36 protein-coding genes (1 of these 36 running past the window's edge) are annotated in these 47,857 nt (G+C 61.9%); 19 read left to right on the top strand and 17 right to left on the bottom strand.

The genetic code is table 11. The annotated features are described in order from the left end of the window. Positions 1 to 328: 328 nt before the first annotated feature. From ACTHNE_RS01840 to ACTHNE_RS01830, 3 genes are read right to left on the bottom strand one after another with little or no spacing between them, the layout of a single operon-like run. Positions 329 to 712 (bottom strand): VOC family protein, encoded by a 384-nt coding sequence (locus ACTHNE_RS01840; RefSeq protein ID WP_324944205.1) that lies wholly within the window; start codon positions 710 to 712, stop codon positions 329 to 331. Positions 713 to 722: 10 nt separating this feature from the next. After that, complete coding sequence (locus tag ACTHNE_RS01835) at positions 723 to 1,862, bottom strand: MFS transporter (RefSeq protein ID WP_324944208.1); 1,140 nt, start codon at positions 1,860 to 1,862, stop codon at positions 723 to 725. Between the two features lie 27 nt (positions 1,863 to 1,889). Then, positions 1,890 to 2,666: a DeoR/GlpR family DNA-binding transcription regulator gene (locus ACTHNE_RS01830; RefSeq protein WP_324944211.1), complete on the bottom strand. Its 777-nt coding sequence runs from the start codon at positions 2,664 to 2,666 to the stop codon at positions 1,890 to 1,892. A gap of 531 nt (positions 2,667 to 3,197) precedes the next feature. Here ACTHNE_RS01830 and ACTHNE_RS01825 point away from each other — a divergent pair. Both ACTHNE_RS01825 and ACTHNE_RS01820 read left to right on the top strand, forming a co-directional pair. After that, a complete protein-coding gene (locus tag ACTHNE_RS01825; protein WP_324944214.1) occupies positions 3,198 to 4,295 on the top strand; it encodes a glycoside hydrolase family 5 protein in 1,098 nt (365 codons plus the stop codon). A gap of 322 nt (positions 4,296 to 4,617) precedes the next feature. Next, positions 4,618 to 5,457 (top strand): polysaccharide deacetylase family protein, encoded by an 840-nt coding sequence (locus tag ACTHNE_RS01820; RefSeq protein WP_324944217.1) that lies wholly within the window; start codon positions 4,618 to 4,620, stop codon positions 5,455 to 5,457. A gap of 4 nt (positions 5,458 to 5,461) precedes the next feature. Here the strand turns inward: ACTHNE_RS01820 and ACTHNE_RS01815 are convergent, their stop codons facing one another. The 5 genes from ACTHNE_RS01815 to ACTHNE_RS01795 form a co-directional block, all read right to left on the bottom strand. Further along, entirely contained in the window at positions 5,462 to 5,785 is a 324-nt protein-coding gene (locus ACTHNE_RS01815) for a hypothetical protein (RefSeq protein ID WP_324944220.1), read from the bottom strand. A gap of 204 nt (positions 5,786 to 5,989) precedes the next feature. After that, positions 5,990 to 6,721, bottom strand: coding sequence for a DUF4336 domain-containing protein (locus ACTHNE_RS01810; protein WP_324944223.1), 732 nt, complete (start codon positions 6,719 to 6,721; stop codon positions 5,990 to 5,992). A 65-nt stretch (positions 6,722 to 6,786) separates the two neighbouring features. Next, positions 6,787 to 7,002, bottom strand: coding sequence for a hypothetical protein (locus ACTHNE_RS01805; protein WP_324944226.1), 216 nt, complete (start codon positions 7,000 to 7,002; stop codon positions 6,787 to 6,789). Between the two features lie 100 nt (positions 7,003 to 7,102). Further along, positions 7,103 to 7,792, bottom strand: a complete 690-nt coding sequence (locus tag ACTHNE_RS01800) for a response regulator transcription factor (RefSeq protein ID WP_324944229.1) — start codon at positions 7,790 to 7,792, stop codon at positions 7,103 to 7,105. Continuing rightward, the gene (locus tag ACTHNE_RS01795; protein WP_324944233.1) at positions 7,789 to 9,306 is read right to left on the bottom strand and encodes an ATP-binding protein; all 1,518 of its coding nucleotides are present in this window, start codon (positions 9,304 to 9,306) and stop codon (positions 7,789 to 7,791) included. Before ACTHNE_RS01795 ends, ACTHNE_RS01800 begins: the two co-directional genes overlap by 4 nt. 352 nt (positions 9,307 to 9,658) lie before the next feature. Here ACTHNE_RS01795 and ACTHNE_RS01790 point away from each other — a divergent pair, with 352 nt between their 5' ends. Next, positions 9,659 to 9,892, top strand: a complete 234-nt coding sequence (locus ACTHNE_RS01790) for a hypothetical protein (RefSeq protein ID WP_440268427.1) — start codon at positions 9,659 to 9,661, stop codon at positions 9,890 to 9,892. Between the two features lie 105 nt (positions 9,893 to 9,997). Here the strand turns inward: ACTHNE_RS01790 and ACTHNE_RS01785 are convergent, their stop codons facing one another. The 5 genes from ACTHNE_RS01785 to ACTHNE_RS01765 form a co-directional block, all read right to left on the bottom strand. After that, positions 9,998 to 10,243 carry a hypothetical protein gene (locus tag ACTHNE_RS01785; RefSeq protein ID WP_324944236.1) on the bottom strand — a complete coding sequence of 82 codons (246 nt, stop codon included), beginning with the start codon at positions 10,241 to 10,243 and terminating at the stop codon, positions 9,998 to 10,000. A gap of 16 nt (positions 10,244 to 10,259) precedes the next feature. Further along, a complete protein-coding gene (locus tag ACTHNE_RS01780) occupies positions 10,260 to 11,084 on the bottom strand; it encodes an alpha/beta fold hydrolase (protein ID WP_440268426.1) in 825 nt (274 codons plus the stop codon). An 87-nt stretch (positions 11,085 to 11,171) separates the two neighbouring features. After that, positions 11,172 to 11,735, bottom strand: coding sequence for an AraC family transcriptional regulator (locus ACTHNE_RS01775; RefSeq protein WP_324944242.1), 564 nt, complete (start codon positions 11,733 to 11,735; stop codon positions 11,172 to 11,174). Between the two features lie 140 nt (positions 11,736 to 11,875). After that, entirely contained in the window at positions 11,876 to 12,532 is a 657-nt protein-coding gene (locus tag ACTHNE_RS01770; protein ID WP_324944245.1) for a response regulator transcription factor, read from the bottom strand. Beyond that, positions 12,532 to 14,325, bottom strand: a complete 1,794-nt coding sequence (locus ACTHNE_RS01765) for a sensor histidine kinase (protein WP_440268425.1) — start codon at positions 14,323 to 14,325, stop codon at positions 12,532 to 12,534. The genes ACTHNE_RS01770 and ACTHNE_RS01765 overlap by 1 nt, the downstream gene beginning before the upstream one ends. 323 nt (positions 14,326 to 14,648) lie before the next feature. Here ACTHNE_RS01765 and ACTHNE_RS01760 point away from each other — a divergent pair, with 323 nt between their 5' ends. From ACTHNE_RS01760 to ACTHNE_RS01745, 4 genes are read left to right on the top strand one after another with little or no spacing between them, the layout of a single operon-like run. Further along, positions 14,649 to 15,260: a hydrolase gene (locus ACTHNE_RS01760; RefSeq protein ID WP_440268424.1), complete on the top strand. Its 612-nt coding sequence runs from the start codon at positions 14,649 to 14,651 to the stop codon at positions 15,258 to 15,260. Positions 15,261 to 15,301: 41 nt separating this feature from the next. Beyond that, positions 15,302 to 15,793, top strand: coding sequence for a cupin domain-containing protein (locus ACTHNE_RS01755; RefSeq protein ID WP_324944253.1), 492 nt, complete (start codon positions 15,302 to 15,304; stop codon positions 15,791 to 15,793). A 22-nt stretch (positions 15,794 to 15,815) separates the two neighbouring features. After that, a complete protein-coding gene (locus ACTHNE_RS01750; protein ID WP_324944256.1) occupies positions 15,816 to 16,829 on the top strand; it encodes an alpha/beta fold hydrolase in 1,014 nt (337 codons plus the stop codon). A gap of 57 nt (positions 16,830 to 16,886) precedes the next feature. Beyond that, the gene (locus tag ACTHNE_RS01745; protein ID WP_440268423.1) at positions 16,887 to 17,681 is read left to right on the top strand and encodes an SDR family NAD(P)-dependent oxidoreductase; all 795 of its coding nucleotides are present in this window, start codon (positions 16,887 to 16,889) and stop codon (positions 17,679 to 17,681) included. Positions 17,682 to 18,026: 345 nt separating this feature from the next. Here ACTHNE_RS01745 and ACTHNE_RS01740 read toward each other — a convergent pair whose 3' ends face one another. Next, positions 18,027 to 18,920 (bottom strand): LysR family transcriptional regulator, encoded by an 894-nt coding sequence (locus ACTHNE_RS01740; RefSeq protein ID WP_324944262.1) that lies wholly within the window; start codon positions 18,918 to 18,920, stop codon positions 18,027 to 18,029. A gap of 103 nt (positions 18,921 to 19,023) precedes the next feature. Here ACTHNE_RS01740 and ACTHNE_RS01735 point away from each other — a divergent pair, with 103 nt between their 5' ends. Then, the gene (locus ACTHNE_RS01735; RefSeq protein WP_440268422.1) at positions 19,024 to 19,893 is read left to right on the top strand and encodes an SDR family oxidoreductase; all 870 of its coding nucleotides are present in this window, start codon (positions 19,024 to 19,026) and stop codon (positions 19,891 to 19,893) included. Positions 19,894 to 20,347: 454 nt separating this feature from the next. Here ACTHNE_RS01735 and merB read toward each other — a convergent pair whose 3' ends face one another. Together merB and map are read right to left on the bottom strand one after the other, a co-directional pair. Next, entirely contained in the window at positions 20,348 to 21,034 is a 687-nt protein-coding gene (merB, locus tag ACTHNE_RS01730) for an organomercurial lyase (protein ID WP_440268421.1), read from the bottom strand. An 83-nt stretch (positions 21,035 to 21,117) separates the two neighbouring features. Beyond that, positions 21,118 to 21,864 carry a type I methionyl aminopeptidase gene (gene map, locus ACTHNE_RS01725; protein WP_440268420.1) on the bottom strand — a complete coding sequence of 249 codons (747 nt, stop codon included), beginning with the start codon at positions 21,862 to 21,864 and terminating at the stop codon, positions 21,118 to 21,120. 295 nt (positions 21,865 to 22,159) lie between these two features. On the opposite strand from map, the gene tviB reads away from it, so the two are divergent. The 4 genes from tviB to ACTHNE_RS01705 all read left to right on the top strand — a co-directional run bounded on the left by tviB (position 22,160) and on the right by ACTHNE_RS01705 (position 28,428). After that, positions 22,160 to 23,437 (top strand): Vi polysaccharide biosynthesis UDP-N-acetylglucosamine C-6 dehydrogenase TviB, encoded by a 1,278-nt coding sequence (gene tviB, locus ACTHNE_RS01720; RefSeq protein WP_324944273.1) that lies wholly within the window; start codon positions 22,160 to 22,162, stop codon positions 23,435 to 23,437. Between the two features lie 525 nt (positions 23,438 to 23,962). Next, on the top strand, positions 23,963 to 24,973 hold the full coding sequence (locus ACTHNE_RS01715; RefSeq protein ID WP_440268419.1) for an NAD-dependent epimerase: 1,011 nt from the start codon (positions 23,963 to 23,965) through the stop codon (positions 24,971 to 24,973). Between the two features lie 53 nt (positions 24,974 to 25,026). Next, entirely contained in the window at positions 25,027 to 26,712 is a 1,686-nt protein-coding gene (locus tag ACTHNE_RS01710; RefSeq protein ID WP_440268418.1) for a GMC family oxidoreductase, read from the top strand. A gap of 315 nt (positions 26,713 to 27,027) precedes the next feature. Beyond that, the gene (locus tag ACTHNE_RS01705) at positions 27,028 to 28,428 is read left to right on the top strand and encodes a TIGR03013 family XrtA/PEP-CTERM system glycosyltransferase (protein WP_440268417.1); all 1,401 of its coding nucleotides are present in this window, start codon (positions 27,028 to 27,030) and stop codon (positions 28,426 to 28,428) included. A gap of 45 nt (positions 28,429 to 28,473) precedes the next feature. Here ACTHNE_RS01705 and ACTHNE_RS01700 read toward each other — a convergent pair whose 3' ends face one another. Further along, positions 28,474 to 29,136: a J domain-containing protein gene (locus tag ACTHNE_RS01700; RefSeq protein WP_440268416.1), complete on the bottom strand. Its 663-nt coding sequence runs from the start codon at positions 29,134 to 29,136 to the stop codon at positions 28,474 to 28,476. Positions 29,137 to 29,304: 168 nt separating this feature from the next. Between ACTHNE_RS01700 and ACTHNE_RS01695 the strand changes: the two genes are divergently transcribed. The 7 genes from ACTHNE_RS01695 to ACTHNE_RS01665 all read left to right on the top strand — a co-directional run. Beyond that, complete coding sequence (locus ACTHNE_RS01695) at positions 29,305 to 30,069, top strand: hypothetical protein (protein ID WP_440268415.1); 765 nt, start codon at positions 29,305 to 29,307, stop codon at positions 30,067 to 30,069. Between the two features lie 209 nt (positions 30,070 to 30,278). After that, complete coding sequence (locus tag ACTHNE_RS01690) at positions 30,279 to 31,196, top strand: cupin-like domain-containing protein (RefSeq protein WP_440268414.1); 918 nt, start codon at positions 30,279 to 30,281, stop codon at positions 31,194 to 31,196. A gap of 64 nt (positions 31,197 to 31,260) precedes the next feature. After that, positions 31,261 to 38,514 carry a hybrid non-ribosomal peptide synthetase/type I polyketide synthase gene (locus ACTHNE_RS01685; protein ID WP_440268413.1) on the top strand — a complete coding sequence of 2,418 codons (7,254 nt, stop codon included), beginning with the start codon at positions 31,261 to 31,263 and terminating at the stop codon, positions 38,512 to 38,514. An 11-nt stretch (positions 38,515 to 38,525) separates the two neighbouring features. Then, a complete protein-coding gene (locus tag ACTHNE_RS01680; protein ID WP_440268412.1) occupies positions 38,526 to 44,960 on the top strand; it encodes an amino acid adenylation domain-containing protein in 6,435 nt (2,144 codons plus the stop codon). 173 nt (positions 44,961 to 45,133) lie between these two features. Further along, a complete protein-coding gene (locus ACTHNE_RS01675; protein ID WP_324947529.1) occupies positions 45,134 to 46,234 on the top strand; it encodes a polysaccharide deacetylase family protein in 1,101 nt (366 codons plus the stop codon). Next, complete coding sequence (locus ACTHNE_RS01670; RefSeq protein ID WP_324947527.1) at positions 46,234 to 47,499, top strand: O-antigen ligase family protein; 1,266 nt, start codon at positions 46,234 to 46,236, stop codon at positions 47,497 to 47,499. The genes ACTHNE_RS01675 and ACTHNE_RS01670 overlap by 1 nt, the downstream gene beginning before the upstream one ends. Continuing rightward, positions 47,496 to 47,857 carry the 5' portion of a phenylacetate--CoA ligase family protein gene (locus ACTHNE_RS01665; protein ID WP_440268411.1) on the top strand. The gene runs 997 nt beyond the window's last position, so the window shows 362 of its 1,359 coding nt (coding positions 1–362); the start codon lies at positions 47,496 to 47,498; the stop codon falls past the right edge of the window. The genes ACTHNE_RS01670 and ACTHNE_RS01665 overlap by 4 nt, the downstream gene beginning before the upstream one ends.

Genomic DNA, 47,857 nt, shown 5'->3' with positions numbered 1-47,857 from the left:
CGCCGGCAATCATGCCGTACCGCGTAAACGAGGGAATCCTTGCGTGCATGACGTCTTCTCCCATGAAGACCACAATGTATGGGTGCTTATCCTATCTCTAGACGCTTCGGCCTTCCGGCATATCAAACCGTGAAACCCGATGCTTGTTGCGTGGCAAGTCGAGGCATCCTAGGCAGGACGGTATAAAGAACCGATGAAAGGAACGTTTTCGATTCACCATCCAACCTGTCCCGCTTTTGCTTGTGTAGGACAGCTCGAGAAAATCTACTTCATTATCCGGGCGATCGTGCGGCTATCGCCACTGACCTGACCCACGGCGCTTTTGCCTTTACGCGGTCACTTCGATAGGGATGCCGTCGGGCATGGCGATCACTGCCTCATAAAAACCATCACCGGTCATCCGCGGCGGTGAAAGTAGCAGGCCGTCCGCCCGGCATCGTTCGGCCAGGCGATCCACCGCTTCGGCATTGCCGAGCGATACGGCAATGTGATCCCAGCCAACATGGTCTGCAGCCGGTGCTGTCTCGATCCATGGCCCCGTCATCAATTCGATCTTGGCGCCGCCGCCGGCCAGCGTGATAAAGCGCGAAACGAAACCGGGACGACGCTGGCTGTAGTAGGCCTCCCCTACTTCAGCACCGAAATAGTCCCGCCAGAAAATCGCCGCGGCTTCCATATCGCGCGTCCATAGCGCCGTGTGGGCAATGTGCATGAACGTCTCCTCAGGCGGAACGAGGGGTGGCCAGGCGCGCGCACGCAGGTACGGCGCACAGCAATATGGCCAGCAGGCCAAAGGCGACTGGGAGCCCCATTCCCCTGGCAACGAAGCCAACCCCGGCAGGCCCCAGCAGAATGCCGGCGTATCCGGTGGTGGTGATGGCTGCGACCGCAAGCGGGGCCGGCATCACGCGTTGCGCGCCGGCTTGCCGAAACAGCACGGGCACAACATTCGATGCGCCCAGACCGATGAACAGAAAGCCCGCCATGGCAATGAAGGGCACCGGCATCAGCAGCAGCATCATGAATCCAAAAATGGTGAGCATGCCGCCCCAGGTCAGCGCGGCGCGATCGCCGATGCGTGCTGTGATCGCATCCCCGCTCAAGCGGCCAACCGTCATTGCCGAGGCAAACAACGTATAGCCAAGACCGCCTTGTGCCTTGCTCGCCAACGCCTTGTCGGTGATGAGGAGCGCGCTCCAATCGAGAATCGCTCCTTCGGCAAGAAATGTGATCGCCGCCAAGCCGGCCAGCACCAGCACCATCCCGCGCGGCATCACAAAGAGCGGCCCTTCCTCGGCATGTGTCGCGCGAAGCAATCGAGGCCACGCCGTCACGGTGGCAAGCACAAGCAATACGGAACACAGCAAGCTGCTCGCGAAGGCGCTCAGATGCAATGAAAGCAGCAGCGTCATCAGCGTTGCTCCTGCGAAACCTCCCACGCTGAACAGTGCGTGGAAGCCTGACATCAAGGGACGATTCGCGACACGCTCGACCTCTACCGCATGAACATTCATCGCCACATCCAGCGATCCCAGCGCTGCGCCGAAGGCTAGCAACGCAAGTCCCAATGTCCACGGCGAATTGGCGAGCGAGAGCAGCGGAAGGATCAAGGCCAGGCCGAGGCCGCCAACGATGATGACAGGCTTGCTGCCGAAGCGAGCACTAAGCACACCCGTCAGCGGCATCGCGATTACCGAGCCCACGCCAAGGCACAACAGAAGAAGACCGAGCTGGCCATCGTCGGCGCCCAGGCGCTGCTTGGCGAAAGGCACCAGCGGCGCCCAGCTGGCGATACCAAAACCTGCGGCCAGGAAAGCCAGGCGCGTAGCAAGCCGCGTCTCCGGCCTGTCGGCGGAAATCATGATGGTGTTGCTCCGTGGCGAAGAAGATCAGGTAAGGCGTTTAGCCTTGAGTACTTTGGTGCCCGTCCTGGCCAGTGTTCTGCATGTCGTCGATGGCAGGTCGCTATCGACAACAAAGCAGTCGATGGCGTCAACGCTGGCCACGCGATGCGGCGCGGTGGCGACGAACTTGTCCGTGGTGGCCAGCACCGTGGTGTGCTGGCTCGCTGCCAGCAATACACGCTTGAACGCGGCGTCCGAAGGGTTCAGCGCATAGGCGCTTCCCTTGTTCGATACCGAGCAGGCTCCAAGGAAACACCGGTTGATGCTCATGTCCGATACGGCGGAGATGGCCGTCGCATCGATGGAGCCGCCCACGACAGGATCGACGCTGCCCCCAACCATGATCAGTTTCAGATCGGGCCTGCGCAGGACGGCCGCCGCGATGTCGATGGAGTTGGTGGCGACCGTAAGATCGAAGTCCTCCGGAAGAAAGTCGACCATGGAAAGATTGGTACTTCCGCTATCCAGAAACACCAGCTCGTGTGCCGCAATCGTCGACGCAGCCAGTTGGCCCAGGGCGGCCTTCTGTTTCCGCGCTTCGCCGATGCGCGCCGCCATCGGGCGGTCAGCAGGCGAAAGCGGCAATGCTCCACCATAGACACGTCGACACTTTCCTTCCGCCGCGAGCGCGCGTAAATCCCTACGGATGGCGTCTTCCGACACATCGAATTCGATAGCCAAGTCGTTGGCCACGACCGCCTGGCCGCTGGCAAGCCGATCGGCGATGAGGTCGCGCCGAGCAAGGGGGAGATCAGGCTTCATGCTTGAGCGCCATAGGGCTGAATGACGCAATGCCCTGAGAGAAGGGTCGATTCATGCGCATAGCCTACCGTGCACAAACAAGAATGTAAACATGCATAAACGTGCACGGTTCGGAGCGCAGTCAGCTTGCCCCGTCCGCTTCGAAGCCAGCGGCACTGCGTACACACATCGTCGAACATTCCGTCATCCAAACACGCTCTTGGCGGCGACCCGTCATCACCGATATCGAACAACCATGTTGCTGAGGTAAATCACATCTCGAATGCGGCAAATGCAAATGAATAAACATCAAGCAGCCCAGCCGATTTCGCAATTGCGCGCAGCCTTGGGGCCTTCCCAGTATCGGCAGCTGGCCGGCACGTGGTGCCTCAGTGCCGCACGAACGCTCCAGTTCGCTCAATCGAGAGGGTTTTCCGTATGGATCTGCACCATTCGAACGTTGCCCGGCATCGCACTCTTCCCGCTCCCCGTCCTGCGCTTGCAAGCAAGCCAAAGTTTCGAGCCCTACCCGCGCTGATCCTGGCGGCCGGCTTGTCGCTGCTCCCGACGATCGGCAGGTCGCAGCTGGCAAATCCCACTTATGGCTGGAACCTCGGCAATACGCTGGAAGCCACCTGGTCGGGTGCGGTGATGCCCACGCAGACGCTGATCAACAACGTCGCGGCCGCTGGCTTCAACACGATTCGCATTCCCTGCGCGTGGGACCACAACGCCGATCCGAATACGCATGTGATCAACGCGTCCTACATGGCGACCGTCACCCAGGTCGTGAAATGGGCCCAGGCGGCCAACCTCACCGTCATCATCAATGACCATTGGGATGGCGGCTGGTTCGAGGATTCGAACTTCAACAGCTACGACCCGAACATCAACGCGAAACTGGTTTCCTACTGGACGCAGATCGCGAACAACTTCAGAGGCTACAACTCCAAACTGCTGTTTGCCGTCGCCAACGAACCGAACGTTACCTCGCAGGCGCAGACCTCGGTGTTGTTGCAGTACTACCAGAACTTCATCAATGCCGTTCGTTCCACCGGCGGCAACAACAGCACGCGCTGGCTGGTGCTGCAGGGGCCTGGCGGCAGCAATATCGACGACACCAACAGCTGGGTGACGTCGCTGCCCTCCGATCCGGCAAAGCATCTGGTATTGGAAGTGCACTACTACTCGCCTTATCAATATGCGCTGATGACAGCCGACGCGAGCTGGGGATCGATGTGGTATTTCTGGGGGAAGGGTTACCATTCCTCCACGATGACGACGCGCAATGCGACGTCATCCACCGAGGAATCCTACGTGACGTCGGAGCTGCAGAAGATGAGCTCCCAATTCACCAGCAAAGGCATTCCTGTGCTGCTGGGTGAATTCGGCGCCATTCGCCGCACCGGCACCGCAGGGCTGACGGGCACCAACCTCAACTTGCACCTCGCATCGCGGACGTATTTCGACAAATACGTTGTCGGCCAGGCCAACAGCCTGAGCATTCGCCCGGTGTACTGGGACGATGCCGACAACGGCAGCGGCAACAATGCATTCGGGATTTTCAATCGTTCCACCGGCGTGCTGACCCGTCCCGATGACGCTCGCGCCTTGACCGGTGGTGCCGCGCTGCCGCCTCCGGGTGGCTAGTTTCAGAAAAGCTGATGCTGGTAGAAAGCGTCGAAAGTTTTGCGGTCGTTGAAGGGGAATCGTTTTTATGAAGTACACGCTTTCATTCGGCTTAAGGCGTCCCTCGGCCGTGACGCTTGTGTCCATAGCCGTTGCATTCGTCGCGTGGGGAAACACAGGTTATGCAAATCCCCCTGCCCGACCTGCAACGGCAGCATACAAGGCGGGTGACGACGCAAGTTCGAACAGCGGATTACCGGCCCTGCCTACCAGCGGCCTGCCGAAACCTTCGGGGGCCGCAGGAGGTCTGCGGGTTCTCGATTGGGCAGGACTCAAATCCGCCGTGAGTTATACCTTTGACGACGGCACGCAGGCGCCCTACTACCAGCAGCTTCATGCGACTGGCGTGCGCGTCACCTTCTTCGTCAACTTGAACGCCAGCCCCGTCAGCACGTGGACCCAGGCGGCGCGGGACGGAAACGAACTGGCCAATCACACCGCCCATCACTGCTTTGCTAATGGCAAAAGTTGCGTGGGGACTTACGCTGGCAGCCTGGAAGCCGAGTACGACCTGTGCACCGCTTACATCAAGACGGCCTTTGGCGTGAGCGACGTCTGGACCACGGCTTCGCCATATGGGGACACCGGATGGGACAACCTCGCCAAGACGCGTTTCTTCCTCAATCGCGGGGTATGGCCGGGAAGGATTGCGCCAAACGACAACGCCGATCCCTACAATCTGCCGATCTATGGTGTGCCGGACGGGGCGAGCGCCGGCATGATCGACGCGCAAATCGACGCAGCGCGAGCGGCCGGTACATGGCAGATATTCCTGATGCACTTGCTTGATGACCGCGGCGTAAAGGCCTCGGAAGTGGTCGCGAGCATCCATCACGCTAAATCATTGGGTGATGTCTGGATCGATAGCATGGTGAACATCGGCGCCTATTGGGCCGGGCAAAAAGCCCTGGCGAACGCCACGAGCACACAATCGGGCACCGATACCATCGTCAAGTGGACATTGCCCGCCCATTTTCCGACGGGAAAATATGTGCGCGTGACGGTGACCGGGGGCACGCTGAAACAGGGAGGCCGGGTTCTGTCGTGGAACGGCGGCGGCTATTACGAAGTCGCGCTCGATCCCGGATCATTGACCATCTCGCCAAACGCCATGCAACGGTGACGATTTACGCCTGCCACACCGCATACCCGTCCTCGCGCAATCCGATCGCCAGTTCCACTTCCATCTCCCGTGCCGCCTCGTATGGCATCGGGTTGAAGCACTCGTAGAGCTCCGGCATCAGACGCAGTCCATACTCCCGCACAAATCGATTCGCTTTCAGTCCCGCCTTGTGTTTGTCAAAGCGCACGTCCGGTGACTGCCCTGTCATGCCTACATAAACGCAAGGCTTGTTGCCGAGGTAATGAGGATTTGCTTTCACGAAGCGCGCTTCGGCCAGCACTTGCCGTGAGAGCTCGATGACATAGACGTGATGGTGGTGACGTGGCATTGAAGAAGTCTTGTAGCCAAGAAGCAGGCTGTGAGCATGGGTCGTAGCGCCCGGGCGCCTCTTCGACCTCTGCGGTCGACTTTAGCGCAAGGTTGGCCACTCTTCCGCTGCGTGCAATGTGTCGAGACAAAACGCAGCAATCTTCGTCGCGCGCTGGGCGCCTGATCAGGCGAGCACACAAACAATCCCAGGTGTCACAAAACTTCAGAAAACCCTTCCCCAGTTGAGCCAGCGGAAGGCTCTGCGCAATTCCGCCTCGGCGTTCTGCGAGTAGCAGCGCCCATGGGCCAAAACGATTTGTTGCGGACGCCACGCCAGCATACGGGCCAGGCAAAAACGCGCATCGGCCCGGTAAAACGTTACGCGCCAATCCAGCGGGGTCTTGCCGTCTGGATCCAGCACCCCACCGAGTCGCCCTATCCAACGCAGGAGCATGGGCAGTTTGGCGACTTCGAAGTTTTCGATCAGGTCGGCCAGGATCAAGGTACGGCTGGCGCAATGGAAGAACACAAACTCTTCCATCACCGAGCTACCGCGAAAGCGTAGTTGATCCAGATCCTCTGCCCAGGCAGTAGGAGGATCGTCATGCAGGTCGGCATCGAAAGCGATCTCGGCACCTTGCTTTGCGGCCCGTTCGCGGACGCCTGGGGAAGCCCACGCTACGGCATGCGGGTATCGCCGTTTCCATGCGGCGATATGCGTGTAGTGCAGCTTGTTGGGTGACACCAGGTGCTCGACGGGGCCGAGTTGATCGAGCGCTGCAAACAGGCCGGCCTCCGGCGCTGTGGGCGAATGGCACCACAGGCCACCATTGGAAAGCTGGACCACGGTCATGCGAGTAGGAAAGCGCACACCCAGACCGAACGGGGCGTCCAGACTCACCGACGGTCCATCCACCGTCCAGATGCCCGGCGCCAGCGGCTTGAGCGTGTTCAATGGGAGATAGAGCGTTTTGTCAGCCATGATAAATGTCCCTGCAGGCCTGTTCCATCCAGCGTGGCTCAACCCAAGGGAAACTTGGCTCGGATGGCGGTGCCGACGGCATCTTCCACGGCCTCTTGAATGCCCTGTTGCGCAGCGACGGTAGCGGTGCCACCCAGCGAGCCCACCAGCCGATCAGCGCGGTGGACCAGGCAATTCCAGGAGATCCAATGCTCGACCTCGGAATAGGCCACTTCCAAATGAAGCTGGCCGATCGTCGCGTTGAATCGCGCCATGTCATATCCCCCCGCTTCTCATACGCTTCACCGCACTTCGAAAGCCACCTCTCATCGGCAGCGAGCGTGATGTGGTTGTCATTGATCAACTCGCGCCATATCAATCGCCGATCAACCGATAACCGATACCGGACTCCGTAAGAATCAGGCGCGGCGTGCTGGGATCTTGTTCGATCTTCTGCCGCAGCTGGCCGATATAGACGCGCACGAATTGGGTATCCGTGACGGTCGCGCCCCAGCCGGCCGCGAGCAATTGTTTGTGCGTCACCACCTGCCCCGCATGCTGTGCAAGCGTGCGCAAGAGATCGTATTCCTTGCGCGTGAGTTTGACGGGTTGACCTGACACGGCAACGCTGCGCTGGACGTAGTCGATATGCAGGCCGCCAACCGAGAAGGTGGTTTGTCCCGCCTGCCTGCGTTGGCGGTAGCGCAAGGCGGCGCGAACGCGCGCTTGCAGCTCACCCATCTGGAACGGCTTGATGACGTAGTCGTCCGCGCCCATGTCGAGTGCGGCGATGCGCTCGGTCTCGTCGTGACGTGCGGACAGCACGATGATCGGCGCGACGGTCCAACTCCGCAGAGAGGCAATCACGTCCTTGCCATCCATGTCGGGCAAGCCGAGGTCGAGCAAGATCACATCAGGAATGGCGTGCGCGACCTGGCTCAGTGCATCCGTGCCGGTACCAGCCAGCGACACCTGATAGCCCGCGGCTGCCAGCGACGGCCTAAGTACGCGCTGGATCGACGGCTCGTCGTCGACCACCAGGATGCTGGGTGCGGCGTCGATCATTCCGTGGTCTCCAGCGCAGGATGGGCCGGCAGACGAATGTCGATCCGCGTACCGTGCTCGTCGGCGATCGGGCTCACCGCCTGGACGGTGCCTCCGAACGATTCGATCAACCCGCGCGTCACCGACAGGCCGAGCCCTACGCCGGATGCACGGCGCCGATCGCTGCGCCCGCTGAAGAACTTGTCGAATACGCGGTCGATGTCACCCGCGGGTATGCCAGGCCCTTCGTCTTCGATGCTGAGGACGACGTGCTCGCCGTTGGTGCCGACGTTCACGGTGATCAGCGAATCGGATGGCGCATGCTCGATGGCATTCTCGATCACATTCACCAAGGCTTGCTCGATCAGCACCGGGTCGACGTAAATACGCTGGCCTGCACTATCGAAAGCGCGCGCCAGGCGATGCTCGCCGAGCTGGCGTTCGAGATGCCTCAACGACGAGGCCATCGCCTCGCCCGGATCGATCAGCGCGCAGTTCAATTGCAGGGCGCCCGACTCCAGGCGAGTCATCTCAAGCAGATTGAGCACGTAGCGATTCAACCGTTCGGACTGATCCTGGATCGTGCTGAGCAGATCCAGGCGTGTGGCCGCATCGAAACTTTCGTCGTGTTCCTGCAGCGAGCTGGCCGACGCCAGAATGGTGGCGATCGGCGTTCGCAGGTCATGCGAAAGCGACGAAAGCAGCGCCGTGCGCAAACCTTCCTTTTCCGCAACGACGCGCGTATCGGTAATCTCCGCCATCAGCCTGGCTCGATCGATCGCCACAGCGCCCAGTTCGAGCAAGGTCTGGATCCAGTGCTGGCCAGGCCGCACCACCGCCTCATCGGGCAACGGCCAGATGACGACGCCGCCGAGCACGCGATCGCCGGTTTGCAAGCGCAGCCGTTTGCGTGTGGCGCCGACGTCATCGGCCCAGTCGGTGCCCAGGAAGTTCACGTCGCCCTGCACGATGCAGTTGGCAGGAAGATCGGGCGAGCGGGCGCATTCCAGCAACTGGCCTGCGTTGGCGATCCATATCGAGGCCCGGCATCCGGCGCTCTCCAGATGCGATAACAGACGCTGCGCCACCGCCGCGGGATCGATCGCGCCCGACAAGTCGCGACTCGCCTCGAACAACGACGTGATGCTGCGCAAGCCGAGTTTTGCCTCTCGCGCGCGATCGCTCAGGCGCCCGGCAAGCCCGCCGACCAGCAAGGCGCCAATCAGAAAGGTGGTGAATGCGAGCACGTCCGCCGGCGCGATATGCAGCGCGAAACGCGGCGTGACAAGGAAAAAATTATAGGAAAGGAAGGCCAGCAGCGCGGCGAACAGCGCGGGCCACATGCCGTGCCGCACGCCCACATAAAGAATGGCGATCAGGAACAGTAGCGACAGATTGCGCGCTTCCAGCCGTTCCACCCAGATCAAGGCGATCACGGTCGGCACGAGCACCGTCAAGAAGGCCGCGACAAAATCGCGGATACCCGGCCTGGGAGGCGCCACCACGTCCAGCCATGGCGTGGCTTCCCTAGCCATTGGCAGGCGCGCACGGTCGCGATGAGCGAGGGAAAATCATGCGGGAAACGAGGTGTTGCTCGAATACCATGCGACCTACGTTGGACCAAATACCAGGGGGCGTCAACTTACGGACAAGCCTTGCTGGGCGCCATTATAAAATCCTTACACTGTCCACCTTTTCCTCACGTCATTACAGTGGCCGGGCGCTGTACGCACGCCACGTGATGTTCAGAGGGGGAACCCAAATGTATCGACCCAAGCCCGCGAGCCATGATGAAAATGGCACGATCAAGGCGCGTGACGCACAGCGCAGCCATCAAGCCATGCGGATTTGAACATGGCACGAGCATCATCGATCTGTGCCGCACACATGGATCCAGACGAATATTTAGGCCTTATGCTCCGGACCATGAGGCAGGATGCAACCTACTCCTCGCAGCGCCAGGCCTGGATAACGCCTATGTTGAACGCCAGGCTGTTTTTCCATGAGCAACTGGACGAATGCCCGGCCGGATTTCGCTCGCTAGAGGACGCCGTGGAGGAAGGAATCCGGCGAGGCTTCTGGGAAATCGATACGACGACCGATGTGCTTTTGATGAAATAGCAGCGCGGGCGTTCGCATAACGGCCATGGCGGCGTCATGCAATTGCATGTGCACGATCTCGGTTGCCAACGTACGGCGTTACAAGAACGGAATCATACCCCGCGGTCAGCGTCGCGCCGGGCCGAAGGCCGCGTAGCCTGCGGCAGTGGATTGGCGTATCGCGCTGAACGCAAGCGCCGCGAACATCACCAACACAATACCCTGCGCGATCCCAAACGGTGGCTCCTTGAGTGTAGGAGCCATCGCATGCAACAAGGGAATCTTGCTGAACGCCTGGGGGAACGCCGCGATGCTCAATGCGGTATGCCCCGCCGTCAATACGTTTATCCAGCTCATCATCGCCTGCGCCACTCGCAAGGTGTCCAGATCAGCTTTTGACGAAGGCCAGCAGGTCTTCGTTGAGCACGTCCGCATGGGTGGTGAGCATGCCGTGAGGAAATCCCGGATAGACCTTCAAGCTTGCATGTTTCAACAACTTCGCCGATAGCAGCGCGGAGTTTTTATAGGGAACGATTTGATCATCATCGCCGTGCATGACCAGGGTTGGCACGGTGATCGACTGGAGGTCTTCGGTGAAATCCGTTTCCGAGAACGCTTTGATTCCGTCGTAGTGAGCCTTTGCGCTGCCGTTCATGCCCTGGCGCCACCAGTTTTCGATGACACCTTCCATAGGCTCCGCGCCTGATCGATTGAATCCGTAAAAAGGCCCTGCAGCGACATCGCGATAGAACTGAGCACGATTTGCGGCGAGTGCGTTTCTGAAGCCGTCGAATACTTCAATGGGAAGACCTTCCGGATTCGCTTGCGTCTTCAGCATGATGGGAGGGACGGCACCCACGAGTATCGCCTTGGCAACACGGTTCTTTCCATATCGGGCGACATACCGTGCAACCTCGCCTCCACCCGTCGAATGGCCGATATGCACCGCGTCGCGAAGATCCAGCGCTTCGGTCACCGCCGCGACGTCCGCCGCATAGTGGTCCATGTCATGACCATTGGAAACCTGAGCTGATCGACCGTGTCCTCTTCGGTCATGGGCGATGACCCGGTAACCATGCAGCACAAAAAACAGCATCTGGGCATCCCAGTCATCTCCACTGAGTGGCCATCCATGATGGAACACAATAGGTTGGCCACTTCCCCAATCCTTGTAGAAAATCTCGGTCCCATCCTTCGTCTTTATGTAGCTCATGGCGCATCTCCGTTGGGGGTGGGTTAAGGTCAGTCTTTCGATCAGGATGCAAAGCGTCCTAAGCAGGTTTTCGTGCAGATGATCACGTCAACGTTCATGAACCAACACGCTGGAAGCCATGGAAGCTTCAGTGGAAATGCCGCGTCGCTCGCGTCGCCACCGTCTCGGTGTACATCCCATTTCGCGGCGGAAAACCCTGGAGAAATGCGCTTGATCGGCGAAACCACAGGCCACGGCGATCCAACTCACCTGCTCATCGCTATCCAGCAACAGCTCTCTTGCACGCGCGAGCCGGACAGCGCGAACGTAAGCATGGGGAGGCATGCAGAAGCTAAGTCTGAACGCACGGAAGAAATAACTTGTACTCAGACGCGTCACGCTGGCCATCTCCTCCACGCGGATCGGTGCTTCGAGATTTGCACGAACGTGGTCGATGACCTTTTGCGCCTGCCACGGTGCCAGCCCGCGAACGGAACAGTCGAGATGATCCGGTTTGGCATGTGCCCGAACCGAGGCATCCGGCAAGAGCTCCAGTGCTCTTTGGATTTCCACCCTCGCAGCGTGCACATCACTGTCCAGAGCGCGGCATGCACGCAGCAGAAGTTGAGCAACCATCGGCGCGACATTCCCGGTTCCCGCTGACTCGCCCATGCCCTTTACTCTCCAGCGTTGGATTCGCCCTCGCGGAGCTGGACTATCGCGCGGATCGCGTTCGTGATCCATTGATCCGTCGACGGGCTTCGTTTCAACGCAAACGGAGGGGGACCAGACCGTTCGTTAGAAGGAGATGTCTACAAACGAATGAGCCCGCGCCGGCTGGCCACCGTGATGGCTTCCGTGCGGCTCAAGACCTGCAGCTTGCCGAAGATGCTGCGCAGGTGCGATTTGACGGTGGTTTCGCCGATGGCCAGTCGTACACCGATGTCTTTGTTGCTATGCCCTTGCGCCAGTAAGGTGAGAACCTCCAGCTCACGGCCCGTCAGTGCTTCGCCGCTGACACCTGCCGCAAGCTTCGCCACCAGCATCGGCGGAATTCGCGTTTCGCCGGCGTGGACGCACCGAATGCAATCGAGCAATTCTTCTCGCTGGGCGTCCTTGAGCATGTAGCCCTTCGCGCCGGCCATAACGGCCCTGGAAATGTCATGGTCGGTATCGAACGTGCTCAGGACAATGAGCAACGCAGCGGGATCCTGTCTACGAATAGCTTCGATAGCGCCGACTCCGTCGAGAATCGGCATGCGTAAATCGAGTAAGGCGACATCCGGACGGCATTCCATCCATCGATCGACGCATTCCCTGCCGTTGGTCGCTTCCGCTGCGACCACCATATCCGGTTGCCGTCCGATGATCGCCGCCAGGCCTTCTCGTACGGTGACGTGGTCGTCGGCGATCAGGACACGTATGGGAGCGGAACGGGGCTGGTTTGGTTGGGATATCGATGGTTCCATCACACCGCTTCCGATAGGCCGGCCGGAGCCGGAGGCAGCCAGATCGATATCTTGGCGCCGCTGCCGCTCGAGCTTCTCACGTCCATCTGTCCTCCCATGGCCCCTACTCTTTCGCGCATGCCCAATAGGCCATAGCCTTCGCTTGTTGCGGTCGGATCAAAGCCGTGGCCGTCATCGGCGAATTCAAGCCGAACGCCGGCGGAACTGAAGGTGATGGTCGCGGCCATGTGGGACGCTTGGGCGTGACGAAGGGTGTTGGTAAGCATTTCCTGCGTAATACGAAACAGGTTTTCTTCCCAGTGAGGCGGCAATGCGTGGGCGAAGCCTGCAACCTTGAAGTCGACATCAATTGCCGCACCCTCGGTCATTCTTGCGAACAGGCTGCGCAAGGCTTCTGTGAGCTCATTCTCTTCCAGCGGCCGGGGCCTGATGGCCCGAACCGAACGCCGCGCCTCGCTCAAGCTTTCGCGCGCCAAGGTTTTCGCTGCAACGATATGCCGCTCCGCTTCGTACCCAAGGCCGCGCCGGCTGGCGTCTTCCGCTGCCTCGAGCTGAACAATGACGCCGGTGAAGCCCTGGGCCAAGGTGTCGTGAATGTTGCGCGCAATGCGATTGCGCTCTTCCATGATCGCGGCATCGCGGCCTTGCTCCGACAACTCGGCCAATCGAAGCATAAGCATGGCCTGGTGCGTGAGGGCTTGGGCCAGTTCAACCTGTTCGTGCTGGAAGCTGCGCTTTTGCTTGAAGCGAAGCCCGATCGCGCCTTCCAGGCGCCCGGCCACCATCATGGGGATCAACAGAACGGTAACGATACCCAGGGGCAGCAATCGATCGCGCAAGGGAAACGGTGGAACGGTTCGTATGTCTTCAATGACGCTTGGTTCGCCCGAACGAAAAACCTCCGGCCATGGCCAGATATCCTCCATCGGAAGTGCGAGATCGAGCCCCGCAAATCTGGGGTCGGTCTTGGGTATGACGCGGTTGTCCTCGAAAGCGAATTGGATGGCTACCGTATTGTCGGCCATGCCGCGGCGCCAAACACTCGCGCTGTGCGCGCCAAACTGTTCCGTCAACGTACGCAGAATATGCGCAACCAGTTGATTGGGATCAGGCTCCATCACCAGCGCATCCAAGGCACTCTTGAGAGCGCTTACCTGGCCTCGGGCCAATTGTTCCGATGCCAGTAAAGCTTTCTCGGCGCGCTTGCGCGATTCGATGTCAATGTTGCAACCGTACCATTTGAGTACCCGCCCGGCACCGTCCAGCAGTGGGGCGTAACGGAAAAGAAACCAACGATACTCGCCATCGAAACGGCGTACTCGCGCTTCGAGTTCTCCTGGTGCCCCTCGTGTCAGTGAATCCCGCCATTGCAGCTCAAGGCTGGCGAAGTCGTCCGGATGGATGGTGGCAGTCCAACCCCATCCAAGCGCTTCGCCCAACGGGATTCCTGTGTACTCGCACCACTGTCTATTCAAAAATTCGACAGGCCCATCGGCGCTACCGAACCAGGCCAATCCCGGTATCGTGTCGATCGCAATACGAAAGCTGTTTTCCCAAGATTGAAGATCACCGGAAAGCGTCGCAGCCACGGGGCCCGGATCTTGCGGGGGCATAGGCCTCGTCACAGTGCGCGACCGCCTGCGCGTAGGAAAAATGTCGCCTTGAGGAGGTAATCGCAACAATGCCTTGGCGGCGCCACGATTCTTGATTGCTTTGCCATGTGTCACCCGCGCGAAACGTAAATGGTTGCCGGCCTGCAATCCGTAAATGGGGATGGTAGAGCCGGAACGCATCGATTGCACCTCAAAGTCGTTCTGCGCAGGCAAGGACGATAGTCCACTGCTCTGGACAGAACTTGAAGAAACCTATCCTGCGACCTTCCGGCCACTTAAGGATGCTCTGATCTATTCCGCGCACCCGACACCCAGCGTTGAACCTTCGGGTATCGCGCAAGGGCATTGATCGACAAATTCGCCATTCCCGATCAATCCATGCACGCGATCAACGTCTAAGTTCAGGCATAAGCCGCATGGATGCCGGCTGCTTCATTTGCTCCGCGCTTCCGCGGCGCCCCCATCGGCCCGTCGCGCCCCACCCTTCCCGCAGGATCATCGTCATGACATCTTATGCCGCCGTTCGTGATCCCGTTGCCGACCACCTTCTTACGCCGCAGAACGCGGCGGTGGTGATCATCGACTTCCAGCCGGTACAGGTGAGTTCCATCGCTTCGCGGGATAAGCGCCAGCTGGTGGCCAACATCACTGCGCTCGCGCGCATCGCGAAACTTTACCAACTACCGACCGTGCTCTCGTCAGTGAACGTAACCACGGGGCGCAACCAACCCACCATCCACCAGATCACTGACGTCTTGAACGACGCCCCGATTATCGACCGCACCTCCATCAATGCCTGGGAAGATCGCGACTTCGTATCCGCGGTGAATGCAACGGGCCGAAAAAAACTGATCATGGCGGCGCTCTGGACGGAAGTGTGCCTCGTCCATCCCGCGCTGGACGCGATCGCCAACGGCTTCGAGGTATATCCGGTGGTTGATGCTTGCGCAGGAACGTCACTCGAAGCCCACAACACCGCGCTCGACCGCCTCTTTCAGGCAGGCGGCAAGCCAACAACCTGGGTACAACTCATTTGCGAGCTTCAACGCGACTGGAATCGCGACGCCACCGTGCCTGGCTTTGCGGACATCCTTTTCGCCATCGAAGGGCATTGAGTTTGATTGTCACCCTATGGGTAACGAAAGAGCGAGCTCATATGAACAAGCTACTGATCCTTCCCCTGGCTGTCCTTGCCGCTGCAGCGTACGCGCAGCAAGCCGCCGCGCCGAGGTTCTCTGCCAATTATGCCAAGACACTCACCGAGCTCTCCGCCCTATCTCCCACGGGCGGTCCGGGCGGGTCCGGCAATGCCAAAGTGCAAGTCATCACTATTCTTGGAAATCCATCCCAATCCGGGCCTTATAGCCAGCTGCTACGAGTGGGCCGTCATGCATCCATTCCCGCCCACCACCATGCCGGAGACCGCGTCGCCACCGTGCTGTCCGGTACCTGGCATTTCGGTTATGGAACAACATTCGATGCGGGCAAGTTGAAAACCCTTCCTGCCGGCTCGGTCTACACGGAACCGGCAGATGCCCCGCATTTCGCGCAAACCGGTGATGAGCCGGTTACCGTGCTCATCACCGGCATCGGGCCAACGGACACGATTTATGAAAAACCCGTCGATGACCCCACCAAGAAGCACTGACACCGTTATCCATGCGACGCCCATGAGCAACGCCGTTCAAGTCGAGTTCGGCAAATCATTTCGTACCTTCTGTGGAGTCCAAATCATGACCCGCGCTCTTTTGGCAGCATGCCTGGCGTTCGCCTTTAGCCTTCCTGTTTCGGCGGCCGTCAAACCTTTCCCATCGACCTTCCAGGTGCGCGACATCCAGGCGAACGGCGCGACGATCCATGTCCGCATAGGCGGCAAGGGCCCTGCGGTGGTGCTACTTCACGGTTTTGGCGACACCGGCGATATGTGGGAGCCGCTTGCCGAAAACCTCGCTCGCGACCATACCGTTGTGGTGCCCGATCTACGTGGCCTGGGCCTCTCGTCACACCCTGCTGCGGGATACGAAAAGAAAAATCAGGCGGCGGATGTCCAGGGTATCTTGACGCAACTTGGCATCAACCATGCGGTGATCGTGGGACATGACATCGGCACGATGGTCGCCTACGCCTATGCCAAACGATACCCCGGCAATACCGATCGACTGGTGGTCATGGATGCCCCGGTGCCGGGCGTGCCGCCGTGGGATCAAATCGTGCGCTCTCCTGCGTTGTGGCACTTTGATCTTGGCGGGCCCGACATGGAACGCCTGGTGGCCGGCCGCGAGCGCATCTATTTGGACCGATTCTGGAACGACTTCGCTGGCGATCCGGCAAAAGTCGATGAAAGCACTCGGCAGCATTACGCCGAACTCTACGCCCGCCCCGGCACCATGCATGCCGCATTTGCCCAGTTCCGCTCCATCCGGCAAGACGCCGAGGACAACAAGGCAAGCTTGAGCCCAAAGCTGACCATGCCCGTGCTTGCTATCGGTGGTGCGAAGTCATTTGGCCCGAACGAGGCCATCGTCATGCGCAACGCGGCCGACCATGTTACGGGGCTGGTAGTGCCGAACGCCGGGCACTGGCTGATGGAGGAAGCGCCCGCGACCACGGTGGCTGCTGTGCGCAACTTCATCGATGGAAAACCCATTTCAAGCGAAGCAAATGAAACAGCCGCCAGCCATTGATATAGGGCGAAGAAATCACAGATTAAGAATTCACCGATAACGTGATCCGGAATTTTTATGCGCATTGATCTTCACGGCAAAACGGCCATCGTCACGGGCTCAACCGCTGGTATCGGCCTTGCCATCGCAAGCAGCCTGGCCCATGCAGGCGCCCATGTTGTCGTCACGGGGCGCACCCAGGCGCGCGTGGACACTGCCATCGCGACCATCAAGCAGGATGTGCCCAACGCGAAGTTGTTTGGCGTATCCGGTGATCTCGGCACGCATGAAGGTGCCCAGCAATTGATTTCGGAAGTGCCTGATGCGGATATTCTGGTGAACAACCTGGGTATTTTCGAACCAAAAGCTTTTTTCGATATTCCCGACGACGATTGGCTACGCTTCTTTGAGGTGAACGTCCTGAGCGGCATTCGCCTCGCTCGCCATTACGCACAAGGCATGTCCAAGCGTGGCTGGGGACGCATTCAATTCATTTCCAGTGAGTCGGGCGTTCAGATACCCGCCGAGATGGTTCATTACGGCACCACCAAGACCGCGCAGCTTGCCGTATCGCGCGGCCTGGCAGAAACGCTGGCCGGCACGGGAGTTACCGTCAACGCCATCTTGCCGGGACCGACGCGCTCGGAAGGTGTCGGCGATTTCTTCGGTAAAATCGCTGCCGAAAAGGGCATCGCGCAGGAAGAAGTCGAACGTGATTTCATTGCCACGCATCGCCCCACGTCGCTCATCAAGCGCTTGGCGACCGTAGAAGAAGTGGCCAACCTGAGCACATACCTCGCGTCAGAGCAGGCATCCGCCACCACCGGCGCGGCTGTACGTGTGGATGGAGGAGTGGTGCGTTCGATTGTTTGATTGTTTGCTTGGTGTCGAGGTGGGTTACGTCCTCTCGATCCTCGTCAAATCGCCCTTCCCTCCAGCCGGGCAGTGACGGCGTTTCATGCGTGGCCAGCTCTCTCCATCGCGCACAGTGGAGAGTTTCTGATCGTCATTCCCACGAAGGCCGGAATGACCGTGCGTTTTTTGTAGTGATCTGTAAGTGTGTTATCCGCGTTTTTGGGAAAGAACTTCGCCCGTAGTTGTCGAGGCGCTTCACCGCAATCGCCGCGCTGTCACGACGCCGCCAAGAAAGAAGCCCGCGGATAACCCACTGCGCCCGCCGGTCGCGCGCGCTGCGCCGGATGAGCAACGAACAAGCTTTCAATTCCCGGCATAGGCGGCAAGTTCGTCAGGAGTGCCGCGCGGAAACGCCTCCCTGAGATAGTCCAGGAACACCGAGACGCGTGCGCTGAGCAATCGGCGCGTGGGATAAAGCGCCCAGAGGGCAATCTCCGGCCCTTCCACATCGCCCCAGTGCGCCAATGTTCCCGCGGCCAGATCGGGGCTGACCAACGACAGCGGCAGGCGCGCGGCACCGACACCCATGCGAACCGCATCGCGCACCATGACGAGCGATGACAGGCTGAGCATGGGCTTGGCCGCCATGATCGACGGCCCCGAAGGTGTCATTACCGTCCAGGTTTCGGCTTGCTGCATGGCGCCGCGGGTGACGGCCTGCACCGGCTCGCCATCGCTGGGGCGCGGAAGGCTCGGGCTCGCCACCACCACCAGCCGGTCACGCAGCAAGATACGCCCCACAAGCGTTGCATCGGGCTCGGGATTGACGCGGATGACCAGGTCGTACGCTTCTTCGATCATGTCCACGGCTCGGTCTTCCGCGGTGATCTCCAACCGCACCTGCGGATAGCGGAGCGCAAAACCTGCCGCCAGTTTTCCCATCGCGGTTTGCGAAAAAAGCAGCGGCGCGCTGATTCGCAATCGACCGCGCGCAGTCTGTCCCCCAGAGGCGATCGCCGCGGCCGTTTCCTCCAGCTCGGTCAGCAAGAGACCCGCGCGCTCGAACAGGGCACGCCCCTCTTCCGTCAGCTTTAGCGATCGCGCCCCTCGTTCGAACAGTCGCAAATCAAGGCTCGCCTCCAGTTCGGCCACGCGCCGGGACAGGGTCGCTTTTGGGCGACCGGCTTCGCGGGCGGCTTTGCCAAACCCGCCGTGACGGGCCACCAGATTGAAATCGGCGAGCGCGAGCAGATCCATGTGTTCCACCCATGAGACGAAGCGTCCCATTTTACCGGCTATGCGTAAGAATTTGGATCAATAACATGGCGGGTGTGTTCTCAACCCACCCGGAGTAAATGTCATGACTATCCTCGTTACTGGTGCCACCGGCCGCGTCGGCCGCCATGTCGTCGACCAGCTCGTCAAGCGCGGCGCCGCAGTGCGCGTGCTCACCCGCGACCCGTCGAAAGCGCAATTCCCTGCCGGCGTCGAGGTGGTCCAAGGCGACCTGCTCGATATCGACGCCCTGCGCGCCGCCTTCGATGGCGTGCGCACCTTGTTCCTGCTCAATGCCGTCACCGGCGATGAATTCACCCAGGCGATCATCACCCTCAACGTTGCCCGCGAGGCGGGCGTCGAGCGGGTCGTCTATCTATCGGTGATCCACGCCGACCGCTTCGCGAACGTGCCGCACTTCGCGGTGAAGTCCGGCGCCGAGCGGATGCTCGAACAGATGGGCTTCAGCGCCACCATCCTGCGCCCGAGCTACTTCATCGACAACGAGCACATGATCAAGGATGTGGTGCTCAACCATGGCGTCTATCCGATGCCGATCGGCAGCAAAGGTGTGGCGATGGTCGATGCACGCGACATCGCCGAAGTCGCAGCGATCGAACTGATCCGTCGCGATCAAGGCCCCGCCACATTACCGGTTGAAACGATCAACCTGGTCGGTCCCGACACGTTGACGGGTTCGGATGTGGCGGGGATCTGGTCGGATGTGCTCGGACGTCCGGTGGTGTATGGCGGTGATGATCCCGCTGGCTTCGAGCAGAACATGGCCAGCTTCATGCCGAAGTGGATGGCTTATGAGATGCGCCTGATGGCCGAGCGTTACGTCAGCGACGGCATGCTTCCCGAAGCGGGCGATGTCGAACGCCTGACCATGATGCTGGGCCGGCCGTTGCATTCCTATCGCGGCTTTGTCGGCGAAATCACGACCGCGGCCTGAGGTCATGTGATGGGTCTTCGCGCCCCAATCAAGGTCGGCGCCATGCGATTGCCCCATCGGCTCGCATGGCGTCGACCTGGGATTATTGGCGATTACCGTCACGCGCCGTCAATCGAATACCGCCATCGCGTCGACATTGAACGCCGCGTCACACATTGCGGCGACATGGTTAAGGCAACACTGACCAAGTATCGCCGTCGTCATGATGTCTGGAAGGCTCGCAGGGTGCGCTGCGTGGCGCCGGGAAGACTGGCCGTCTTGCCAAGTCGCGCGGCGCAGCATGCGGGCCTTCCAGACATCACCCCTCATTCAAATTCAACCTGGGGGGCAGCCCTGTCTGTCCACATGCCGCAGGTACCCGTCTCGACGATGCGCCAGTCTGCCTTCGTCGACGGCCCTGTGGCCTGCGAACAGACAGGCCTGGTGACGACGGCGATACTTGATCAGTGTTGCCTTAAAAGCCGCCCTCGCTGACGGGTAGCTCCCAAAATTCGCCTACCAGTCCCACCTTCGTGAAAATCGTACTTGCTTCGCGCACCGACCACTTGTGCCAGTCCGGGTCAGCATGGCGCGCGTACCACTCTTTTCCCAAATCCATCACCTGGAAGATGGGCACGACCGCTCCTTGTGAAATGCCATGACGTTCGCTCCATGCCCGGACATCGTCGGGATGGTGAAAGGAAAGCACGTTCGCACAGAAATGATGGACGTTATCCCAGGCCGCACGAGGCGGTGTGGCGAAGTGCACCCATAGATCCTTCTCCACTACGTCACCGCCCGCGACATGGATGTCGATATCCTCGCGTTCACCGCCGATCCGCGTGTGGATCGTGGCCTCTCCGCCGGCGAGCGTGGCGATGCCGCACGCGCACCACATACAAGGCGCCCACCATCCACGATCGCCCGCCTCGACCCAGGTGGCCGAGGGCGATACGGAAAATGGATGGATGACCCAGGGTTCGCAGACATGCGGATGGAGCACCAGGCCATGGTTATCGGCGAGTCGGCGTAGCGCGTTTTCGATGACCTCGACGGAAACCGCCATGCGCTCGGCCAAGGCCGAATTGGACGGAACCTTTCCCGCAGACAGAAGGCCGCTTACCAATTGATGGTGCACGGACGTATCGAGGTCATCGGTCACAGAGCAATGTCCTTGTTCATTCAACAAAGAAGTACGCGCGATCAGCCTTTTGCATTACACGCGGGATGGTCCCTTCCCTTCTATCAATGGACGGTCACAACGATCGGCGCGCCTGGAGTAATGATCATCGTGTGCTCATACTGCGCAGACAGATTTCCCTTCACACCTTCGAGCGTCCAGCCGTCCACGGCTTCGTCGACGATACGGCTCTTGGTCGACAGGAACGGCTCGATGGTGATGACCATGCCTTCGTGCAGGATGCGCGGGTCCGATGGATCGAAGTAGCCGGGTATGTGCTCAGGTTCCTCGTGCAGCGAGCGTCCCACGCCGTGGCTCCCCAGGTTCTCGATGACCCTGAATCCATAGGTTTTCGCGGTTCGTTCGATGGCGGCGCCGATGGCGCTGATCCGCTGGCCGGCCCTGGCCACTTTCATCGCTTCGTTCAACGCCGTTCTGGCGGCATGGCACAGGCGGGTCTTCTGTGGCGTGCTAGGTGGCACCACGATCGTCCCGCCGTTATCGGCGAAATAGCCGTCCAGTTCGGCGGAAACGTCCACGTTCAGGACGTCGCCCGCGCGAATGACGCGGTCGCCGGGAATACCGTGCGCGGCTTGCTCGTTGATGCTGATGCAGGTAGCCCCTGGAAAATTGTAGGCCAGCCGTGGCGCGGACTGCGCACCGTAGTTCGCGAGTAGTCGTTCGCCAATCTGGTCCAGTTCGCGGGTCGTCATGCCTGGCCGCGCCGCATCGAGCATGGTCTGCAGCGTCAGCGATACGATCTTGCCGATCCGCTTCAGGGCTTCAACATCTTCTTGTGTTTCGATGGTCATACAGGTTTTCTCGCGGAGTGCCGTGCGCAGTGTGCACCAGTCGAGGTGATGGTCAAGCCCATCGCCGTGAGGCGGTCACGACGCATGTCGTGAGGCGGAAAAAGGTGTATCAATCCTGTTACACGCAAGCTCGCTTTCCTGCTACCCGCCCTAATCGCCAAATCAAGCGGTTAAGATAAAAAAACAGGCAGCGGCAAACATCGCAGTTGCAGACGGTCCGCCGCTGGTGTCAACTGCGCGGATTGGCTGGCCGATCACTGCCTGACAGGAAGTACCAACGATCAAGGGGACACGTATGCGGAAGCTGGAAAACACCAGGCTCGCCATCATAGGACTTGGCTATGTCGGCCTGCCGCTGGCCGTGGAGTTTGGCAAGCATTACGACACGATCGGTTTCGACATCAAGAAAGCACGCATCGACGAATTGCGCGCCGGCCACGACAATACGCTGGAGGTAAGCCCTGCCGAACTGGCCGAGTCCACGCATTTGCGTTTCAGCGCGGAGCTGGCTGACCTGACCGATCGCAACACATACATCGTGACCGTGCCGACGCCGATCGACAGCGCCAAGCGCCCGGACCTGACGCCCTTGATCAAGGCGAGCGAAGCCCTGGGCAAGGTATTGGCGAAAGGCGATGTGGTGGTTTACGAATCGACCGTGTATCCGGGCTGCACCGAGGAGATCTGCGTGCCGATCCTGGAACGCGAATCGGGCCTGGTCTACAACCGGGATTTCTTCGCCGGCTACAGTCCCGAACGCATCAATCCCGGCGACAAGCAGCATCGCGTCACCAGCATTCTCAAGGTCACCTCCGGCTCGACGCCGGAAACCGCGGATTTTGTCGACAGCTTGTACGGCTCGGTGATCACCGCCGGTACGCACAAAGTCAGTTCATTGAAAGTGGCCGAGGCGGCCAAGGTGATCGAGAACACGCAGCGCGATCTCAATATCGCGCTGGTCAATGACCTGGCGATCCTGTTCAACAAGCTGGGCATCGACACGCTCGAAGTGCTGCAGGCGGCCGGCACGAAATGGAATTTCCTGCCGTTTCGCCCGGGCCTGGTCGGTGGCCATTGCATCAGCGTCGATCCGTATTACCTCACGCACAAGGCGCAGGAAGTCGGGCACCACCCGGACGTGATCCTGGCCGGTCGACGCACCAACGACAGCATGGGCCCCTACGTGGCCAGCGAAGTGATCCGCTTGATGGTGCGCAAAGGCATCAACCCGGTGAACGCGCGCATCCTCGTGCTGGGCCTGGCGTTCAAGGAAAACTGCCCGGACCTGCGTAACACGCGCGTGGTGGATATTCTCAAGGCGCTTGGCAGTTACAACGCGCAGGTGGATATTCACGATCCGTGGGTGAGTGCTGGAGAAGCGGAGCACGAATACGCGATTACGCCGGTGAGTCAGCCGAAGCCTGGCGAATATGACGCTGTGGTCATTGCGGTGGGACATCGGGAATTCGTTGCGATGGGGGCGGATGGCATCCGTGCGTTCGGCAAGCCGACGTCGGTGGTTTATGACGTGAAGTATGTGCTGCCGCGCGAGGCGGTGGATGGAAGGCTTTAGTAGCTCCCTTGATAGCGAAGGCACTAACTTGAGCGAGGACACGTCCCCTCCCCTGCTTGCAGGGGAGGGTTAAGGCACCACTGATCAAGTATCGCTGTCGTCACCAGGCCTGTCTGTTCGCAGGCCACAGGGCCGTCGGCGAAGGCAGACTGGCCGTCTGTCGAGACGGGTACCTGCGGCATGTGGACAGACAGGGCTGGCCCCACAGGTTGAATTTGAATGAGGGGGTGATGTCTGGAAGGCCCGCATGCTGCGCCGCGCGGCTTGGCAAGACGGCCAGTCTTCCCGGCGCCGCGCAGCGCACCCTGCGAGCCTTCCAGACATCATGACGACGGCGATACTTGATCAGTGTTGCCTTAAGGTGGGGTGCGAGCGTAGCGAGCGGCGGACGCGGCTGCATGCTAAAGCCCAGGCAACCCCACCCCAGCCCTCCCCCCGGATCAAGTCCGGGGCAGGCTCTACCACGCAGTGGAGGGAGTGAATCATGGCAAGCATCCAACTTATCGGCCTAAAGGAATTCACGCCATGAAAGTGCTAGTCACCGGCACGGCCGGCTTTATCGGTTCGCATGTCGCACTCAAACTGCTGGAGCGCGACGATGAGGTCATCGGCCTGGACAACCTCAACGATTATTACGACGTAAGGCTGAAAAAGGCGCGCCTGGCGCGATTCACCGATCACCCCCGTTACACGCACGTGCATGCCGATCTTGCCGATCGCGCCGCCATGGAACAGGCCTTTGCAACGCATGCACCGCAGCGCGTAATCCATCTGGCAGCGCAAGCAGGCGTGCGCTACGCTGCGGAAAATCCGCACATCTACGTTTCCAGCAACGTCACGGGTTTTCTGCACATTCTCGAAGGCTGCCGCCGCCACGGTATCGAACATCTGGTCTTCGCATCGACAAGCTCGGTTTATGGCGCAAACACCGCCATGCCCTTTTCAGAACATCAATCCGCCGAGCATCCGCTCACGCTCTACGCCGCCACCAAAAAAGCCAACGAGCAGATGGCGCACAGCTATGCGCATTTGTATGGCATCCCCAGCACCGGCCTGCGCTTTTTCACCGTGTACGGGCCGTGGGGGCGACCCGACATGGCGCTGTTCCTATTCACCAAGGCCATGCTTGCCGGCGAACCGATCCGTGTTTTCAACCATGGCAAGCACAAGCGCAGTTTTACCTATATCGACGATATCGTCGAAGGCGTGGTGCGCACGCTGGACAAGGTTCCCGGCAAGAACACCGACTGGAATGGTGCCATGCCTGATCCGGCCAGCAGTGGCGTGGCGCCATATCGGCTGTACAACATCGGCAACGAGCAGCCGGTGGAATTGCTGCGCTACATCGAGGTGCTCGAACAGTGCCTGGGGCGCAAGGCGAAGATGGACATGCTGCCGCTACAGGCCGGCGACGTGCCCGATACCGAAGCTGATGTAACAGAACTGATACAGTCCGTGGGCTATGCGCCAAGAATTTCCGTCGCCACTGGCATCGCCAACTTTGTAAGCTGGTACAGGGACTACTATCGCGAGTAACTTATGTGCTCGCTGCGACATGCACGCGCCAATATGAGCAATCAGGGGGCGAAGTGATCATCGATTACCAGGACGGTTCGGCCGCATCGGTCATAGACACGGATCTTTGCATCATCGGCGCCGGCGCCGCCGGCATTGCGATCGCACGGCATTTCATCGGCACATCGATCACCGTCTGCCTGATCGAAGGCGGCGGCGCCAGTGGCGAAGAGCGCAGCCAGGCCTTGTACGAAGGCATGTCGATCGGCACCCTGCCCTTCGATGCCGGTACTTCGCGCATGCGCGTATTCGGCGGCAGCTGCAATTTATGGGGGGGCGGTTGCATCCCGTTCGGCAAGCATGACCTGGCCGAACGCGATTGGGTGCCGCACAGCGGCTGGCCGATCAGCTACAAGGAACTTAAGCCCTACTACGAACGGGCCCGTGCGTATTGCCAGCTCGACGCGCACGATTTTGCCGACGGGTCGTTTCTTGCGCCGCTCGCGCACGACCCCATTCCTTTCGATACCGACAAGCTGGTCAACCAGGTGTTTGCGCGCAGCCCGATCCTGTTCGGCAAGGCGTACCGCGAGCAATTGGACAACGCACCGAACATCACCGTGCTGCTGCACGCCAACCTGCTCCAACTGCACGCTTCGGCCAATGGCAGCGCGGTTCAACATGCAAGCATCGGCACCATCGACGGGCGCAAGGGCAAGGTGCGGGCGCAACACTACGTGCTGGCCTGCGGCGGTATCGAAAACGCACGAATGCTATTGCTTTCCAACTCGGTCATGCCGCATGGCCTGGGCAATGATCACGATCTGGTCGGTCGCTATTTCATGGACCACCCCTGCGGCAGCATAGGCGCGGTCATTACCGATGCGCCGGAGCGGCTTACGCGTCCTTACGATCGCAACCTCGGCAAGGGCGTGGCGCCGGCGTTTCCGGAAATCGGTTTGTCGCCGGCATTCCAGGCGGCGCAGCGCATCTTGAATGGGCGCGTCCATCCGTTTGCAGTGGAAGGAGCGGTGCCGCAAGGCCTGCGCTCCCTGCGTGATTTCCGCGCCGCCTTCCGGCCGAACGTGCAGGACGAAAACGCGCTGCTGGAAGCACGCCTTTGCGCGGCGCTACGAAATGCGCCTTCCAACGATGACGACGTGCGCGAACGCAGTACCAACCTGGCGCTGTTGGCGCTGCGCGTGGGCCTGGGTTCGGCGGATATCGTCAAGGCGCTGCTGCAGAAACTCAAGAAAAAACCCACCGTGCGCAGCAACCGGATCGAGCTGATCGGTTATTTCGAACAGGCGCCCAATCCCGATAGTCGCATCACGCTGGCCCAGGAACGCGACCCGCTGGGCTTGCCGAAAGTGTGCGTCGACTGGCGCCTCACGCCGCTCGACCGGCGCACCTACCGCACCGCGGCGGCGCTGTTCGGCGCCGAGCTTGCCCGTGCATGCGGCGGCACGTATCAGCCTGCTGCGTGGTTGAACGAGGACGACCACGCCGTCGCCCAGGTGCATACCACTGCGCATCATCTTGGCACCACGCGCATGGCGGATGATGCGCGGCAAGGCGTGATCGATCGGCACTGCCGCGTGCATAGCGTGGATAACCTGCATGTTGCCGGGAGCTCGGTGTTTCCAACTGGGGGCTGGGCGTTTCCCACCTTTACGGTGGTCGCGCTGGCTTTGCGGCTGGCCGATCAGCTTCAGATGCAGCTTCGCGATGCGGCGCCTGCCTTTTCGGAAGCAGTTTAAGGTCACGCATGGTCGAAATGCTTCGCGAGATTGCTTCACCCCACCCTAACCCTCCCCTACTGCACGTAGGGGAGGGAATGCATTCCGGCAACCTGACGTTCGATGCAAATTGGAGAAGCTTGAAATCGTCCGTTCGCATGAACATTCTTCAAGTGATCTCGCACATGTGCTTCATGCCTGTAACACCCCTCATGTAACACCTTGTATACAAGCGTGCTTTGCCCGGAAAAAGCACTGCAAAACGCCATCGACACCGACAAAAAAAACGGGTAGCTTCGGCGGTCTCGAAGGGACATAGCCTTAAGGGGAAGCCAGATGCTTCGCTTTCTGCGACGCCAAACGGTGCGCTGGTTATTGCTGTTCGGCGTGATCGAACTACTGCTGCTTGCGTCTTCGCTTCATCTGGCAATGCGCCTTCGCTATTTGCGCAACGCCGATGAGCTGATGGATGTCTCGCATCATTTGCTTCTGCGGTCCTTCATTTTTGCGTCGGTGATCATGCTGGGCATCGCCGCGTTCGGCGGCTATCGGCAGCACCTGCGCACCACCTGGCAAGGCGCGGTGGCGCGCCAGGCGGTCGCCTTTGTTATCGGTGGTTTATTGCTGGTGGTCGGCTATTACGCCGTACCGCAGGCGTATGTCGGTCGCGGCGTGCTGGGCATTGCGCTGGCGATCGGTTTTCTGGCGGTGATGGTGTTCCGGCTGCTTTTCATGCGCGTGGTGGAGATCGAATCGCTCAAGCCGCGCGTGTTGATTCTCGGCACCGGCCAGCGCGCTGCGCAAATCCACAACCGCATGCGTCGACGTACGGATCGCCGCGGTTTCACGCTCGTCGGTTACGTGCCCTGCGCCAACGAAGAAATCGCCATTCCCGATGAAAAATTATTGCCGATGAACGTTTCGCTGCCCGTGCTGGCCCGCCGCGAACGCATCGACGAGATCGTAGTAGCCGTGGACGATCGCCGCGGCAGGCTGCCGATGGACGGCCTGCTGGAATGCCGGCAGGCCGGCGTGACGATCACCGACCTCACCACCTTCTTCGAGCGCGAATCCGGTCGCGTGCAGTTGCTGTGGCTGGAGCCGTCATGGCTGGTCTTTTCCCGCGGCTTTCATCTCACGCCGGTACATCGGCTGGCCAAGCGTTGTTTCGACGTGGGGGCCGCCTTGCTGTTGCTGCTGTTGTGCTGGCCGTTGATGCTGATGGTGGCGCTGGCCATCCGGCTGGAATCGGGCCCCGGCCAGCCGATTCTGTACCGGCAGGAACGCGTGGGTGAAAACGGCAAGACGTTCTGGTTGCTGAAGTTTCGCAGCATGCGCACCGATGCCGAACGCGATGGCGTGGCGCGCTGGGCCAGCAAGCACGACGATCGCGTGACACGCGTGGGTCGTATTTGCCGCAAGCTGCGTTTCGACGAATTGCCGCAGCTATGGAACGTGCTCAAGAGCGACATGAGCATTGTCGGGCCACGGCCGGAGCGGCCACAGTTCGTGGCCGACCTCGCCACCAAGATTCCTTATTACAGCCTGCGCCACTGCCTGAAGCCCGGCCTGGCCGGCTGGGCGCAATTGAGTTATCCGTACGGCGCATCCGAAGAGGATGCCGCCGAAAAACTCAAATACGACCTTTTTTACGTAAAAAACCACAACCTGCTGTTCGACATGTTGATCCTGATCGAAACGGCGGAAGTGGTGTTGTTCAATCGCGGCGCGCGTTAGCTTTCGTGCAGCTCTCGATGCTGGGATTGCATCCCAGCCTACGCGTCATCGGTGCGTGGGCGGTACGGTTCGCGCGGTTTTCAGCGAATGCAGCGGCGAGCTATACCAATCGACCACCGAGCCGTGATCGAACCGCACCCAGGATGGCCCGTATTCCCACAACTCGTCGCGAATCGCGACAGGATTGCCTTCGATGGCGCGCACGTTTTCCGGCGACATGCCCAAGGTCAAATTCGGCGTTGCTGACGCTTCGGCCGGGCTGGCTTCGTTTTCGCGGGCGGCTTCACCGGATGCATCCGGTTGCGGCGCCACTGCGGATGCGCCCCAGAACAGAATGCCGATGGAAATCAATGCAATCGGGATCAGCCATTTCACGTGCTCACGGCGTGGCGCGCGTGGCGTGACCGGCCGCGGCGACGGCCGTGGCGGTGGAACGGCCCGTTGCGGCACGACGGGTGGGAGCGGCGACGCCCCGGGTAGACGTCCATGAAGCCGCTGGAATTCCATCGCCGCCTCGTATTGCACATTGAGCTGCTGCAGGCGCTGCGCGCTGCGCGAGTTCCTGTAGCTCTCCCGTCCCGTCGGTATGCGATCCGGGTGCAGGCTGGATACGCAACGGCGGTACGCCCGCTTGAATTCGTCCAGGCTGCAATCGGGGCTCACCCTGAGCTGCCGATACAAATCGAGAAAATCGATCTCGTTGGCCATGCCATTCCCCTGTTGCATGGTGGCGGTCCTGCGCACATGGCCGCCCCGGCGGCCGTGATGGAGTGCGGCTAGCCTCGCGCACAGCGGCCAATGGCGCAAGCACATTTTCATCTTGACTTGATGTGATCTAGTTCTCAAAATCGACGCGTGCCCTAGGGAGGGGAACCCGTGCAAGGCTGTCGCGACTACGTTGCCGCCTGTTGCCGCTATACCGCGGCCGGCACGCTTTTGATATCTGTTGCAGGTTGCATGCCAGCCCAGGGAACGCCGGACGCTCCAACCGTCTCGCTGGGCGCCCATACCTTGCAGACCCAGTCCGAGGGGCTCGGCACCAATCCGGTCGTCACCGATCCGATCACAACACAGCCACGTGGCAGTTCGTTGATCGTCTTCAACGGCGGCTATTCGAGCAATGCGCTCGATCCGATCGACAGCTACGGCAACCGCTGGAAACAGCTCGGCAACGACGTACCCTTCGGCAACGGCTACGGCGATCGTTTCAACGTCAAAGCCTATGTAGTGCTTGCCGCCAAAGGCGGTGCCGGCCACACCGTCACCTTCCTCAAGAACGGCAATGCGCAAGGCGAAATCTCCGTGCCGTTCGTCGAAATCAAAAATGCGGGCGTCCTCAAGGACGTCAGCCAGACTTACGCGCCCACTGGCACGGTGATGACCAGCGGCAGCGTGACCACCACCGGCCCGGCCACGCTGATCGCCGTGTGGTGGGGCGATGGTGGCATCAAGCGCATGTCCGCGGCGCCCAACAACGGGTTTGCGGTCATCGACAGTTTCCTGAAGCTCCCCGACAACAGCGGCGTGCAATGCGCGGTGGCTTACAAGCAGGTCGCCACCGCAGGCAAATACAACGTCAGCTGGACCGGCGCCCCTGCCCAAGGCGCCATTTTGTGGTTGCTCGCGTTTCAGTCCAAGTAGAAGGCAGGACGATGCACCTTGCATGGGGTGGCGCATCGGCAAGTTGATGTACGTGCGGCAAAACAGGGGTGGCCGTGGGGACTGGCGTATCAACGTCAGTAATTGCAGCAACCGTAAAGACGCCGCGGCGAACGGCGTACGTGATGTGTCGGCGCAAAGAATATTTACGCCCTGCACCACTTTTTTGCATGACGGGAGGGGCTTCAATCATGAACACGCGCGCGACGACACCGATCGACATCGATTGGGATGGCTTCGATCCATGGCGCATCCAGGCCGTGCGTCACCAACTGTCCGATCATCCCCTGCTGCAACCCGATCAATTGGTGGCGCTGGGCAAGCGTTTCCAGGGCAGCACGCGGCTGTTTACGTTCAACAACCAGGCCGGCGCCGACGCCAACTTCGATGATGTAGGCCGTCTGTATCCCAATCACAAATCCGCCGCCGATACCTTACAGGGCATCAACGACGCCAAGGCATGGATGCTGTTGCGCCACGTGCAGGAAGACCCGACCTACCGCAGCCTGGTGGACCTGGCGATGGATCCGATCCAACCGTTGATCGAACGCAGGGACCCGGGCATGCATTACCGCGCCGGCTGGATTTTCGTAGCCTCGCCGCATACCACCACGCCATTTCATATCGATCGCAATCACGGCATTTTGCTGCAGATTCGCGGCACCAAGAAAGTCTACGTGTGGAATGCCGACGACACCCAGGTATGCAGCGAACACGCGCGCGACGTATTCCACGCGCGGCACGATCTCAGCCTGGTGAAGTGGAGCGAAGCATTTCGCGAGCGCGCCCACGTCTACACCGTCGGCCCCGGCATGGGCGTGTACATGCCCATCACCAGTCCGCACATGGTGGAAACCGGCGATGAGCCATCCATCACCATCAGCTTCACCTACAGCACGGCGGCGACGCGACGTAACGCGATGCGGCATGTGCTCAACGATCTCTTGTATCGCAAAGGCATCAAGCCGGTGCCGGTGGGCAAGCGCCATCTGGTCGACACCCTTACCTATGCCGCTGCGTCCATGATGGTCGCCACGCACGGCGTCGGCAGTCATCCACCGGCCTGTCCATCGCTGGCGCATCCGAGCGCCTATGCCATGGCCGATTGAAGCGCCATCCCTTTACGCAATCCAAGCCCAGCACGGAGGTCAAGAAAACCTCATGAATACATGCATGGCCAGGCCCCAGGATGATACGGCTGAAGACGGCATGCTGCTGGACGTGCTGCCGTCGCAGACCGATGCGTGCGCAAGCGACCGGATGCGCCGCGAGCATGCGCTGGATGCGGCTTTCGCAAGCGCGCTCGATGCGGCAGCACACCGGTACGGCGTCGACGCGGCGATGTTTCTTTGTGCCGCGTTGACGCTGGTTGAATCACGTTTCACCGGCATGCAGGCCGTTACAGCCAGTTATGTCGATCAAAAAGGATCGAGGCAGCGATCGATGGATGTGCCACGCGCCGGTGGACGCGACGCGTGGTTGCTGGCGCTCTTTGCGTCGCTCGGCGAAGCGGCGCCGATCGGTTGTCGTGCTGCGTGGGCCGTTGGTGGGGATCTCGATTCGCCCGATGCCATCGACAGTCACTGGTGCCTGCAGACTTCCGCGGCGCGGATCGAGGTAGCGTTCCGCGCTCCGCTCGGTGCCGCCGCGATCGATCTGCTGTTTGCCGGCGCCATGCGCGCCCTTGCCTGGCTGTGTGCGCCGACGGATGCTGATTTGTCGTCGTTCGTCGTGTGCGATCCGGACGAACGCCATCGCCTGCTGGTCGAATGGAACGCCACGTCCGTCGCACGCCGCGCGAGCGATACCGTCCACGGTTTGTTTGCGGAACAGGCTCGCCAGTACGCCGCTTCGCCAGCCATCGAATCATCGAATCGCACGCTTTCCTACGCCGAACTCCACATGCGCTCCGATCGTGTTGCGGCGGGCCTTATGGCTGCGGGTGTCGAAGTGGGTGCGCCCATCGCGCTACTGCTGGAGCGCTCACCGGAAGCACTGGTCGCCATACTGGGCATACTCAAGGCGGGCGCGGCGTATCTGCCGCTGGACCGGAGTTATCCGGCGGAACGTCTTGCCTTCGTGATCAACGACGCGCGCGCTGCGCTGATCATTGCCAGCGCCGATGCTCCAAGCTTGCCGGGGATCAAGCTGCCGGTGATGCAGCTGAAGCAACTGGAGGGCAATACGTCGACGTACCGGCCACCTGTCGTCGACGGCGGCGCGCTTGCCTATGTGATGTATACGTCTGGTTCCACCGGTACGCCCAAAGGCGTCGAGATCACCCATCGCTCGATCATTCGCCTGGTGCGTGACGTCAGCTACGTCGATCTCGGCAACCAGCCCCGCCTGCTGCACGCCGCACCGCTCGGTTTCGACGCATCCACGCTGGAAATCTGGGGCGCGCTGCTCAATGGCGGCACCTGCATCGTGCATGGCGAGCGCATCCCCACCGCCTGCGGGCTGGAGGAGACGATCGAACGCCATGGCGCGCGTATCGCTTGGCTCACCGCGGCGCTGTTCAATGCGATCGTGGATGAAGACGCGCAGAAGCTGCGCGGGCTGCAACAACTGCTGATCGGCGGCGAAGCGCTATCGGTGGCGCACGTGCGCAAGGCCTATGCCGCGCTACCCGGCATCACCATCATCAACGGCTACGGCCCGACCGAATGCACGACCTTCGCTGCGACCTATCGCATTCCGCGCAATCTCGATGCACAGGCCCGCTCGATTCCGATCGGTCAACCAATCGCCGACACCACGCTGTATGTATTGAACAGCCGCGGCGAACCGGTGCCGACCGGCGTGATCGGCGAGCTCTATATCGGCGGCGCCGGCCTGGCACGTGGCTACCTGGCACGCGCGGAGCTGACCGCCGAGCGCTTCGTTTCCAACCCCTTTGGCGCGGAGGGCGAACGTCTCTATCGCACCGGCGACCGGGTGCGCTGGCTGCCGGAAGGCGTGATCGAATTCGTCGGCCGCGTCGATGGCCAGGTCAAGATTCGCGGCTATCGCATTGAAATCGGTGAAATCGAAGCAGCCCTGCAACGCCAGCCCGGCGTGCGCGCCTGCGCCGTGCTGGTGCGCGAAGATCGTCCTGGCCAGAAACGCCTGGTAGCGTATTACGTGGCCGAGGATGCCCCCATCAACGCCCGCAGCCTGCACGATTCACTGGCGCATGCGCTGCCGGAATTCATGGTGCCCAGCATCTATATCGCGATGGATGCACTGCCGGTCACGACGAATGGAAAACTCGATCGCCGCGCCCTGCCCGCGCCGGACAGCCACCGCCCTGAACTGGCTGGCATCTACGTGCCGCCGATCGGCAGAACCGAACAACGCTTGTGCGAACTGTTCGCCGACATGCTTGGCCTGGATCAGATCGGCCGCAACGATCATTTCTTCGAGCTGGGCGGCAACTCGCTGCTGGCAGTGCGTACGGTGACGCGCATCCATGGCGAACTGGCGACGAGCGCACCCACTATCGCGAGCTTCTTTGATGCGCCCACGCCCGCCGCCATCGCCGCGATGATCGACAACGGGGAGGCACGCGCAGCACTGGCCTCACGCCTTCCACAGCATCGTGCTTCCGGCACCGCCGAACCCGTCGCTATCATCGCGATGGCTGGCCGTTTCCCGGGTGCGAACGATGTCGAGACGTTCTGGGACAATCTCTGCGCCGGCCGCGAATCGATCACCTTTTTTGGTGCGGACGAACTCGACGCCAGCATTCCGGCCGAACAACGCAATGATCCGGCCTACGTTGCCGCACGCGGCATCATCGACGGCGTGGAGAACTTCGACGCGGCGTTCTTCGGCATGTCCCCACGCGAAGCGGAGCTGACCGATCCGCAGCAGCGCATCTTCCTGGAACTGTGCTGGGAATGCCTGGAGCGCGGCGGCTACGTGCCCGATGAACACGACGTACCGGTGGGCGTGTTCGGCGGCATGCATAACGCCACCTATTTCCAGCGCCATGTCAGCACGCGGCCGGATCTCATCGACAAGCTCGGTGCGTTCCAGGTGATGCTGGCCAACGAGAAGGATTATCTCGCCACCCGCGTCGCGCACAAACTCAACCTTACCGGCCCCGCGATCAGCATGAACACCGCATGCTCGACCTCGCTGGTTGCGCTGTGCCAGGCGTTCGATGCCTTGCGCGCCGGTCATTGCGATATGGCGCTGGCCGGCGGCTCGTCCATCGCCTGCCCGCCGCGCAGTGGTTATGTGTCGCAGGAAGGCTCGATGCTGTCGCCCGATGGGCATACGCGCAGTTTCGATGCCGATGCGCGCGGCACGGTATTCAGCGATGGCGCCGCCGTGGTGTTGATGAAACGGCTGTCCGACGCGCTTCGCGACGGCGACCCGATCTACGCGGTGATCCGCGGTGTCGCGGTCAATAACGATGGTGGCATCAAGGCCAGCTTCACCGCGCCCAGCAGCGCAGGACAAGCCGCGGTGATCACCATGGCGCTGGCCAACGCCGGCGTGGAAGCCAGCTCGATTTCCTATGTGGAAACGCATGGCACCGCCACGCCGCTGGGCGATCCGATCGAGATCGAGGGGCTGTCCCAGGCGTTTCGCCAAAGCACAAACGAACGCGGCATCTGCGCGATCGGCTCGCTCAAGAGCAATGTCGGGCATATGGTGATGGCGGCCGGCGCGGCCGGGGTGATCAAGACGGCGCTGGCGCTGGCCGAACGCCGCCTGCCGCCGTCGATCAACTTCCACGCCAACAATCCCAAGCTCGATCTCGGCCAATCACTGTTCTTCGTCAATGACAGCTTGCGTGCCTGGACCTTCGACGGCGGTCCGCTGCGTGCAGGGGTCAGTTCTTTTGGCGTCGGCGGCACCAATGCGCACGTCGTGCTGGAAGAGGCGCCGCAACGCGAGCCTTCCGATGCCGCCGATGGCCCACAATTACTGCTACTTTCCGCGCGCAGCGAGGCGGCGCTTCACCGTGCGGTGAAACAACTGGGCGCACATCTTGCAACGCAACCGGACGCCCAGCTTGCCGACATCGCCTGGACCCTGTGCAAGGGACGAAAGGTCTTTGCGCATCGCACCCACGTCGTTGCCGACAGCATCGACGATGCCGCCAAGCGACTGCAGGAACTGGCAACCTCATCGTGCGCCAAAACCGCACTCAATCCCGCCCCGGGCATCGTCTTCATGTTTCCCGGCCAAGGCTCGCAATACGCCGGCATGGGACGCGAACTCTATGCAAAGGAACCTGCTTTCGCCGCAGCGCTCGACGAATGCGCAACAGTGCTTCGCGACGAACTCGGCTTCGATCTGCGCGAACGATTGTTTGCGGATGATGCCGAGGCCTTGCGTGAAACGGGACTGACCCAGCCGGCAATCTTCGCAATGGAATACGCGCTGGCGCGCTTATGGATGAGCTACGGCGTGACGCCCGTGGCGATGCTCGGCCATAGCGTGGGCGAGTTCGTTGCAGCGGTGATCGCCGGCGTGATGAGCCTTGCCGACGGCGCACGCCTGGTCGCGCGGCGCGGCCGTTTGATGCAGGCGCTGCCGGCCGGCTCGATGCTGTCCGTGCGCCTGGATGCCGCGCAACTGGCCACACGCCTGCCGGCCACTGTGTCGATCGCGGCCGAGAACGCACCCAATGCGTGCGTGGTATCGGGCGAAACGACGCTGATCCAGGCGTTCCAGGCAGAACTCGAACAGGCCGGTGCCGCCTGCCGGTTGCTGCATACCTCGCACGCATTCCACTCGTCGATGATGGATCCTGCGCTAGCGCCCTTCCGGCAGGAAGTCGAACGCATCGCACTCTCCGCACCACGCATACCGATTGCCTCGACCCTGACCGGTGGCATGCTCAGCGACGCCGAAGCGACCTCGACGGACTACTGGACACGTCACCTGCGCGGCACCGTGCGTTTTTCGACGGCGCTGCAAACCTTGCTGGCCGAGCCGCAGCACGCGCTGCTCGAAGTGGGCCCGCGCACCACGCTCAGCCTGCTGGCGCGCCAACATGCGCAAAGCCGCGGCAAGCTGGTGCTGGCCACGCTCGCCGACAGTCCATCGAACGAACGCGCCGCCTGGCTCGATGCGGTCGGGCAGTTGTGGTCGTACGGCGTGCACGTTGCGGTAGATCGGCAGGATCGCCGGCAACGCAAGCATCGCGTGCGCCTGCCGACCTATCCGTTCGAGCGCAAGCGCCATTGGATCGATGCGCCGGCGGCGACCGCGGCCATGCCGACGGCGACGATATCGAACGTGGTTCCGCTTCCCGTGCGCGCTGATGCCAACGCAGCGACCAGCACATCCCTCAACGTCAGTCCGGAGGCCACCATGGCCCCTGCCCCGTCTGCCACTTCCGCCCGCGTCACGCGCCTGCTCGCGCAACTGCGCTCGTTGTTCGAAGACGTTGCCGGCACCGAATTCGACGATGTCGATCCGGCCACGCATTTCGTCGAACTCGGGCTCGACTCCCTGTCGCTGACCCAGGTGGCGTTGCAGTTGCAGAAGACCTTTGCGCTGAAGATCACCTTCCGCGAATTGATGGAATCACACTCCTCGTTCGCCAGCCTTGCCCAGCATATCGATCGGCTGCTCCCGCCCGAAGCCGCAGTAGCCACCACAGCGATCGAGGCCACCGTCGCCGTCACGCCGGTCGCGACACCCAATCAGGTATCCGTCATGCCCCTGCCAGCCAATGGTGGACTGATCCAGGACGTGATCCAGCAGCAGATGCTGATCATGCAGCAGCAACTGGCGTTGCTCGCGCAGGCGGGCAGTCCGCCTGCGGCTATGCCGGCGATGGCGGTTGCGCCGCCGGCGCCCGTTGCGACGCAGCCGGTCGCGCCTGCGACAGAGGCGCCCACGCAGGACGAAGAAGCCGCACTCGCGCACACCACCTACGACGTCAAGAAAGCTTTCGGCGCCATCGCGCGCATCCATTCCGGCGCCACCGAACTTACCGGCCGCCAGCGCGTGCGCCTGGAGGCATTCATGCGCCGCTATATCGAGCGCACGCAGCGCTCGAAGGCATACACCGAGGAACATCGCCCGCATCTGGCCGATCCCCGCGTGGTCAACGGCTTCAGGCCACTGCTGAAGGAAATCATCTACCAGATCGTGATCGAGCGCTCGAAGGGCTCGAAGGTATGGGACCTGGATGGCAACGAATACGTCGATGCGCTGAACGGCTTCGGCATGAACCTGTTCGGCTGGCAGCCGGATTTCGTGCTGGATGCGGTGCGCAAGCAACTCGATCTAGGCTACGAAATCGGCCCACAGCATCCGCTGGCCGGCGTGGTGGCGAAACAGGTTTGCGAGCTTACCGGCTTCGATCGCGCGGCCTTATGCAATACCGGCTCCGAAGCGGTGATGGGAACCGTGCGCGTGGCGCGCACCGTCACCGGGCGCGATACGCTGGTGATCTTTACCGGCTCGTATCACGGCATCTTCGATGAGGTGATCGTGCGCGGCACCAAGAAGCTGCGCTCGGTGCCGGCCGCGCCGGGCATTTTGCGCAATACCTCCGAACACGTGCTGGTGCTCGACTACGGCACGCCCGAATCGCTGGCGATCATCCGCGAGCGCGCCGCATCGATCGCCGCCGTGCTGGTCGAGCCGGTGCAGAGCCGCCGCCCCGACTTCCAGCCGCGCGAATTCCTGCAGGAGCTGCGCGCCATCACCAGCGATGCCGGCGCCTTGCTGATCTTCGACGAAGTGGTCACCGGTTTCCGCTCGCATCCGCGTGGCGCGCAAGAAGTGCTCGGCATCGATGCGGACCTGGCCTCCTACGGCAAGGTGGTCGGCGGCGGCTTTCCGATCGGCGTGATCGCCGGCAAGCGCAAGTACATGGATGCGCTCGACGGCGGCGGCTGGCAGTTCGGCGATGCGTCGATTCCCACAGTGGGTGTCACCTACTTCGCGGGCACCTTCGTGCGTCATCCGCTCGCGCTTGCCGCCGCGCATGCGGTGCTCGATCATCTCAAGACATCGGGCCCAACATTGCAGGAAAAGCTCAACGCCCGCACGACCGCGCTGGCCGATGAATTGAATGCGTTCTGCGCAGAGGTGGGCGCACCGATCAAGGTGACGCACTTCGCCTCGGTGTGGAAGACCAACTTCCTGGAAGACCATCCACTGCAGGACCTGCTATTCGCAATGATGCGCAGCCGCGGCATCCATATCCTGGACAACTTCCCCTGCTTCTTCACCACCGCGCACGGCGAAGCGGATTTCATGGCGATCGCCAAGGCCTTCAAGGACTCCGTGCTCGAACTGCAGGAAGCCGAATTCCTGCCCCGCCGCAAGAAGATCGAAGCCCTTCCGCTGGACGCCAGCCGGCCGCCCGTCGTCGGCGCGCGCCTGGGCAAGGATGAGGAAGGCAAGCCCACCTGGTTCGTGCCCAATCCGGACGTGCCTGGCAAGTTCATGAAACTCAGCGCATGAGGGACCACGCGATGAATAGCAGCGAAGTGAATGTCGTTTCCACCGCGGTCGACTACGACCCGTTTGCCGATGCCGCGCTTGCGCGCGTGGTGCCGGCAACGGCATCGCAGCGGGAAATATGGCTGGCCGCGAAGCTCGAAGAGGATGCCTCGCTCGCCTATAACGAGTCGGTGTCGATCCGGCTGTCCGGCGAGCTCAACGTGGCGGCGCTGGAAGTCGCGCTGCATGGCATGATCGATCGGCACGAGGCATTGCGCGCCACCTTCAGTGCGGATGGCAACGAGCTTTGCATTTCCGCCTATGTGCAACTGGACTGCGCCTGGCACGACCTGTCCGCGCTGGATGAAGCCGCGCGTGCGGAATACGTGAACGCTACGCTCGGGTTGGCCGTCGGAACGCCGTTCGACCTGGAACATGGGCCGCTGGTACGCGCGCAGTTGCTGCGGCTTGGCCCGAACGACCATCTGCTGATCTTTACCGCCCATCACATCGTTTGCGATGGCTGGTCGTTCGGCGTGATCGTGCGTGACCTGGCTGCGCTGTATGCCCAACAGCTGGGCCAGGGCGAAGGGCCGGCAGTAGTAGACGCCTTTACCGATTACGCCATCGCCGAAACGACGCGCGCAGAAACCGCAAACGGCCGCGATGACGAACAGTATTGGTTGAGCCGCTTCAGCGGCGAACCGCCATCGCTGGACCTGCCCACCGACAGCGCGCGCCGCCGTCATCGCAGCTTCGCCTCGCAACGCGAGGATCGCATGCTTGATGCCGCGCTGATCGCGGACATCAAGCGCATGGGCGCCAAGCGTGGCGCGAGCTTCTACGCGACGCTGCTGGCCGCCTTCAGCGCCCTGCTGTATCGCCTCACCGGCCAGGACGATATCGTGATCGGCATTCCCAGTGCCGGACAGGCGGTCGACGGTCAGCACAACCTGGTCGGCCATTGCGTCAACGTCTTGCCCTTGCGCACAGCGATCGACGGCCAGGCCTCGTTCGGCAGCGTGCTCGACCGACTGCGCAGCGACCTGCTCGATGCGTTCGAGCACCGCCAATACACGCTCGGCAGCCTGCTCGCGCGCCTGGCGATGCCGCGCGACCCGGGCCGGCTGCCGCTGGTCAGCGTGCTGTTCAACCTGGATCAGGCGCTGGACGAACGCACCATTACCTTTCCGGGCCTGCGTTTTGAATTTACCGGCAATGCGCGCGCGTTCGAGAATTTCGAGCTGTTCGTCAACGCGGTACAGGTCAGCGACGGCCTGCGGCTGGAATGCCAGTACAACAGCGACCTGTTCCGCGCCGAAACCATCCGTAGTTGGCTCGATGCGTACGAAACGCTGCTACGCAGTGCGGTCGCAAATGCTGAGACGGCCGTGCAGGAACTCGGCCTGCTGTCCGAAGCGGCACTGCGCGATAGCGCGGCCTTGCAGCCCGCCAGCACGCCGTATCCGGAACAGCAGCTCGCCCACGAGTATTTCGAACGGCAGGTTGACCGCGTGCCGCATAACGCCGCGGTACGCCATGGCGCCAGGCACCTGTGCTACGCCCAGTTGGAAGCGCGCGCCAATCAGATCGCGCACGTCTTACGTGATCGCGGCGTGGCTCGTGGCCAACTGGTCGGCATTGCGCTGGCACGCACGGTGGACATGCTGGCGGCCGTACTTGCGGTGCTGAAGAGCGGCGCGGGCTATGTGCCGCTCGATCCGCAGTTCCCGGCTGATCGCCTGGCCTTTATGGCCGAGGATGCCGCGCTGGCGGCGCTGATCGTGGACGATGCGACGCCATCGGCATTCGAACACCTGCCGTCCTTGCGTGTGCTCTCGCTGAAGCGCGATGCCGCGGCGATCGAACTGGCCTTCGCCACGCGCCTGCCGCGTGACGATGCAGCGGCTGCGCCCGATTCGGTGGCCTACGTGATCTTCACCTCCGGCTCGACCGGCCGGCCCAAAGGTGTGCGCGTGCCTCATCGCAGCACCTCGAATTTCCTGACCAGCATGCAGTGCGTGCCGGGTATCGGTGAACAGGACCGGCTGGTTGCGGTGACCACGCTGTCGTTCGATATCGCCTTTATGGAACTGATGCTGCCGTTGAGCGTCGGCGCCGAAGTGGTGATTGCCGATCGTGACGACGTGCGTGATGGCGCGGCCTTGCGCAAGCTGGTCGAGCAAAGCGAGGCGAGCATGATGCAGGCCACCCCTTCGGGCTGGCGCATCCTGATCGAGGCGGGCTGGAACGGACGCGAAGGTTTTCGCGCGGTGTCCGGCGGCGAGCCGCTGGCGGTCGACCTGGCCGAAGCGCTGCTGCAACGCTGCGGCGAAGTGTGGAACGGCTACGGCCCCACCGAGACCACTGTGTATTCCACTTACTGGCGCGTCGTCCAGCCGCGCTCGGGCATTTATATCGGGCGGCCAGTCGCCAATACGCAGGTGCATATCCTGGATGAACGCCGCGCGCCCTGCCCGCTGGGCGTGCCGGGCGAAATTTATATCGGCGGCGCCGGCGTCACGCTGGGCTATTTGAATCGTCCGGAACTCGACGCGGAACGTTTCCTGCCCGACCCGTTCGCGCAACGGAGCGATGCGCGCATGTATCGCACCGGCGATCGCGGGCGCTGGCTGGCGAATGGCCAGCTCGAACACCTGGGAAGGCTGGATTTCCAAGTGAAAGTGCGCGGCTATCGCATCGAACTGGGCGAGATCGAGGCCGTGCTGGCCGACGTGCCCGAAGTGGATCGCGCGGTGGTGGTCGCGCGCGAGGATCGGCCCGGCGATGTGCGGCTGGTGGCCTACGTGGTGATGCGCGAACAGGCCCAATTCGACGAAGCGGCGCTGCGCGATGCGCTCAAGCGCCATCTGCCGGACTACATGCTGCCGCAGCACATCATCCCGCTCGATGCGATTCCATTGCTGCCGAACGGCAAGACCGATCGCAAGGCCTTGCCCGCGCCGCAAATCCATTCGGTCGCATCGGAAACAGCGCGTATTGCGCCGCGCAACGAGGACGAACGCCGGGTGGCGGCGGCGATGGAAAGCGTGCTGTCGCTGCCGGATCTCGACGTGCGCGACGATTTTTTCGCCCTCGGTGGTCACTCCCTGCTGGCGGCGCAGCTTACCGCGCGCCTTAATCGCGAGTTCGGCATTGCCCTGTCGTTCCGCACCTTGTTCGATGCGCCCACCATCGCCGAACTGGCCAAGGCGATCCGTGCTCAGGTGGACAGCGGCGACGCACCAGCCATCCAGCCGATTGCGCGGCGCGCAGATCAGAGTCGCGCACCGTTGTCGCTGATGCAAAGCCGCCTGTGGTCGCTGGAAGAACTGCAACCCGGCCGCGTCACCTACAACGCGCCCTCCGCGCATCGCCTGCGCGGTCACCTGGACGAAACCGCCTTCCAGCTTGCGCTGCAAGCCTTGATGCAGCGCCAGCCGATCCTGCGCACGGCGTTCCGCCGCAATGGTCAGGAGATGGAGCAATTCGTCGCGCCCGACCTGGAAGTGCGCCTGTTTCCGGCCGAGGACCTTGCTGGCCTGCCGGAAAGCGAGCGCGAAGCCGCGCTGATGAAACGTCTGCAGGCGCTGACCGACACGCCGTTCGATCTCACCCAGGCGCCGCTGTTCAGTGCGCGCATGTTCCGCCTGGGCGAGGACGACCACGTGTTTTTCTTCATGCCCCATCACATCATCTGGGATGGCTGGTCGTTCGACATCCTGTATGCCGAGCTGTCGTCGCTGTACCGCGCCTTTGTCGAGAACGCGCCGTCGCCCTTATCGCCGTTGCCGGTCAGCTACGGCGATTTCGCCGCCTGGCACACGCAATGGCTGGAAGGGCCGCAGTTCCAGGCGCAGCTCGCCTTCTGGCGCGAGCGGCTGGCGAAGATGGCGGATATCCGCGCACTGCCGACCGATCAGCCGCGGCGGCCGGGCATGTCCGGCATCGGCCGCACCGAGTGGATACGCGTGCCGAAGGAGGCGACTGACGCGATGCACGACGTCGCGCGGGCTGCGGATGCCACGCTCAACATGACTTTGCTGGCGCTGTATTACGCGCTGCTCTGCGGCATGTCCGGCGAACGCGACCTGGTGGTCGGCACGCCGGTGCGCGCGCGCAACCACACGGAAGTCGAATCGGTGATGGGGTATTTCAACAACCTGCTGCCGCTGCATCTCACCGTGGATACGGCGTTGTCGTTCATCGATTTCGTTCGTTACGTAAAATGCGCGGCGATCGAAAGCTTCGGCCACCCCGACGTACCACTCGAATACCTGCAGCGGGAGTTGCGCGTGGGCGCCGGCAGCGGCGCGGTGCTCTACCAAGCGCTGTTCTCGTTCCAGGATGCACGCCAGCGCATCGTCGATTGGGGTGGCCTCGCGCACGAACATATCCTGTTGTTCCAGAGCGGCGCCACCGAAGACCTCGGCCTGTGGTTCCTGGAAAGCAACACCGGCATGGTCGGCGGCGTCACCTATAACGCCGACATCCTGCAAGCCGACACGGCGCGCCTGTTGCGCGATCGCTACGTGGCGATGATGGCGCGCGTCAGCGCAGACCCGCAGCAAGCCATCCGCACGCTCACCGCTATCGGTGAGGCCGAATTGGCGCAGGAGCAAGCCTGGAATGCAACAACGGCACCGCTGAGCTTGCCGGACAGCGTCCCCGCCATGTTCGAGCAACAGGTCGATCGCACGCCTGAAAAGACCGCGCTGACCTTCGGCAGCTGGGGCATGCACTATGGCGAAATCGAGCAACGCGCCAACCGCATTGCCCATTGCCTGCGTGCGCGAGGTGCGGATGCCGGCGCAATCGTCGGCCTGGGTGCGGAGCCGGGTATCCATCGCCTGGCCGGGATGCTGGGCATTCTCAAGGCCGGCAGCATCTGCGTGTTGCTCGACCCCACCGATCCGGCCGCACGCCTGAAGGACATCATCACGGATGCCGGCATCGACCTTCTGGTCGGCGATAGCGCTCTTGAAACCATGCTGCAGTGGCCACGCGCGCAAGCCCTGTGGCTCGATGCGGACACGGTCGAAATCGTCGGCGCCGCCAGCGAGCGCATTTCCGTAACAAACGAAAATGCTGGTGACTGCGCAGCAATCGTCGTCTACGGACCCGGCCTTGACGGCCGCCCGCGCGGCGCGGCATTTACGCATCGCGCCATCGCCAATGCGCTGCAAGGGCTGATCGAATCGCTCGGCTTGTCGCCGGACGATCGCATCCTGGCAACCGCCGCGCCAGCGACCAGCGACGCCATCGTCGAACACCTGCTGCCGATAGCGCTCGGCGCCGAACTGGTTCTTGCCGGCCAAAGCGAGGCACGCGATGGCGAAGCACTGGCCAGGCTGGCGCGGAACCATCAGGCCAGCGTGATGTTCGCCGCACCCGGCGCCTGGCACGCCATGCTTTGCGCCAACGAAACGGATGCCATGGCGATCAAGGCCGTCTACATCGGCGGCCGGCCGACGCCCGAGCTGGCCGTAAAGATGGCCGAACGCTGCGCCTGCGCCTGGCAGGTATCGGGTTGCGCCGATGGCGCCCTGGTCGCGAGCTGTGGCCGTATCGAACGGCCCGCCGAAAGCCTGCACAGCGGCCGACCACTCGCCAATACCGCGGTGTGGATCCTCGACGACCAGCAACAGCCCTGCCCCATTGGCGCCATCGGCGAGATCCACGTCGGCGGCGCGTCGCTCAGCCACCCGTTCGGTACGCGCGCGATGGCGCATGGCGATCGTCCGGTGCGGAACGCGCTGGTATCGACGGATTTGCGCCTGCAACGCACGCACCGTCGCGGGCGCTGGCTGGTAAGCGGCAATATCCAGGAAATGGGCCGCACCGATCGCCGCGAGCATATCCATGGCCGCGATGTCGACCTGGCAACCGTCGAAGCGGAATTGCTCAGCCAGCCGGGCGTGGCGCATGCCGTGGCGGTAGCGCGGATGAATCAGGCCGGCAGCGCGCATCTGGATGCTTTTGCCGTCGCCGCGCCCGGGCATGCGCTCGACGTCAACCAGCTGATCGCCGCGCTGGCCGAAGCGCTACCCGCGCATGAGGTACCGCAGCATCTGGTGCTGCTCGATGCCTTGCCTCTGCTGGCGAACGGCCAGGTGGACAGCGCCGCACTGCCACTGCCGGCTGAATCGTCGAGCGATGAGGATGTCGACGATATCCTGCAACCGAAAACCGCCAACGAACAGTTGCTGGCATCGCTATGGAAAGAACTGCTGGGCATTGCCCGCGTCCGCACCAGCGACAACTTCTTCGACATCGGCGGCCACTCGTTGATGGCGGTCGACATGGCGGCGCGCGTGCAGCGCACGACCGGCCTGTCGCTGAACCTGTTGGACATCGCCAACGGCACGCTGGGTACGCTGGCTGCGGGCTTGTCCGAAAGCGCAGCCATGCCACCACCGCCCGCCAAATCCGGCTCATTGCTGGGCCGTTTGTTCGGGCGCCGCTGATATGTGCACACCCAATTGCCCTGCAGCGAAGCAGACATCCCGGTCACTGCGAAAAGCAGTTCCCTCCCCTGCTTGCAGGGGAGGGTCAGGGTGGGGTGCGATCGCAGCGAGCCGATCGAGCTGCACGCTAAAGCCCAAGCAACCCCAGCACACCCAACACTGAGGACTCCACCATGCTGACTCAGCAAGACGGTCACGGCAGGGCATCCGGCATCCGCGGGCGGGTGGCCGAACTGTGCTACAGCACCGGCGCCTTGCAGCCGCTGCAACGCGTACGCTCATGGTGGCAGCGTGATCTGCGCATCCTGGCCTATCACCGGGTAATGCCGCTGCCCGATCCGGCCACGTTCGACTTCGATCTGGAATTGATCAGCACCACGCCGGAGCGCTTCCGCGCGCAGATGCTGCACGTGAAACGGCACTTCACCCCGGTGCGCCTGGGCGATGTCGTCGCGGCGATGGACCAGGGCACCGCGCTGCCGGCCGATGCGGTGGCGATCACCTTCGACGACGGCTACGACGACAACTACCGCATCGCCTACCCCATTTTGCGCGAGCTGGGTATTCCGGCCACGTTCTTCGTTTCCACCGGCCATATCGACACCGGCAAGCCGTACGGCTACGACTGGCTGGTGCACATGATCCTGCTCACCCATGCGCCGCGGCTGGTGCTGCCGGAAATCGGCATGGACGTGCCCCTGCCGCACGATCGCAACCTGCGGCGCTCGCTTGCAGGCACGGTGCTCAAGAACATGAAAAGCATCGGTGCGATCCAGCAGGAAGCGATGATCGCGCGACTGGAAAAGGAGTGGCAGATGCCGAGCAACGTGCGGCCCGAGGCATGCCGCCCGATGACCTGGGACCAGATGCGCGAGATGCACGCCGCGGGTTTCGAGATCGGCTCGCACGGCGTGCACCACCGCATGCTGGCCAAGCTCTCGCCGGAGCGGATGGTGGAGGAAGTGCGCCAATCCAAGGCGACGCTGGATCACGAGCTCGGCGCTCCCGCTACCTTGATGTCCTACCCGGTGGGCGGCGATCGCGCGTTCGACGAAGGCGTGATGCATGCCACGCGCGATGCCGGCTTCGAGCTGGCGGTCTGCTACATCTGCGGTACCAATCCGCATCCAGCCTCGAACCGCTACACCCTGTTCCGCCTTCCGGTCGAACGCATGATGGGGCCGGGCTGGTTCGCCGCCATGCTGGCCTTGCCGAGCCTGGTCAGTTACCCGACCGTCCACTATGGGCCGGCGCCCGAGCAGGTGCCCGCCTGATGTTTCCGCTGATTCTTACCTATCTGGTGCTGACCATCATCCGGCCGCAGGAATACATGGCGGCCTTTACCGGCATACCGATCCTGCCGGTGGTGCTGGTCGCAGCGTTTCTGTGCTGGCTGGCTTCCAATGCCAAGACCTTTGCAGCGCCGCAGTTCATCATCATGCCGGTCTTTCTGCTGGTGCTGATGATCTCGGTGGTGGTGAACGGCTGGGTTGGCGGCGCGCTCGATCAATTGGAGAAATTCGGCCCGATCGCGATCGCCTTCTTCGTACTCGCCACCGCCTGCCATACGCAGCAACGCGTAAAGATCACCATGGCCGTGTTCGTGTTGTGTTCGGTGGTGCTGGCGATACATGGCATCGGGCAAGCCCGCAACGGCGTGGGCTGGACCGGTGTGCCGATTTCCGAAGACGGACGCATTCAATATGTCGGCATATTCAACGACCCGAACGACCTGGGCCTGCTGTTCGCCACCACCATTCCGATGGCGGCGTTTCTCAGCACGCTGGGCGGTATGCTGACGCGCCTGTTCTGGCTCACTTGCGCCGGCTTGCTGTGCTACGGCACCTATCTCACCAATTCGCGCGGCGCGCTGCTGGCGGTGCTGGTGGTGGCGGGCGTGTATGTCTGGTATCGGCGCGGCTTTATTACCGCCGGCACGCTGGGCGTGGTCGGCCTGGCCTGCATGAAGCTGCTTTCCTCGCGCATGCAGGAGTTGGATCCGGATGAGGAATCGGCATTCGGCCGCGTGGATGCGTGGTACGAAGGCCTGCACATGTTCCTGTCCCATCCGGTGTTTGGCGTCGGCGCCGGCAATTTCACCGAGTACAACGACCTGACCGCGCACAACTCCTTCGTGCTGGTGCTGGCCGAGACGGGCTTTGTCGGCTACATGCTGTGGCTGGCGTTTGTCGGCTACGGCTTCTGGATGATGCTGACCGTGCTGCGCCATAAGCCGGTAGCCCTGGACGATCCGGCGCGCGCCAAGGCCTGGCAAGGCGAACAACGCATGGCGCTGACCTTGCTGCTGTCGCTGTGCGGGCTGTTTGCGGCTGCGTTTTTCTTGAGCCGCAGCTATACGGTGGTGATGTATCTGGTGGCCGCGATGGTGGCGGGCTACTACGTCAGCGCGCGGCAACGCTTTCCTGGGTTGCGGCTGTTCAAGCTGGCGAGCAACGGGTGGCTGTGGTTTTCGGCCTCCGCCGGCAGCATCGTCGGGTTCTTCGTGCTGGTCGCCGTGCTGTTGCGGGTATCCACATGAGCGGCCTGTATGAAGCGGCTTTCCGGCGCGTGCTGTTTCCGGCTTACGAAACGGGCCTGCGCCGTCGCCGCACACTCGCTTATCTCGATGCGTATCGGCGCGACCAGTGGCTGGCACCGGAACGGATCGCAGCATTGCAATGGGAACGACTGCAACGCCTGCTCGAGCATTGCTATCGCGAAGTGCCCTACTACCGCCGGCGCTGGGGTGAACTGGGCCTTGCACCTGGCGACATCCGCAATCTCGACGACTACGCACGCCTGCCGATCCTGACCAAGGCCGAGATCCGCGAGCATTTCGATGAGTTCAAGGCCGATTCCTGGCGCGATCGCCTGTTGTACAAGGCCACCGGCGGATC

Source organism: Dyella sp. (assembly GCF_051954575.1).
Classification (GTDB): Bacteria; Pseudomonadota; Gammaproteobacteria; order Xanthomonadales; family Rhodanobacteraceae; genus Dyella_B.
Note: the sequence above shows the minus strand (reverse complement) of the source record. Positions and strands in the feature narration are given on the sequence as shown.

Bases quoted from the DNA above. Each gene is read 5' to 3' on its own strand.
- ACTHNE_RS01690 (WP_440268414.1), top strand. From the start codon at position 30,279: ATGAACACGCGCGCGACGACACCGATCGACATCGATTGGGATGGCTTC.
- ACTHNE_RS01700 (WP_440268416.1), bottom strand. From the start codon at position 29,136: ATGGCCAACGAGATCGATTTTCTCGATTTGTATCGGCAGCTCAGGGTG.
- ACTHNE_RS01680 (WP_440268412.1), top strand. From the start codon at position 38,526: ATGAATAGCAGCGAAGTGAATGTCGTTTCCACCGCGGTCGACTACGAC.
- ACTHNE_RS01805 (WP_324944226.1), bottom strand. From the start codon at position 7,002: ATGGCGCGATTCAACGCGACGATCGGCCAGCTTCATTTGGAAGTGGCC.
- ACTHNE_RS01780 (WP_440268426.1), bottom strand. From the start codon at position 11,084: ATGAGCTACATAAAGACGAAGGATGGGACCGAGATTTTCTACAAGGAT.
- ACTHNE_RS01750 (WP_324944256.1), top strand. From the start codon at position 15,816: ATGAGCAACGCCGTTCAAGTCGAGTTCGGCAAATCATTTCGTACCTTC.
- ACTHNE_RS01685 (WP_440268413.1), top strand. From the start codon at position 31,261: ATGGCCAGGCCCCAGGATGATACGGCTGAAGACGGCATGCTGCTGGAC.
- ACTHNE_RS01755 (WP_324944253.1), top strand. From the start codon at position 15,302: ATGAACAAGCTACTGATCCTTCCCCTGGCTGTCCTTGCCGCTGCAGCG.
- ACTHNE_RS01795 (WP_324944233.1), bottom strand. From the start codon at position 9,306: ATGGCTAGGGAAGCCACGCCATGGCTGGACGTGGTGGCGCCTCCCAGG.
- ACTHNE_RS01675 (WP_324947529.1), top strand. From the start codon at position 45,134: ATGCTGACTCAGCAAGACGGTCACGGCAGGGCATCCGGCATCCGCGGG.
- ACTHNE_RS01765 (WP_440268425.1), bottom strand. From the start codon at position 14,325: ATGCGTTCCGGCTCTACCATCCCCATTTACGGATTGCAGGCCGGCAAC.
- ACTHNE_RS01715 (WP_440268419.1), top strand. From the start codon at position 23,963: ATGAAAGTGCTAGTCACCGGCACGGCCGGCTTTATCGGTTCGCATGTC.
- ACTHNE_RS01790 (WP_440268427.1), top strand. From the start codon at position 9,659: ATGGATCCAGACGAATATTTAGGCCTTATGCTCCGGACCATGAGGCAG.
- ACTHNE_RS01770 (WP_324944245.1), bottom strand. From the start codon at position 12,532: ATGGAACCATCGATATCCCAACCAAACCAGCCCCGTTCCGCTCCCATA.
- ACTHNE_RS01775 (WP_324944242.1), bottom strand. From the start codon at position 11,735: ATGGGCGAGTCAGCGGGAACCGGGAATGTCGCGCCGATGGTTGCTCAA.
- ACTHNE_RS01670 (WP_324947527.1), top strand. From the start codon at position 46,234: ATGTTTCCGCTGATTCTTACCTATCTGGTGCTGACCATCATCCGGCCG.
- ACTHNE_RS01760 (WP_440268424.1), top strand. From the start codon at position 14,649: ATGACATCTTATGCCGCCGTTCGTGATCCCGTTGCCGACCACCTTCTT.
- tviB (WP_324944273.1), top strand. From the start codon at position 22,160: ATGCGGAAGCTGGAAAACACCAGGCTCGCCATCATAGGACTTGGCTAT.
- ACTHNE_RS01830 (WP_324944211.1), bottom strand. From the start codon at position 2,666: ATGAAGCCTGATCTCCCCCTTGCTCGGCGCGACCTCATCGCCGATCGG.
- ACTHNE_RS01740 (WP_324944262.1), bottom strand. From the start codon at position 18,920: ATGGATCTGCTCGCGCTCGCCGATTTCAATCTGGTGGCCCGTCACGGC.
- ACTHNE_RS01735 (WP_440268422.1), top strand. From the start codon at position 19,024: ATGACTATCCTCGTTACTGGTGCCACCGGCCGCGTCGGCCGCCATGTC.
- map (WP_440268420.1), bottom strand. From the start codon at position 21,864: ATGACCATCGAAACACAAGAAGATGTTGAAGCCCTGAAGCGGATCGGC.
- ACTHNE_RS01835 (WP_324944208.1), bottom strand. From the start codon at position 1,862: ATGATTTCCGCCGACAGGCCGGAGACGCGGCTTGCTACGCGCCTGGCT.
- ACTHNE_RS01705 (WP_440268417.1), top strand. From the start codon at position 27,028: ATGCTTCGCTTTCTGCGACGCCAAACGGTGCGCTGGTTATTGCTGTTC.
- ACTHNE_RS01745 (WP_440268423.1), top strand. From the start codon at position 16,887: ATGCGCATTGATCTTCACGGCAAAACGGCCATCGTCACGGGCTCAACC.
- ACTHNE_RS01840 (WP_324944205.1), bottom strand. From the start codon at position 712: ATGCACATTGCCCACACGGCGCTATGGACGCGCGATATGGAAGCCGCG.
- ACTHNE_RS01800 (WP_324944229.1), bottom strand. From the start codon at position 7,792: ATGATCGACGCCGCACCCAGCATCCTGGTGGTCGACGACGAGCCGTCG.
- ACTHNE_RS01815 (WP_324944220.1), bottom strand. From the start codon at position 5,785: ATGCCACGTCACCACCATCACGTCTATGTCATCGAGCTCTCACGGCAA.